The organism is Cohnella sp. WQ 127256 (assembly GCF_024519285.1).
Classification (GTDB): domain Bacteria; phylum Bacillota; class Bacilli; order Paenibacillales; family Paenibacillaceae; genus Cohnella.
Genome location: NZ_JAMZCY010000008.1, coordinates 57,672 through 115,342 on the forward strand (window position 1 = coordinate 57,672; position 57,671 = coordinate 115,342).

36 protein-coding genes and 1 pseudogene (2 of these 37 cut by a window edge) are annotated in these 57,671 nt (G+C 43.9%); 26 read left to right on the forward strand and 11 right to left on the reverse strand.

Annotated features, from left to right (window positions below):
• From M1K58_RS21950 to M1K58_RS21970, 5 genes and pseudogenes are all read left to right on the forward strand, one after another.
• A protein-coding gene (locus M1K58_RS21950) for a carbon-nitrogen hydrolase family protein (RefSeq protein ID WP_256761031.1) crosses the window boundary here: on the forward strand, window positions 1-80 show its final stretch. It extends 1,183 nt beyond the left edge of the window; the window shows 80 of its 1,263 coding nt (coding positions 1,184-1,263); the start codon falls outside the window, past its left edge; it ends in the stop codon at window positions 78-80.
• Window positions 81-257: 177 nt separating this feature from the next.
• A complete protein-coding gene (locus M1K58_RS21955) occupies window positions 258-875 on the forward strand; it encodes a hypothetical protein (RefSeq protein ID WP_256761032.1) in 618 nt (205 codons plus the stop codon).
• Window positions 876-973: 98 nt separating this feature from the next.
• Complete coding sequence (locus M1K58_RS21960; protein ID WP_256761033.1) at window positions 974-2,881, forward strand: cyclic nucleotide-binding domain-containing protein; 1,908 nt, start codon at window positions 974-976, stop codon at window positions 2,879-2,881.
• A 42-nt stretch (window positions 2,882-2,923) separates the two neighbouring features.
• Window positions 2,924-3,445 (forward strand): annotated as a pseudogene (locus tag M1K58_RS21965) (TerD family protein); the annotation flags it as partial.
• 48 nt (window positions 3,446-3,493) lie between these two features.
• Complete coding sequence (locus M1K58_RS21970) at window positions 3,494-4,192, forward strand: vWA domain-containing protein (protein WP_256761261.1); 699 nt, start codon at window positions 3,494-3,496, stop codon at window positions 4,190-4,192.
• Window positions 4,193-4,362: 170 nt separating this feature from the next.
• Here M1K58_RS21970 and M1K58_RS21975 read toward each other — a convergent pair whose 3' ends face one another.
• The 3 genes from M1K58_RS21975 to M1K58_RS21985 form a co-directional block, all read right to left on the reverse strand.
• The gene (locus M1K58_RS21975; protein ID WP_256761034.1) at window positions 4,363-5,238 is read right to left on the reverse strand and encodes a carbohydrate ABC transporter permease; all 876 of its coding nucleotides are present in this window, start codon (window positions 5,236-5,238) and stop codon (window positions 4,363-4,365) included.
• 54 nt (window positions 5,239-5,292) lie between these two features.
• Window positions 5,293-6,168, reverse strand: coding sequence for a carbohydrate ABC transporter permease (locus M1K58_RS21980; protein WP_256761035.1), 876 nt, complete (start codon window positions 6,166-6,168; stop codon window positions 5,293-5,295).
• Window positions 6,169-6,247: 79 nt separating this feature from the next.
• Window positions 6,248-7,516 (reverse strand): ABC transporter substrate-binding protein, encoded by a 1,269-nt coding sequence (locus M1K58_RS21985; RefSeq protein WP_256761036.1) that lies wholly within the window; start codon window positions 7,514-7,516, stop codon window positions 6,248-6,250.
• 518 nt (window positions 7,517-8,034) lie between these two features.
• Between M1K58_RS21985 and M1K58_RS21990 the strand changes: the two genes are divergently transcribed.
• Window positions 8,035-9,888 carry an S-layer homology domain-containing protein gene (locus M1K58_RS21990; protein WP_256761037.1) on the forward strand — a complete coding sequence of 618 codons (1,854 nt, stop codon included), beginning with the start codon at window positions 8,035-8,037 and terminating at the stop codon, window positions 9,886-9,888.
• Window positions 9,889-9,905: 17 nt separating this feature from the next.
• Entirely contained in the window at window positions 9,906-12,479 is a 2,574-nt protein-coding gene (locus M1K58_RS21995; protein ID WP_256761038.1) for a hypothetical protein, read from the forward strand.
• A gap of 133 nt (window positions 12,480-12,612) precedes the next feature.
• Here M1K58_RS21995 and M1K58_RS22000 read toward each other — a convergent pair whose 3' ends face one another.
• Complete coding sequence (locus tag M1K58_RS22000) at window positions 12,613-13,326, reverse strand: GntR family transcriptional regulator (RefSeq protein WP_256761039.1); 714 nt, start codon at window positions 13,324-13,326, stop codon at window positions 12,613-12,615.
• 385 nt (window positions 13,327-13,711) lie between these two features.
• Here M1K58_RS22000 and M1K58_RS22005 point away from each other — a divergent pair, with 385 nt between their 5' ends.
• From M1K58_RS22005 to M1K58_RS22040, 8 genes are all read left to right on the forward strand, one after another.
• Window positions 13,712-14,686, forward strand: coding sequence for an N-acetylglucosamine kinase (locus M1K58_RS22005; RefSeq protein ID WP_256761040.1), 975 nt, complete (start codon window positions 13,712-13,714; stop codon window positions 14,684-14,686).
• Between the two features lie 4 nt (window positions 14,687-14,690).
• Entirely contained in the window at window positions 14,691-16,013 is a 1,323-nt protein-coding gene (locus M1K58_RS22010) for a 6-phospho-beta-glucosidase (RefSeq protein ID WP_256761041.1), read from the forward strand.
• A 195-nt stretch (window positions 16,014-16,208) separates the two neighbouring features.
• Complete coding sequence (locus M1K58_RS22015; protein ID WP_256761042.1) at window positions 16,209-16,886, forward strand: ABC transporter ATP-binding protein; 678 nt, start codon at window positions 16,209-16,211, stop codon at window positions 16,884-16,886.
• On the forward strand, window positions 16,883-19,363 hold the full coding sequence (locus M1K58_RS22020; protein ID WP_256761043.1) for an ABC transporter permease: 2,481 nt from the start codon (window positions 16,883-16,885) through the stop codon (window positions 19,361-19,363). The genes M1K58_RS22015 and M1K58_RS22020 overlap by 4 nt, the downstream gene beginning before the upstream one ends.
• A gap of 51 nt (window positions 19,364-19,414) precedes the next feature.
• Window positions 19,415-20,098, forward strand: a complete 684-nt coding sequence (locus M1K58_RS22025; RefSeq protein WP_256761044.1) for a response regulator transcription factor — start codon at window positions 19,415-19,417, stop codon at window positions 20,096-20,098.
• Window positions 20,095-21,114, forward strand: coding sequence for a sensor histidine kinase (locus M1K58_RS22030; RefSeq protein ID WP_256761045.1), 1,020 nt, complete (start codon window positions 20,095-20,097; stop codon window positions 21,112-21,114). Before M1K58_RS22025 ends, M1K58_RS22030 begins: the two co-directional genes overlap by 4 nt.
• 421 nt (window positions 21,115-21,535) lie before the next feature.
• On the forward strand, window positions 21,536-25,084 hold the full coding sequence (locus tag M1K58_RS22035; RefSeq protein WP_256761046.1) for an S-layer homology domain-containing protein: 3,549 nt from the start codon (window positions 21,536-21,538) through the stop codon (window positions 25,082-25,084).
• 585 nt (window positions 25,085-25,669) lie between these two features.
• On the forward strand, window positions 25,670-27,508 hold the full coding sequence (locus M1K58_RS22040; RefSeq protein WP_256761047.1) for a UbiD family decarboxylase: 1,839 nt from the start codon (window positions 25,670-25,672) through the stop codon (window positions 27,506-27,508).
• A gap of 76 nt (window positions 27,509-27,584) precedes the next feature.
• Here the strand turns inward: M1K58_RS22040 and M1K58_RS22045 are convergent, their stop codons facing one another.
• The 4 genes from M1K58_RS22045 to M1K58_RS22060 form a co-directional block, all read right to left on the reverse strand.
• Window positions 27,585-29,087: an S-layer homology domain-containing protein gene (locus M1K58_RS22045; protein ID WP_256761048.1), complete on the reverse strand. Its 1,503-nt coding sequence runs from the start codon at window positions 29,085-29,087 to the stop codon at window positions 27,585-27,587.
• Window positions 29,088-29,214: 127 nt separating this feature from the next.
• A complete protein-coding gene (locus tag M1K58_RS22050) occupies window positions 29,215-29,904 on the reverse strand; it encodes a response regulator transcription factor (protein WP_256761049.1) in 690 nt (229 codons plus the stop codon).
• Window positions 29,905-29,911: 7 nt separating this feature from the next.
• On the reverse strand, window positions 29,912-31,384 hold the full coding sequence (locus M1K58_RS22055) for a sensor histidine kinase (protein ID WP_256761262.1): 1,473 nt from the start codon (window positions 31,382-31,384) through the stop codon (window positions 29,912-29,914).
• A 199-nt stretch (window positions 31,385-31,583) separates the two neighbouring features.
• Entirely contained in the window at window positions 31,584-32,222 is a 639-nt protein-coding gene (locus M1K58_RS22060) for a cupin domain-containing protein (RefSeq protein WP_256761050.1), read from the reverse strand.
• A 195-nt stretch (window positions 32,223-32,417) separates the two neighbouring features.
• On the opposite strand from M1K58_RS22060, the gene M1K58_RS22065 reads away from it, so the two are divergent.
• The gene (locus M1K58_RS22065; protein ID WP_256761051.1) at window positions 32,418-36,323 is read left to right on the forward strand and encodes an S-layer homology domain-containing protein; all 3,906 of its coding nucleotides are present in this window, start codon (window positions 32,418-32,420) and stop codon (window positions 36,321-36,323) included.
• A 205-nt stretch (window positions 36,324-36,528) separates the two neighbouring features.
• Here M1K58_RS22065 and M1K58_RS22070 read toward each other — a convergent pair whose 3' ends face one another.
• Window positions 36,529-38,019, reverse strand: coding sequence for a diguanylate cyclase domain-containing protein (locus M1K58_RS22070; protein WP_256761052.1), 1,491 nt, complete (start codon window positions 38,017-38,019; stop codon window positions 36,529-36,531).
• Between the two features lie 249 nt (window positions 38,020-38,268).
• Between M1K58_RS22070 and M1K58_RS22075 the strand changes: the two genes are divergently transcribed.
• The 7 genes from M1K58_RS22075 (at window position 38,269) to M1K58_RS22105 (ending at window position 48,785) form a co-directional block, all read left to right on the forward strand.
• A complete protein-coding gene (locus M1K58_RS22075) occupies window positions 38,269-40,620 on the forward strand; it encodes an alpha-L-rhamnosidase-related protein (protein WP_256761053.1) in 2,352 nt (783 codons plus the stop codon).
• Between the two features lie 172 nt (window positions 40,621-40,792).
• Window positions 40,793-42,469 (forward strand): ABC transporter substrate-binding protein, encoded by a 1,677-nt coding sequence (locus tag M1K58_RS22080; RefSeq protein WP_256761054.1) that lies wholly within the window; start codon window positions 40,793-40,795, stop codon window positions 42,467-42,469.
• Between the two features lie 104 nt (window positions 42,470-42,573).
• Window positions 42,574-44,490 (forward strand): ABC transporter permease subunit, encoded by a 1,917-nt coding sequence (locus M1K58_RS22085; RefSeq protein WP_256761055.1) that lies wholly within the window; start codon window positions 42,574-42,576, stop codon window positions 44,488-44,490.
• 15 nt (window positions 44,491-44,505) lie between these two features.
• A complete protein-coding gene (locus M1K58_RS22090; protein ID WP_256761056.1) occupies window positions 44,506-45,396 on the forward strand; it encodes a carbohydrate ABC transporter permease in 891 nt (296 codons plus the stop codon).
• 133 nt (window positions 45,397-45,529) lie between these two features.
• The gene (locus M1K58_RS22095; RefSeq protein WP_256761057.1) at window positions 45,530-46,627 is read left to right on the forward strand and encodes a GntR family transcriptional regulator; all 1,098 of its coding nucleotides are present in this window, start codon (window positions 45,530-45,532) and stop codon (window positions 46,625-46,627) included.
• A 148-nt stretch (window positions 46,628-46,775) separates the two neighbouring features.
• Window positions 46,776-48,287: a sensor domain-containing diguanylate cyclase gene (locus M1K58_RS22100; RefSeq protein ID WP_256761058.1), complete on the forward strand. Its 1,512-nt coding sequence runs from the start codon at window positions 46,776-46,778 to the stop codon at window positions 48,285-48,287.
• A 3-nt stretch (window positions 48,288-48,290) separates the two neighbouring features.
• On the forward strand, window positions 48,291-48,785 hold the full coding sequence (locus tag M1K58_RS22105) for a hypothetical protein (RefSeq protein WP_256761059.1): 495 nt from the start codon (window positions 48,291-48,293) through the stop codon (window positions 48,783-48,785).
• Between the two features lie 47 nt (window positions 48,786-48,832).
• On the opposite strand, the gene M1K58_RS22110 is transcribed toward M1K58_RS22105, so the two are convergent.
• Complete coding sequence (locus M1K58_RS22110; protein WP_256761060.1) at window positions 48,833-52,468, reverse strand: glycosyl hydrolase family 18 protein; 3,636 nt, start codon at window positions 52,466-52,468, stop codon at window positions 48,833-48,835.
• 331 nt (window positions 52,469-52,799) lie between these two features.
• A complete protein-coding gene (locus tag M1K58_RS22115; protein ID WP_256761061.1) occupies window positions 52,800-53,189 on the reverse strand; it encodes a hypothetical protein in 390 nt (129 codons plus the stop codon).
• Between the two features lie 233 nt (window positions 53,190-53,422).
• On the opposite strand from M1K58_RS22115, the gene M1K58_RS22120 reads away from it, so the two are divergent.
• The 3 genes from M1K58_RS22120 to M1K58_RS22130 form a co-directional block, all read left to right on the forward strand.
• A complete protein-coding gene (locus M1K58_RS22120; protein WP_256761062.1) occupies window positions 53,423-55,204 on the forward strand; it encodes a sensor histidine kinase in 1,782 nt (593 codons plus the stop codon).
• Window positions 55,201-56,772 carry a response regulator gene (locus tag M1K58_RS22125; protein WP_256761063.1) on the forward strand — a complete coding sequence of 524 codons (1,572 nt, stop codon included), beginning with the start codon at window positions 55,201-55,203 and terminating at the stop codon, window positions 56,770-56,772. Before M1K58_RS22120 ends, M1K58_RS22125 begins: the two co-directional genes overlap by 4 nt.
• Before the next feature lie 93 nt (window positions 56,773-56,865).
• Window positions 56,866-57,671, forward strand: the 5' portion of a protein-coding gene (locus tag M1K58_RS22130; RefSeq protein ID WP_372339195.1) for an extracellular solute-binding protein. The gene runs 541 nt beyond the window's last position; 806 of the gene's 1,347 nt are visible here — the first part of the coding sequence; it begins with the start codon at window positions 56,866-56,868; its stop codon lies off the right edge, out of view.

Consider the following 57,671-nt stretch of genomic DNA (forward strand, 5'->3'; position numbering starts at 1 on the left):
GCAAAGGAGAATCGAGAAGCCTATTCAAGAAGGAACGCAGAACGGATGAGTATAGTGCATTATTATTAACGAATTTATAAACTCTAGGCAAGCTTCGATTCTGACTTTATCTGAGAAGAACCAACAATCTGTGCCATAAAATGCACGATTGTTGGATTTTTTTAGCTTTTTTGCGAAATACCAACTTTAGTTGGGTACTATTTTCATAGGAAGGTGTTATATTAGTTAAATAATTAACATTATCTGGGGGAATTTACGTGAAACGAAAGACGATTATTATACAAACAGGAACTCTACTCCTAGGAATCATAGGGGGAGTGGCTATTATGCAGAATGATGATGCCTACTCCTCCGTTCAGTCCGCTCTGGGGCAAGGGACCCGTAACACAGTTGGAGTTAATGGACAAAATCTTCAATCAATGGATATAGAAACCGCACTAATGATGGTCCAGAGCGAAAGAACAAAGTTGCTCGACGCCCAGTTGAAAAGTCAAATAGAGTCCGTTCAGAACCGTAATACCGTCATAATGGACTTAAATGCTACGTTAAGTAAGATGCAACAATTACTGGCCATGTTCCCAAGTCAAGCTGCCTCAAGTACCAAGCTTCCAGGTTCGGCAAATGGAGTAGCTAATGAAATAAAACTATTATTGGAAAAGTCGAAAGTAACCTTAGTATATAGCACGAAAGGCGAAGTAGAGGATGCGATGCAGAAACTGAAGTCGATGATAGACGCCCAATCCAATTCACAACAGATGGACATGCTACGCCTTCAATCGATGAGTAACAAACGTAATGAAGCCTTTGACGTTATGACTAACTTTATTAAAAAAATGCAAGAATCTCGAAGCAGTATTATAGGTAATATGCGATAATAGTTTCAGTAACTATAACCCATCCTCAAGATGGGTTATTTTTAATAGGTGAATAATATCAGACTTAAAAATATTAAGATTAATGGAGACGAAATAGAGTGACGAGGACAATAGTAGAATACCTTCACTCACAGCCACTATTACATGGAGTGCCAACGGGTGAACTCGAAGCTGTAGCTCATTTAATGGAATCTGTTAGATTCCAACCGGGTGAGATTATTATGAAGGAAGGTTCTGTCGGACAGGACTGTTTCTTCATCGTGGAAGGGACAGTCCAAGTCTATACGCGTAACCTGATTGGTAGAACCGTTCTGCTCGCAGAGCTTGGGCCTGGCAGCATCATTGGCGAAATTGCTTTGCTCATGAATGAGCGGAGAAACGCAAACATACGCGTATCCACTGAAGTTGCAGCTATTCGTCTGACGCGTGATGTGTACGAGGTGTTAGCTAAGGCTAGCCCGTTGTTTCATGAGAGCCTGAAGGTATCTGCCGAAATTCGCTATGTCCATGCTTTATTGCGTAAAGCTTCTATTTGGTCATCAATTCCGGATTCCGAGCTACGCGGATTGGCCGAAATTACAATTCGCAGACAGGTCAAATGTGGGGATGTCGTTATTCGCGAGGGAGAGAATGCGGAACAATTATATATGATCACCTCTGGACGTTTCGAGATCCGTTCAAAGGGGAAGCGCAAAGCATGGCTTGGACCGGGGGATTGTATCGGCGAGATCTCCTTGCTAGGGAATATCAAACCGACGAATAGCGTAATCGCGTTGGAAGATAGTGAGGTTCTACTTATTCAGAAGGCGGAGTTTACATACGTCTTGCTGCAATATCCCCCTGTATTGAAGCAATTTAATGAGCTATTTCGGATTCGCAGACCGGACCTTTCACTAAGTGAACCCTTCGCATCCGCGATCGCTAGTGCAGATAGCCCAGCACAAACATCACAAACATCACAAACATCACAAACATCACAAACATCACAAGCAGATCAAGCAACACAAGCAGTTCAAGGTACTTCGAAGGGTTCTTCTCAAGACGACCTGTTCCAAGGACGCTGGGTAGAAGTCTTGCTGGGGCTCGGTTGCTTGTTCGTTGTGTGTTCTTTGCTAGCCATTTTTCTTAAACAACCCGTCTGGAACTATGCAGCTTTGCTAACAGGAGCTTTTGTAGGACCAGTTTCCTTCGTTGCATTTCTGCGGAATTCACAGCAGCTCGGCTTCCGTCCTTCCAGGCTGCTGCTCGTATTTGTTACTACAGCCATGGTTGCGATACCCGTAGCCTGGATTCTTGAAAGAACATGGCTCTTTCAGTCCGGTGGAGATGCTTCTTCGTTTGCTAGTATTCGAATTCCTTTGGCTGTTGCGGTCATTGAAGAGTTAGCGAAGCTCCTGATCTGTGCCTGGATACTATGGGCTAAGCGGTTGCGTTTTCTGATGGATGCTGTTGTCTTCGGAGCAGCGGCTGGAATGGGCTTCGCCGCAGTGGAAACTGTCATCTACGGTTGGGCGCAATTAACTGATCATTCGACAGGTAGTATGCTGGCTGTATTATGGGTTCGAGCGCTCTTATCCCCATTTGGTCATGGCACTTGGACTGCAATTGCTGCATCTGGGCTTTGGTTTGCTTGGCGAAGCTCTGGGAAGTTTAAGCCGCTGGCGCTCAGTCTACTGGTACTAGCCATCACGCTTCACACCATTTGGAACTTTCAAGTGACGGACGGGCTGTCGCATATGCTAATCATGCTTTCCGTTGGGGCGCTTGGCTTGTTACTGCTTTATTTGCTGATCCGTCGAGGTAGACGTGAGGAGCAACAGGCTCTAAGTCGCATCAATCCTGCTTTGGACGATCTATCCATAGCGATTCCATTGGAGGACTTCGATAAGAGTGAAGAGAAATCTACTCAAGCGATGCTCCTATGTGAAGCATGCGGAACTCAGTCGCCTCAGTATGCTCGTTATTGCGCACGTTGCGGTCAATCGCTTAGATTGAAGACGAAATGAGATCGTTAGAGATTTAAGCTGGGAGAATAGGAGATGAGCAGCATGCAGCTATTAAAAGGTCAGAAGGTTGATGTTACTAAGGGGAGAAGCTTAACCCACCTTAGCCTACAATTCGGATGGTCAACGGCTAAGAAAGATATGAGCATTGATGCTGCTGCTTTTCTATTATCGGATCAGAATTGCTGTGTGAGAGATGAGGATTTTGTGTTCTATGGTAATCCTCTTGGGAGTCAAGGAGCTGTTGCGCACTCGGTAGTCCATTCGGTAGAGGGTGACAGGGAAGCTATTCATATTTCCTTTTCCAAGCTTCCAGAGAGTGTTTATAAAATCGCATTTACTGTAACCATTCATGAAGGTGAGATACGTGGCCAATATATGGAGGATGTGTCTCACTTATATTTGCGACTTGTGAATGCCGACAGTGGCGAAGAGCTATTTCGATATGAATATGGAGCAGATTTGTCGAAGGAAACAGCAATTGTAGTCGGTGAACTATACAGGCACAACGGGGAGTGGAAGTTCAATGCCATTGGTAGTGGCTTTTATGGTGGACTCGCGGCACTGTGTGCCAATTATGGACTACAGGTCGATGAAGAAGAGGCGAATACGGAAATAGCTGTAACAGCGGAGAAGACGACTTTACCAACCATCGAATTACGTAAGAAGCTTGTACAGTTCACTTTGGAAAAGAAAAAAATATCCAAAATAGTCGCAAGAGTGGGTATTGTGCTAGACATCTCCGGATCCATGCAAGCCTTGTATAAGAACGGAACTGTTCAAGAGGTTGTAGAGCGAATTCTTGCTGTTGCTTGTCAATTCGATGATAATGCTGCCCTGGATGTATGGGTTTACGATAACGAGTTTAGTAGATTGCCTATCGTTACGGAGAAGGATTTCGGTAATTATGTGGTAGATCAAATCATGAACAATCATGCAATACATAAGTTCGGGCGCAATAACGAACCACAGGTCATGGAGGATGTTATTCGCAAGTATACAGGTGAAGAGGATGACCCAACTCCTGTCTTTATTATTTTTATTAATGATGGTGGTGTGTTGAAGTCAACTAAGAAAATCATCACGGAAGCTGCAATTCTGCCGATCTTCTGGCAATTCGTAGGCATTGGACAGTCAGATTTCGAGGTGCTGAAGCGGTTGGACGAGATGGAAGGCCGAATCGTAGATAATGCCAATTTTATTCATATCGACGATATTAGTAAGGTTTCTGATGAATGGCTGTATGATCAGCTGTTGAATGAGTTTCCGCTATGGATTAAAGAAGCCACGGTTAAGCGCATTATTCGGAAGTAAAATGAGCGTGAGAAATGAGGGGGCTGTCCCATAAGGGATATTCCAAATCTGCCTCCAAAACGTGAATCCGAAATCAAAGGCGATCCACTCATGTTGACTACTGACATGAATGGATCGCCTTTTTATTATCTGACAAACAATACTATGGTCAGGCGAGTCATCAATAAAGTTTATTTCAATGCGCCTTCCGTTAAACCGGCAACGATGTATCGATGAAAGAAAATGTACAACACGATTATCGGGATCGTAATGATAGCAAGAGCTGAGAATAGTAGCTTGTAGTCGGTCATATATCGGCTAGAGAACGCTAGCAGTCCGACGGGAATCGTCTTCAAATCATCATTCTGGATATAGAGCATAGCGAGCAGCAATTCATTCCAGGTATTGAGGGAAGAGAAAATTCCAACGGTTGCCATACTTGGGATGAGCAATGGAAGGATGATTTTCGAGAATAATACAGGATCACTGCAGCCGTCTATCTTAGCCGCCTCCATGAGCTCTTTAGGTACTGAATCGAGATACGCTTTCAGCAAAAAGATTGCAAGAGGTAGACCGATTCCGATATAAGGAAGGATTAACCCCATATAGCTGTCTTTGAGGTTAAGCTTTTCGAAAATATAGCTTTGTGCAATAAAAAAAGATTGCAACGGCATAAACAAACCGAACACGAACATGAGCATGAGTGCATTGCTGCCTCTGAATTTCAGTTTACTGAAAGCGAAGGCTGCCAGACTAGCGAAGAGTAATATGCCTACAATAGTAACAGATGTGACGATGACGCTATTTTTAGCATAGGTGCTCATGTTGCCTACATTCCACGCATCTACCCAGTTTTGCAAATCGATTGTTTTTGGTAAGGCGAACGGTGTTGTAAAGATCTCCCGATTCGTTCGGAAGGAGGATAGGATCAACCAGATCATAGGGTAGAAAAATATGCAGGACAGGAAAACCATAATGACATAATACAGGATTTTTGAAGGCAATTGCTTCCCTGTTTGTACACGATCGTTGTTGCTATCCTTTATGGTCCAAGCTGCAGTCGCCATAGACAGCACCTCTTTCTTTCGAATGCGATAATGACTTGCCTCAAGCGTTAATAATTAGTATTCCAACGTGTTGTCTTTACGCTGAAGCTTTCCTGCCAACAAGCCGATAATGGCAATGACTAACGTCATAATGACAGCTAATGCAGAACCGTAGCCGATGCTCATATTATTGAAAACGACTTTAACAAGATAAGTGGTTACGATTTCTGTGGAGTTATACGGCCCCCCATTCGTCATGACATAGAACAGATCGAACGCTTGAAACCCAGTCAAGACACATAACATAATCCCGGTATCGACTAAGCTTCGGATCATTGGAAATTTAATTTTGGTGAAGATGGTCCATTCACTAGCTCCATCCAAATAAGCGGATTCGTATACATCCTTCGGAATACGTTGAATACCGGAATAGAATATTGTCATGTAGAAGCCAGCGTAAACCCAGCCTGATACTAGACAAATGGCTATTAGTGCAGTGTCCGGGTTTCCTAGCCAAACGCGTGTCCAGCTTTCCAGACCAATGCCTGTCAGAACTGAATTGAGCATACCGAAGTCGGAGTTATATACAAATTTCCATAAGTAGGAAACGACAATCATCGGGAGCATGACTGGAGTGAAGAAAGCAATACGGAACAAGCTGCTTCCCTTGCGCCCCATTGTAATTAATCCGGCAAGACAAAGTCCGACGAGCACCTCTAGAAAGACGGTTGCAATAATGTAAATGAGAATGTGCCAATAAGAATTCCAATAGACGTGATCGTGAAAAGCTCTTGCATAGTTATCAAACCCAATGAAGGTCATTGCGCCGAAACCATTCCAGTCATAGAAGCTAAATGCAAAGGTCATGACAATGGGAATGAGAATCGTAAAGGCGAACAAGAGGACGGCGGGAGCAACGAATAGATAGGCTGATTTTGATTTATGGGACATCTTCCCACCTCCATCGTACATGTCATAATGAAGACCGGCGATAACCGATTCATGCGCCGGTCTTTAGTATGGAAAACTGCTATTTTTTAAGTGGTGCAATTGAATTATCTAGCTCTGCTAATGCTGCTCCCGGTGTTCTCGCTCCACTCAACACTTGAGAGGTAGCTAGGTATAACGCATTTGCAATTTCGATGTTATAGCCCATATCTGGAGGAGAAACAACACCTGATGCCCCTTGTAACAAGTCGTTCATGCTGGATGAGAGAGGGTTCATGGCTGCTTTGTCAATACCATCCTTGGTGATGGGAACTGCGCCTGCCTCAGAAAGCTTCTTGGACGATTCAGCAGAACTGTAGAGCTTCATGAAATCAATGGCTTCATCGATCAACTTGGAGTTTTTGTTGACGACCATTCCTGTAAGAACGCCAATTACACTGTCTTGATTACCCTTACCATCAGGCATGGCCGGAGTGTTAAAGTAGCCCATTTCAAATTCAGGCGCTTCTTCTTCTGCAGTTGGAACGAGCCAGCTACCAATCGGATGCATAGCTGCTTTGCCATTGAAGAACAACATATCCGCTTCATTATCAGCAATTGCGTTGATGCTATCATTGATATAACCGCTGTCCCATAATGTCTTCACATAGTTGTATGCGTTAACAAAATCCGGAGAATTGAATGGCTGTTTCATTTGCATAGCGTCATCGAATGCTTGTTCGCCGACAACGCGTGTAATCAGATGACCAATCCAGTTCCCGGCAGGCCACATTTCTTTATTACCAACGACAATCGGGGTAATATTAGCAGCTTTAACTTTCTCACTAACATCAAGGAACTGTTCCCATGTTGTTGGGGGCTCTAGACCGAGAGTATTGAAAATTTGTTTATTATAGTAGATAACGTTCGTGACATCACCCGCAGTGGGGATCATATAAGTCTTGCCATCGAATTTCATACCGTTAAAACTGCCCTCTTCGAATTGGTCACCTAGACCGGAGGTTTTCAATTTCTCAGAAATGTCAGCAGCATAGCCGTCCTGAATTCGGTTGTTTAAGCGAACTCCAGCCCATTCAAAATAGAGATCGGGTGCATTTTTACCGCTGAGAAGATTAGGGAGTCCTATGTATTTATAAGTGTCATCTTTTTGATAGGTGAATTCGACTTTGATGTCTTTATGCTGACTTTCAAATTGTTTAGCAATATCCTCCCATACCTTGATTAAACCCTCACCTGGAGAACCCATGGCAATACGTAATGTCGTTTGCTCGCTCTTGCTGGAACCTGAACACCCGGCAAGCCCTGTAGCCAATACAACAGCCATACTTCCCATAATCCACTTTGTTTTCAACTTAATCGCTCCTTTATCTTTGATGCTTTTTATTTGTTGAAGCTGTATTCCTCGGTAGTTGCGCAATTGTCACCTATTTGGATGACAATTGTTTATTTGTAGTAACAATATAGCTTGATTGTATTAATGATACCTACCTGTTGTCAATGAATTTATTAAAAAAGAAATAATTATTTAACGGATATTGTAAAGTTTCTGTGCAAATATATATACGAAAACCCATATTCTCCTAATAAAAGCGGGATAATAGGTATTGCTATTTTCGTTGTATACAATGAATGAATTTGCAGATTTCGAAGATCAAAGGGTCATATTTTTCTGGAATTGTTACTATCAAATATAGTTATTGACAATTTGTCATTATTAAAAATACAATGATATTGAAATGTTACTACAACTTTGCGTAATATGCAGAGGGTGAAGGATGAGTGGGGTATTACATTTTTGCACTGCAATCGCTTACACTCGCACCTCTCATTTATGCGGAAAGTGGCATGATCAACAAAGGAGGATGACACATGAATTTCAAGTGGAAGCAGGGATTAGCAGCTATTGCCATAACGTCTGCATTGTCATTTGCGTTTGCATCTGTATCCGGCGCTGCGGAAATTAAGGAAAAGATTCCTAGCTGGGCTTCATCGGAAATTGCGGAATGGAAAGACTTGGGGTTATTGAAAGGGGATCAGCAAGGAAATATCTTGCCTGATAACAGTGTCAAAAAGGCCGAATTCCTCGCGTTTGTCAATCGGGTGTTTAACTATTCAGAGCAAAGCGGTACTAGCTTCAAGGATGTCCCTCAGACCGCATGGTATGCGACTGAAATCAGTAAAGCCTTTGCTGCGGGTGCTATTATCGGAGGTAGCGACGGAGAGATGAGTCCGTTGAAGATTGTAACGAGAGAAGAGGCCGCTGTCATTTTGAGTAGGGTGTTCCAAGTTCCGACTGCGAGCAGCAATACTTCCCTCTTTAAAGATGATTCAGAAATTGCAAGCTGGTCGAAAGATGCTGTCTACGCATTAAAAGCTAGCGGATATATTGCGGGCACACCTGATGGTTCCTTCCAGCCGAAAAAAGCGCTAACGCGTGCTGAAGCGGTAAAGATGATTAATAATGCAATGGGTATTCTTCTTGCCGATGGAAAAGATCATGCTAATCTGTCTGGTCAAAACCTAGTTGTAAATGCAGCCGGCGGTAAACTATCGAACATTAACTTGACTGGGAATTTATATATTACGCCGGGAGTCGGCGAAGGTGATCTGACGATTGAGGACTCAAAAGTTGGTGGAGCCATCTACGTCAATGGCGGTGGAGTGAACAGTATTACGTTAATTAACACACAGGCAGCGGGAGTTGTGGTCAATAAGAAATCATCGCCCGTTCGAATCGTATTTATTGGAACGAATCAAGTGCCTGAGGTAATTTTGGAATCAAGCGCGATATTGGTTAATCAAATGCCGACTGAAATCAATAACGTTATCATTGATTCTGAACTTATCGGAGAATTCGTGTTTAACGGGAAGTACGGAACAATTACCGTTTCTAAAACGGCAAGTGGCAGTACGATTACAATCGCGCCACAAGCATCCGTCATGACTTTAATAGCGAATAGCGGCGTTAATGTGCATGGGGCAGAAGCTATTCTAAGAGCGATTATTAATGCGATGGGCGTTGATCTGGATAAAGCGCCAAAGGCAGTAGATCAGAAAGCTGATGAAGTCATTATCAACGGTAAAGCGGTTAAAAAAGGTAAAGAAGATGGAGCCGCAGGGAATTCAGGTGGTGGAACGACCACGACGCCTCCGACGAAGCCAGTTGATCCAACGAAGCCGGTTGATCCAGTTGATCCAACGAAGCCGGTTGATCCAGTTGATCCAACGAAGCCGGTTGATCCAGTTGATCCAACGAAGCCAGTTGATCCAGTTGATCCAACGAAGCCAGTTGATCCGAAAAAGCTGTACACGTATGAGGAAGCTTCGTCATTATTGTCATCGAGCGGAGCAGAAGGGTTAGTTAAGCAATACATTGCTTTCCTTTTGGATTCGACTTATAAACCGTCAATTGCTAATCCAGCCATTACGATGCCGAATTTAACGAATGCGATCACTTTCGTTAATGCGGAGTATGCGGTGAAGCCTTCAATCTTTGCTTCATTAAGAGGTATAAATACGTCTGTATTGAATGAGGCTCGTACGCAATTGTGGATCGGTACCGATAACGGTGTGACGAAGATCAATCTGATTGACAATACGATGACAGCCTACACATTGGAAAGCAAGGATTTGCTAGATAATCGTGTGCTGCTATTGATTGCTGATGGAAGCAAAGGTGTATTTGCAATAACCGAAACAGGCGTAGCGCATATTTACGAATAAGGAAAGGGGATCTATCAATGTCCATCATGATAAAAAACAAGAAGTTCATTACTTGTGCACTCGCTTCAACAGTATTGTTCGCATCGCCCGCTCTTCCGACCTATGCGGCGAAGTCGCCCTCCGCGAGCTACTCTTCTGTTCAACTTGAAGCTGTTCAGATGAAGGAAGTCACCTATTATAAAGCGGGTTCAGTCTCCATTCCAAATACAATTGTATGGGTAACGGACAAGGATGCGTTAACGTTCCTTCCAATGAATACAATTGGTGACGTCACAAGTGTTGTGAAAGACGCAGAAGGGGTTTATTGGATTGGTACGTTGAATGGTCTTCAACGTATTAATTTCAGTGAGAAGGATCCGAAGGATATTGTGCAATATATGGCAGGACCGCGTTATCTGTATGGGGGTGACGATGCAGTTACCGGACTTGCAAGCGATGGAGCAGGTGGTATTTGGGTAAAAACAAACAGTGGAGTGACGCATATTGCGATGCCAAATCGGACGCTGTATGAGAAGTCCTTTACGTATGAAAAGCTAATTAGTCCTGTTCATGATCGTCGGGGAATGGTGACGGGAACTGATTTTACCTTCACGGAGTTGAATGGTGCTAGTGGAGCTATTGATTACAACTCGCCAACAGGAATCTTTTCCGCAACACCAAAGACGGATGACAACGACGGTTTATGGACATCTATGTATGCATTAGGTGAAATCTTTAGATATAAAACGTTACAGGAACAATATGGTCCTACTCCCTCGGCACCGCAGCAGAATGAAATTGCAAGTGCTAAGGCAGCGGCATTGAGAGCTTCGAAGGCAGTACTGTTTCTGGAATATGTGTCTGGACGAGGCAATGGATTTCCGGCGCGTTCCTACATGCTGACTAGTGAAGCGCATGCAGCTACGATTAGCAATACCGTGTATGGTTATCAGAGCCAAAACGGGTTCTGGTTCCAGCATTTCGTAAGCGACGATGCAGTAAATCCTAATGGTATTATCCCAAGCATGAAACGTACAGACGGTGTACAGCCGATCGGTTATGCGATGGTAAGAGTTACGAAGGATGCGGCCTCTAAGAAGGGGGATATGCTCTTTCCGAACGGTGGCACGGACGTAATGAATTACAATGGTTTTGGCCTTAGTCAGGATGCGATTGATGAACTCAACTTGACCAGACCTAATGGACAGAAGCTCGGTACAGATATTAAGACAAAGATCGGAACGGTGAACGGTTCTCCGGTGTACCAGGTGCTTCCGGTTATAACGGCGGCGACTAATAACGCTGATGCCAAGGAAGATAAGACGACTAATGCAACTAACAAGCCACTGTTCCAATTGACAGTGCCCGTTTATGAGCAAATTCCAAGCTTCTTCAATGATTTGTTCCCTTCTTCAGTCATTGTGAACGGAAAGATTGATATGAATCAGATTGTTTATAAAGCAGACACGTCTTCAGATGAAGTTATTGGACATTATGCACTCTTATATGCGGCATACCAATACTTGATTGGTGACACAACAGATCCTGAGCTTCTTCAGCTTAAAGGTTATGTTGAAGAATCCACACAACGGATGACGGAATTGATATTGAAAGACGATCACTACTACATTGAAGATGCAACAGGTAAGTCGACACAATGGTCTAGATGGTTCTCGAAATATTTCAACGACAGCTTATCGGTTATGGAACAACAAGTGCAATGGCAATCCAAAGTCGGTGTGAATGAAGACGGAGACGATGCTTTGTCTTATGGCTATGAGGACGCATCGCTTAATGCACTGGAAGTTATGGCTGTTCTGAAAACAGCTAATCTCGTTACGGCATCTCGTTTCCCTGCAGATGCTGCCAAATATCAAATGGCATATGAAATGGCGTTTGATAGCGATTACAGCAAGGCGGATACGTATGTGAACGGTAAGGGCTATATCAATATGGCTAAGGAATATATTGAACGCAGATTGATTCGTCAAGCGACGAATGCGTATAACAACAATGACAATGAAGTTGTGACAAGAGACAATGTTTCTTATGGCAACTCTTCACCGGAAAACTCGAATGCCAATGCGACGATTCACAAAGACTGGACGCAGTACATCAACTATTCAGACGAAAGTCTGGGATGGTTCGCATCGTTTGTTCTGATCACGTCGGAGAACGATCCGATTAGACACGATCAAATTGTTGAAGCGTACGATCAATTTTACGAGAACGAAGCGCGTGAAGAAAATCCTTTCTACACGTTCTTATATCAATTAGCTCATCCGAATAAGACAGATGTCGATTTACAGGCGGCAGTTCGTTATTTGTACCGTTTGCCGGAATATCAAATCTATTTTCCGATTCAGCACTATCGTCAAGATGTTTTGTATATCGAGCCTGGCGATCGAGATAAGCTAAGAATACAGACCAACTATGTTCTTGCAACCGATGAACGTCGTTCGATGAAGAACAACGGAAACCCGTTCTCTATCGATAATCAAGTAACAGGTGTAGATCCGAATTACAATTATAACAGAGGTACGATGGAAGTCGGATCGGTATTCACGTTACCGTATTGGATGGGGCGTTATTTCGAAATTATTAAGGAATAATAATGGCAGAGGGGCTTGATCTTCTCCTCCTGTCCGAATGAATGACAAAAAAGAAGATCGCCTGTTATGGCGATCTTCTTTTTTGATCTCTCTTTTGAATCGGAAAAGGCGTAGTTGATACTCTCGCGATGCTCTAGAAAAATCTCTCTATCGTGTAATTGGAAAAATCGCCGCGAAATACACCGAAGCTGTATTCCAAAGGTAGATTGTCAGAAAGATAAGTAAAGGTCTTGACCTGTAAGCAAGGTGAGCCTTCCTTAATCCCAAGGAGCTTTTTTGCGACTTTGTCCGCAAGAATGGGTTTAAGTTGTTCAACGGAACGATGAGCTTTAAGCTGATATTTTGTTTCGAGAAATTCAAATAGTGAACCGTCGTTGTAATCATTCACTAGACCGGGTGCCAGATTCCATGAAATATAGGTTCTCTCGTATATTAGCGGTTCTCCATCCGCATATCGAACTCGTAACAATTGATTAATTGGAGAGTTAAGAGGGACTTGTAAAAACTCGTTCAAGGGTGCCTCGGCAGGAATAACCTTCGCCTCGATAATTTTACTCGTCGGTTCTTTGCCTTGCATCATGATATCTTCGGAAAAGCTTCTTGTCTGGATAAGGTGAAGCTCTTTGCGCTTAACGAATGTGCCTTTACCTTGAATACGTTCGAGTATGCCTTGCATTTCAAGCTCGCTGAGTGCGAGTCGTATCGTTGTTCGGCTTGCGGAATATAAGTTGCACAGGTCGGCTTCTGTCGGCAATCTTTCACCAACGGTATACGTACCGGATTGAATTTGTTTAAGTAGCTGCTCTTTAATATTAAAGTATAAGGAGTTTCCTGTTCTCTTTGTCATTACAAATTTCCTCCGTTTTCAATGTGAATCTATTATATCACATATATTATTTGGCTTAAAACGATTAAAAGGTAGTGACAAATAAAAAAATTGAAATCTAAATTGTGGGATTAATCATTACCTTTAACAGTGGCCAAAAAGGAGATGAATTCGATCTCCGACCTGTAACTATGAAAGGAGTATCCTTAAATTATAAATTAAGTCCAGCTCATTGGGAATCCATTTCTAATTACTTGATAAAATAGTTAGAGTTTTACAATGGTACAATTTTTGTTTTACATTTGTAGTAATGAATATTATAATCAACGTATTGGTAATAACAAATATTGAGAATTGATATTGGAATACGACAACCTACTGTGATCGACTTGAAGGGAGTTAGCTCATGAGATATTTTGCGGGAGTGGATGGGGGAGGCAGTAAAACATTTTCACTTGTTGTTGACGAAGAGGGAAATGTGCTCGGATCCGGTTTGTCGCAATGCGGTAATCATCAGATTATCGGTGCGGAAGCAGCGGTAGCCAACATGCGTGACTCGTTGCATACAGCACTTCAGCAAGCAGGATTAAAGGAGGAGCAATTGAGTTTTGTTCAATTCGGTCTTGCTGGTGCAGACAGACCTTTCGATATGAAGAGGCTTTATCCGGAAGTTTCGCGACAGATGAACTTGCAGCAAGTGGATATCGTATGCGATACGATGGAGGGCTTGCGTGTAGGTAGTTCATCCAATACGGGAGTCGTACTTGTTTGCGGTAGCAATACGAATGCGGCTGGAAGAAACGAAGAGGGTCTAACCTTGCAGGTTGGTGGATTTAATGATTTGTTTGGCGATCGAGCAGGTGGCTATCATCTCGCTTTTCAAGCTTTCAGTAGATCAATCCGTTGTTGGGATGGCCGGGAGCCGAGTAGCTTACTCGTTGCGAGAATACCTTCAGCACTTGGCTTTGATAGCATGGAAGCGATGATTGAACGCTGTCTAGATGACGAAATTACCGAAGCTCCGCTGCAGCTGTCTTACGTTGTGCATGAGGCGGCTCAAGAAGGCGATTGGTTATCAATAGAGCTACTTACCAACATGGGCCGAGAGCTTGGACTGGCCGCGGCAGCAGTTATTCGAAATCTGGGTGGCTTTAGCTGTCAGTCTGTTCCGGTTGTATTGACAGGAAGTATTCTGCAATCCGGAAGGAGCACAGCTCTGCTTGAAGCATTGAAGAAGGAAGTTGCGGCGGTCCATGCTTCATGTACATTTGTGATTCCAAGTCTTGTTCCCGTATTCGGGTCCGTTATGCTCGCTATGGATCATCTGGGAATTACCGTTACAGAAGAAATTAGAGAAAAATTTACGAACTTTGGAGGATAAAGAAATGCAAAAAGATAGATTGAAAATTGCGGTCATCGGTGGAGGTTCTTCCTATACGCCAGAGTTAATCGATGGATTGATTCGTTATTATGATCAATTTCCTGTGACAGAGCTGATCTTAGTCGATATTGAGCAAGGTGCGGATAAGTTAAGAATTATCGGAGATTTGGCGCAACGAATGATTACTGCCAGTGGCAAGCCGATCAAGCTTCATACGACTATGGATCGTCGTGAAGCGATTAGAGGGGCAGATTTTGTTACCACTCAAATTCGTGTAGGCATGCTGGATGCGCGTTCGCGTGATGAAAAGATACCTTTATCATATGGTTTGATTGGACAAGAAACGACTGGCGCAGGTGGATTTGCCAAAGCGCTTCGGACGATTCCGGTCATTCTAGACATTTGCCGTGAAATCGAGGAGCTGGCGCCAGATGCATTCTTAATTAACTTTACAAATCCGGCAGGCTTGGTGACGGAGGCAGTCAACAAGCACACCAAGGTGAAATCCGTTGGCTTGTGCAATTTACCAATCGATACCAAAATGCAAATCGCGGAGCTCTATGACGTTAATCAAGAGGATCTGTTCATCGAAATGGTCGGGATTAACCATCTTAACTGGACAACGAAGGTTGTCATTGATGGGAAAGATCAAACAGAGGACTTTCTTAAAAAAATCGCAGGAGCAAGTGGGTTTTCGATGAAAAACATCCCTGACTTGGAATGGGATTCGCAATTTATATCATCCGTCGGAGCATTGCCGTGTGCTTATCATCGCTACTACTACATGAAGGATGAAATGTTCCGCGAGATGAACTCTAAATTCCAGGAAACAGGAAAAACGAGAGCGGATGATGTAAAGGAAGTAGAGGCGGAGCTGTTCGAGCTTTACAAAAAGCCTGAGCTCGTGTCTAAGCCTCCCCAACTTGAAAAGCGTGGAGGCGCCTATTACTCTGAAGCTGCTGTACAATTGATGAAATCGATCTACAACGATAGCGGAGATATTCAAGTTGTGAACGTTCGCAATGGAGGGATTATCTCATGCCTGCCAGATGAGGTATCTATTGAAGTTAACTGTGTCATTAAATCGGATGGACCACATCCGATCTCGCTAAGTAAAGCTCTGCCGCCTCAAATTAGAGGACTGCTGCAAATTGTAAAAGCTTATGAAGAATTAACCGTACAAGCTGCTGTATTCGGTGATTACAATGCAGCTCTGCAGGCGCTCACAATCCATCCACTCATTGGAGATGAGCAGCTCGCCAAATCGTTACTAAGTGAAATTCTTGTGCAGAACGAAGCTTATCTACCTCAATTCAAAAATGCTTAAACAGCCGGGACTCTATACAAAGGAAGGACCACAACCACGTCAATTGAGACGTGGTTGTTTGCTGAGCAAACGTTCCAACCATGTGGAGTGAGAATAGAATTCAGCCACTCGCAATCCATCCCTGTCACGAGAATGTAAGAAGTGGGGAGTATAATTCAGACTGTAGTTACAATTTGCAGGATGGAGTGGATCACGATGAGTATATTGCGAACAGTTGATCTTAGAAAGCTATACGGCAAGGAGCCCAATCAGGTTAAGGCGCTGGATGGCGTTAATATAGAGATTAATGAGGGTGAGTTTGCAGCTATCGTAGGTACTTCGGGGAGTGGGAAATCCACGTTGTTGCACATGCTAGGCGGTCTAGATCGCGCGACTAGTGGACAGGTTGTCGTAGATGGGAAGTCTATATTCGATATGAATGACGATGAGTTAACGGTATTCAGACGGAGGAAAATCGGGTTTGTTTTTCAACATTACAACCTCGTTCCCATTCTGAATGTATATGAGAATATTGTGCTACCGATTGAGCTGGACGGAAATACAGTCGATAAAACGTATGTGGAGCATATTGTGAAAACGTTAGGTTTGACAGAGAAGCTGGATAGCTTGCCAAGTCACTTGTCCGGTGGGCAGCAACAAAGGGTGGCTATTGCTAGGGCGCTTGCCACGAAACCCTCCATTATTCTCGCGGACGAGCCTACGGGTAACTTGGATAGTCGGACAAGTCAGGAAGTCATTGGGCTACTCAAAGTAACGAGCAAGCAATTCAATCAGACGATGGTGATTATTACACATAGCGAAGAAATTGCTCAACTTGCCGATACGATCATCCGCATTGGTGATGGTAAGGTTGTTGGGGGGAAACAGCCATGATGTTTCCTAATTCGAATAAAGGCATCATTAAGAAAATGATTCGAAGTAGCTTGAAGGCAAACCGAACAAGGAACCGTTATGTTATTTTGGCTGTCATTTTAACGACTTGGCTGCTAACGTCGGTTTTCACTCTTGGGATGAGCTTTATGAAAACCTACGAGATGCAACAGGTAAGAATGATCGGTACGACAGCGGATGCAGCACTATTCAATCCATCACAGGAACAGATTACACGGTTGAAACAGCTACCGTATGTGAGCGATGTAGGACTCGATACACAAGTCGCGCAGGTAATCCCAACGCAAGAGATGGGTGATCTAGAAGTTACTATGCACTCATACGATGAGTCTGAATGGGACAATATGAGGGCGCCTCTCTTAGGCAACAAGATCAATGCTTACCCTGAGAAGCGCAATGAAGTGATCGTCCCAACCTGGATATTGGACAAGCTTGAGATCACAGAGCCGACAGTCGGGATGACTTTGCCTCTAACGTATCGAAGTGAAGCGGGGGAGAACAAGGAAACCTTCACTCTAAGCGGGTGGTATACCGATTATTCTCAGCTTCGTTCTGGTAACTCTGGTGTTATTATTGTATCTCGTGAATTTGCGGAGTCTGTGGGCGCAGCCTCTAGCGACAAGGGTCCAGTAGCAGTGGCATCCATTGCATTCAAGGGTGGAAGCAGCATAGATCAAAGGATGAACCAGCTGGAACAGGAATTAAAGCCGAATGAGGATCAGAATCTGGTTAGCTATTCAACGATAGAAGATCAAAACAGCTCTAAAATGACAACTATGATGGGGATCGCCGGCATTATCGTATTTGTCATGTTTAGTGGATATTTGCTCATCTACAATGTGCTCTATATATCCGTAGCTACGGATACTAAATTTTACGGGCTGTTAAAGACGATTGGGATGACGAGAAAACAAGTGATAAGAATGGTGAATGGCCAAGCTGTGCGGTTGGCGTGGATTGGAATACCCCTAGGACTTGCAGCAGGTGTGATCACATCATTAGTTGCGGTACCGATGGCGATTGAAGCCTTCACTCTGGATACGGAAGTTGAAATTTCTTTTCATCCCATCATTTATGTGGGAGCGGCGTTGTTCGCCTGGCTGACGACAATGGCTGGATGCAGGAAGCCAGCCCGAATTGCAGCGAAGATTTCCCCCGTAGAAGCTGCGAAGTATGTGAGAACGACAACGAAAAAGAGTAGACATGGCTCGAAGCTATATCGCATGGCATTACGTAACATGTTTCGAGATAAGAAGCGGGCTTTAACCGTATTCCTGTCGCTGTTCATAGGCCTCACTACTTTTCTGACGATCAATACACTTGTTCTAAGCATGAATACGGACAATTTTATATCTAGCTATGTGGATAATGATTTTGAATTGATTAATAAGACGGTCGATTTTGGCTATCAAGGGGAGCAAAAACAGAAAATAACGGAGGAGATGGCCGAGGCTGTTCAGCAACTGAGCGGGGTTTCGGACGTCAGAAATACCTATATCGATAGGGGAGGAAGTCTCAATTATACACCTGAAGTATTTGGAAAATTCGTCGATGATATCGTTATGAGATACAGTATGGAACGCCCCACTGACGAGCAATTGAAGGATTCGGGTATGTTTTGGTCAGTGCTAATTGGGATCGATACCAAATATGTAACTGAACTAAATAAAAGTCTTAAAACACCCATAGATGTAGAAAGATTCGAGAAAGGTGAAATTGCCCTACTGAGCGCAAGCGAAGAGGTTTTTAACAGGGGGGATCGATTCCAGTTAAACTTTAAGGAGGGTGGCGTTGACCGAGAGCTTGAGATAGGCGGCTTTGTAAGCCCACAATTCCAGGTTTCGTTCGGCGGGATGGCACCTAATGTATACGTCAGTCATAACGCTATGAAGCAAATCATTAAAGATCCGATTCTGTATAAAATGAACATTCAGGCTGATAAAAGTGAGCATGAGCGAATTCAGGAGCAATTGGAGGCCTTGATTGCAGGTGATCGTGAGATTGAGCTGACATCAAAGCTGCAATGGGCGGAGAAAATGGAGTCTACCAAAATCATCTTCTTCATTCTAGGTGGCGCCATTACGCTGATTCTTGCCGCCATCGGTATTCTCAACTTCATTAGTACGATGTTTACGAGTGTTGTGGTGCGTAAGCAGGAGTTTGCAGTGATGGAAAGCATCGGCATGACGAAGCGCCAATTGCGGAAAATGCTACTGCTCGAAGGAACAGGATATGCGGTCATATCCACTTTGCTGATTACTACGATTGGAACTCTGATTAGCTATGGCGCTTACTATGTGTTTAGCCAGGAGGCTGATTATGCGATCTATACTTTTCCGACTCTTCCTTTGCTGATCGCGCTTGTGTTAGTGTTCGCAGCTTGCCTAAGTGTGCCGATTATCGCTTATAATAGATCGAAGAAGATGAGTATCGTGGAACGGTTGAGAGAAGCGAGTTAAAGCGAACTATTGGGCTAGTAATAGGTTGAAGGATAAAGGGAGGTGGACATCATGGCTAGGATTCTCATTGTCGAAGATGATCGGTTATTGAACGAGGGGCTTTCTTATGCACTTGGGAATGAAAATTACGATATTGTATCTTCATTCTCGAGTGCAGAGGGTCTGATTGCATTTCGGAGCCATGACGTTCACCTCATTATCCTTGATATTAATCTACCCGACAGAAGCGGAATTGAGTTGTGTAAGGAAATTCGCCAAGTCTCGGATGTCCCCATTCTATTCCTGACGGCCAAAGATACGGAGCAGGACATGATAGAGGGCTTCGAATCAGGAGCGGATGATTATATGGCCAAGCCTTTCAGTATGGCGGTGTTAAGTCAGCGTCTGAAGGCGATTTTGCGCAGAGGGGGTGGAGAGGACAATCCCCAGCTATTTTCCGATAAGGATTTGACCGTCCACTATGATAAGATGAAGGTGTACAAGCATAACCAAGAGGTTAAGCTAACGACTACGGAATTCAAGCTTCTATCTATCCTTACCCGGAATAATAAAATGGTGATGACCAGACAGATGATACTTGAGAAGCTATGGGACTTGGATGGGATTTTCGTGGATGAGAATACATTAAGCGTCAATATCAAGAGATTACGTCATAAAATCGAAGACGATCCGAAACAAAACGTCTATATTAAGACCGTTTTTGGAATCGGCTACACCTGGGGGAGTGAAGGTTGAGAAGCTCCTTTACTCGGATTATCCTCATTAGCTCGACGCTGTATGCTATTGCATGCGGCTTATTTATTTTTTTCCTAATTCAATATGAGGCTAGTCGGACCGTAATCGTGACATCGGTTCTTTTTGCTGTGGCAGCAGCTGGGATTTTTACAGGTTTTATGTTGGCTATTCGGAACCAAATGTCCTCCATCCTATCTAAGCTCTCACTGACCATTCAATCCATTATTGATAGGCAAGACAGAGAAATGTTCTCCGTTGCAGAGGATAATATGCTGTCCAAGCTACAGGAGCAAGTGCTTAAGCTATCGGGTATTCTAAGGATGCAGAAGCAGCGGTATAAAGTGGAGAGCGAGGAAGTGAAATCACTCATTTCCGATATTGCCCACCAGTTGAAAACACCGCTAGCCAATCTGACCATCTATAATGGCTTGCTAATGGACAGTGGATTAACTGCGGACAAGCGTCAGGAGTTTACTCGGATTCTGCGTAGTCAGACGGAAAAGCTGACGTGGCTGATGGATAATTTGATCAAGATGTCTCGGCTAGAGAGTGGCATTATTAAGATCCAGACGGAGAAGCATGATATAGGCAACACGGTATTTGCCGCGATCAAGCAAGTGTATCCTCACGCTGAGATGAAGAACGTAGAAATACAGTTTAGCGGTGAGCAGAGCGTTGAGCTGCAGCATGATGTGAAATGGACCGGCGAAGCTATCGTGAATGTGCTGGACAATGCGGTGAAATATGCGGGGGAAGCGGGATTAGTCAAAGTCTCGATCCAGAAAAATGAGATGTTCGCGAGAATCGATATTGAAGATAACGGGAGGGGCATTCCTGAGCATGAATTGAGCCAGATTTTTAAGCGGTTCTATCGCGGAGCCGATGTAATTGATAATCAAGGAGTGGGAATTGGTCTATATTTGGCCAGAAAAATCATTACGGAGCAAGGTGGCTACATGAGGGTTAGCTCTGAATGGGGCAAAGGGAGTTTGTTTTCGATTTTTATTCCTGTGTGAACAGGATAGAAGGATCAGAAATTGATCCTACACTGCCGAAATCGTTACGGCAACGTGTGCGGAAGAGGCAGCGGACCATTTCACAATGGGTGCAGCCTTTAACAGCACTCGTTTTTTTTTTTTTTTTTGTTCATTTCCCAGCAAGCAATAACCTCTAATTATTTGATCTCATGTCCAAAAAATGTAATTTTGTCATATGACAAAGTGATGACAACGGTCACTACCGGGTTAGAACGGTATTTATTATACTATTGGGACAACTCATTAATTGTCGATTTATGGGTGATAAAATAAAGATAACCTAAGGAGAAATAACATGCGAATAACAAAGAGTTTGGGAACGAGATTATCAACACGCAATTTATTCATTTTTTCCGTATTAGCTTTAATAATTTTAAGTGGGTGTGTAGGTAATAAAAGCTTGGTAAGATTTAATTTTAATAGTGATATGTTAAGTGGTTCAGAGCATTTATATGTGAGATATTCTGATGGGACTGTGTACCAAGTTCCTGAAGCTTCTGGTGCGACTGTCGTACAGGCCCATACCGACATCACTAAAACAATAGTAGGCGGCTATGTGAGCGATGGCATTAGAAGCTGGGTTCCGAATTACACTTACGCTATGGGGGATAATGTGGATGTAAGTGGGATTACAGTACAAAAACCTGCGTTCGCTGCGGATCATGCTGAACAATGGGGTGAACCGACACCTGTTCCTGATCGTCCGGGTTTTGTGAAAGTAACTTATAAGGTTTATAGTGCAAATGATGAGCCGGTGAACGGGCGCGCAGAAATATTCGCTTATTCCACAGATCCAAACCTGACTTTTTACAACACAGACGCCTTAGATCAGCAGGGGGGGGGTCATACGCGTATTGATACTGTAAAAGGAGGCTTCTCGTCCTATACAGACAGCGGGTTAGTCACATTTGTTATCCAATCCAGTGTGAGTGAAATCTCGACACTTCCTATTTCTTTATATTCAGGTCCCAAATTAATTTGGACTAATCCAAATAATCCTCTAAACAGCATCGAAAAAGCAGCAGTAACAATCGCTTCGCCAGTATTAGGTGTTTCACCGCAGAATACAGCAACGGTCGAAACAGCAACGGCACATATTGGATACACCGTAACAAATGTAACTTGGAATGAAGCCTTAACCGCAAATGGCAAGTTTAAGGCGGGTCAAGCCTATTCAGCTACCGTTGTACTAACATCAAAGAATTCAAAACAATTTCAAGCAGGAGCATTCACTCCAACAGTAGTCAATTCAGCCACTGTAGGAACGACTACGACATCGGCACCGGGTGAAGGAAACTCCGTTACCTTTACGGTAACTTTCCCACCAACGGATGCGTTAAAACTAGTCAGCATCGCCGTAGGTGCCCAGCCAACGAAGATGTTCTATGCTGAAGCTGTTAATGATAGATTAGCGCTTGATGGCATGACAGTAATAGAAACGTATAATGACGGTTCAATAGGAACGGTAACGTTTGCATCTGGAACAGCCGCAGGTTATACAACAAGCCCTGCGAATGGGGAACAGTTGACAATCGAAGATCATGATGAAACTGCAGTGGAAATTACGCATACTGAATCAGGTTACACAGCAACAACGAGTGATTTATCAGTAACTACAGCATCAACGAATGCTACACTGACTTCCACAATAGGAACAGTCAGCACAGGTGGCACAGCAAATGAAACGATTACGAACATACCCTACGGAACAACGTTAGCAGCGTTGAAGACAGCAATAACGCCAGCACCAGATGCAACAGTAGAAGTGTACAAAGCAGATGGAACAACTGTAGCTACAGCATTAACAACAGGTAATAAGGTCATTGTTACTGCGCAAGATGGAGTAACGAAGGTGACTTATACCGTGACTGTGAACGCAGCATCAGCGAATGCTACGCTGACCTCCACAATAGGAACAGTCAGCACAGGCGGCACAGCGAATGAAACGATTACGAACATACCCTACGGAACAACGTTAGCAGCGTTGAAGACAGCAATAACGCCAGCACCAGATGCAACAGTAGAAGTGTACAAAGCAGATGGAACAACTGTAGCTACAGCATTAACAACAGGTAATAAGGTCATTGTTACTGCGCAGGATGGAGTAACGAAGGTGACTTATACCGTGGCTGTAGAATTAAGCTCTGTTGCAACAATGACTTCCACAATAGGAACAGTCAGCACAGGTGGCACAGCAAATGAAACGATTACGAACATACCCTACGGAACAACGTTAGCAGCGTTGAAGGCAGTAATAACGCCAGCACCAGATGCAACAGTAGAAGTGTACGAAGCAGATGGAACAACTGTAGCTACAGTATTAACAACAGGTAATAAGGTCATTGTTACTGCGCAGGATGGAGTAACGAAGGTGACTTATAGCGTGGCTGTAGAATTAAGCTCTGTTGCAACAATGACTTCCACAATAGGAACAGTCAGCACGGGTGGCACAGCGAATGAAACAATTACGAACATACCCTACGGAACAACGTTAGCAGCGTTGAAGGCAGCAATAACGCCAGCACCAGATGCAACAGTAGAAGTGTACGAAGCAGATGGAACAACTATAGCTACAGCATTAGCAACAGGTAATAAGGTCATTGTTACTGCGCAGGATGGAGTAACGACGGTGACTTATACCGTGGCTGTGAAGGTAGCATTAAGTACATCTGCTACGCTGACTTCCACAATAGGAACAGTCAGTATTGGTGGCACAGCGAATGAAACGATTACGAACATACCCTACGGAACAACGTTAGCAGTGTTGAAGGCAGCCATAACGCCAGCACCAGATGCAACAGTAGAAGTGTACGAAGCAGATGGAACAACTGTAGCTACAGCATTAGCAACAGGTAATAAGGTCATTGTTACTGCGCAGGATGGAGTAACGAAGGTGACTTATACCGTGACTGTGAAAGCGGCATCCTCTGGCGGCGGCGGCGGCGGCGGTGTTTCTTCAACTCCTACGGATGGCAAATTAACGCTTCCTACAGGTCAATCGGGCCAAGTTAGCTTAGGAGATGCAGTTACGGTCACTATTCCGACAGGTGCTTCAAGTAAAGAACTGAAATTAACGATAGCCAAATTACTAGATACGCAAAACCTGCTAAAGAATAATCAAGTTCTAGCAAGCTCAATCTACGAGATTCTGAAGAATTTCCCAGAAAACTTCAATAAGCCGGTTACACTGACCTTTGTTTTTGATCCAACAAGCGTCAAAAAAGATCAAAGACCAGCTATATTCTACTATGACGAAGTGAAGAAGGTATGGTTGGAAGTTACGAGCGGCAAGATCAACGGAAATCGGATTAGCGTAGAGGTTGATCACTTCACGAAGTTTGCGGTATTCGTAGTAGATCCAACGGTGGTCGTACCTGAACCAGAACAACCAAAAGACACCACTTCAGAGGTTAAGTTTAGTGATATCGCTAAACATTGGGCGGAAGCCAGTATTAAACAAGCGGTATACGGCGGCATCGTCAAAGGTTATACGGACGGAACATTCAAACCAAACGCTACAGTGACTCGCGCTGAATTCGCGGTAATGCTGATGAATGTGTTGAAGCTGCAAGGGAATGGAGCAAAGCTGACTTTCACAGATAACGCGAAGATCGGAGCATGGGCGCAGAATGCTGTTGCTCAAGCGGTACAAGCAGGCATTATTAAAGGCAATCAGGACGGAAGCTTCCGTCCGAATGCAGAGGTTACCCGTGCCGAGATGGCAGTGATGATTGCGAGTGCGTTGGGACAACCTATCGAAGCAAATACCGCAACGGGCTTCGCTGATGATAAGGATATTCCAGCTTGGGCGAAGGGTAGCGTTGCGATCGTGAAGCAAGCCAGCATTGTACAAGGGAAAAGCGGCAACAAATTCTCCCCTCAAGACAATGCGACAAGAGCAGAAGCTATAACTGTACTGTTGAAAATGCTGGAGCAAATGAACAAGTAATATAACGATAAACACACAAAGTTAGTATAGGAGCGAGACTCGAAGAACTTTCGATTTCGACTTTATTAGAACAGAAACCCAACAATCCGTGCCATAAAACGCACAATTGTTGGGTTTTTTATCTTTTGTTCGAAAACCAACCTTTGTTGGGTTCCATTTCATGTTTGGATTAGCACGACCCTCTCAATCGCGACAGCATCTTCGACAATTGCGGCATCGATTCGTCCAGAGTTTAATTCCTGAATCGATATTTGCATGTAACGATTCCACGTATTCTCGCTCAAATAATGACACTATGGCTCTACGTCCCTTTAGCAAAAAAAAGCTCCGCTTCGTTATCAGTAAAGCACATCTAAATGATTGTCTTCTGCTAAACAAGCCGACCGGGTGTTGCTCTTACGGACATCTGATCCGTTATTCAACCCGAAACACCCGAATCACGCGCATATTTCTTCATCTTCAGCGGTCACTATCCAACTATTTAATGTCACGTATTCGTAATGGACGTCACTTCCGTCTATGTGTCGCTTCAGATACAATAGGAAGTAGCCATCAAATATTGTAGCTGGGATTGGAGTCGTTCTAATGTATCGCAATTTAGAGGATTGTCTAGTTGACTTAGAGAAGAATGGACAGCTGGTTCGGATTAAGGAAGAAGTTGATCCCTATCTCGAGATGGCTGCGATTCATATGAAGGTTTATGAGGCAGGCGGCCCTGCATTATTATTTGAAAATGTAAAAGGCTCGAAATTTCGAGCGGTTTCTAATATTTTCGGCACGGTAGAACGGAGTAAGTTTATTTTTCGGAGTACATGGGAAGCCGTGCAGGGGGTAATGGCTGCGCGTAATGATCCAATGAAAGCCTTAAAGAGTCCGTTGAAAAATATAGGAACAGGATTGGCAGCTTGGAAAGCTCTGCCACACAAGCAACAAGGGAGCAGCTTAGCGGTTGCCGCACATGAAATCCAAATATCGGATCTTCCGCTTATTCAGAGCTGGCCGATGGATGGAGGAGCTTTTATCACCTTGCCACAAGTGTATACGGAAGATGCGGACAAGCCGGGAATTATGAACTCCAATCTGGGGATGTACCGTGTTCAACTAGATGGTAATGAATATGAAATGAATAAAGAAATCGGTGTGCATTATCAGATTCACAGAGGCATCGGCGTTCACCAGGACAAGACGAACAAGCTCGGAGTTCCTCTGAAGGTCAGCTGTTTTGTAGGTGGACCTCCAGCGCATACATTGGCGGCTGTCATGCCTTTACCAGAGGGTTTAAGTGAAATGACCGTTGCAGGTATGCTGTCCGGGCACCGTTTTAACTATAGTTATGTCGATGGATTCTGCATTAGCAACGATGCTGATTTTGTCATTACTGGAGAGATTCATCCGGGAGAGACTAAGCCGGAGGGACCATTCGGTGATCATCTGGGCTATTATAGCTTGACTCATCCTTTCCCAGTCATGAAAGTACATAAAGTGTACGCTAAGCCTAATGCGATATGGCCATTTACAGTTGTAGGTCGACCTCCACAAGAGGATACTGCATTCGGCGATCTTATTCATGAGTTAACAGGGGATGCCATCAGACAAGAAATCCCTGGCGTGAAAGAGGTCCATGCTGTCGATGCTGCTGGCGTGCATCCGTTGCTTTTTGCTATTGGGAGCGAACGTTACACCCCGTACCAACAAATCAAGCAACCGGCTGAGCTACTCACGATCGCCAATCGGATTCTAGGAACGGGACAGCTGAGCTTGGCCAAATATGTATTCATTACGGCAGAAGAGCAGCAACCCATTAGTACGCATCATGAGGTGGAGTTCCTAACTTACATTATGGAACGTATTGATCTTCGTCGAGATATTCATTTTTATACGAATACGACGATTGATACCCTTGATTATTCAGGTACGGGGCTAAATACAGGTAGCAAAGTTGTGTTCGCAGCCTGTGGGGAGAAGAAGAGGGAATTGTGCAAAGAGGTTCCTGAGGAGTTAAAGCAAATACGAGGCTTTGAAAATGCTCGTTTGGTGATGCCGGGTGTTGTCGCCATTCAGGGGCCTCAATTTGTAGACTACGCTGGAGCTGAGCAGGATTTGCAAGGCTTATGCAACGCGATCCAAGAGAAGGGACTGATCCCCTCATGCCCGATGATCATCTTGGCTGATGATAGTGATTTTATCAGTGCGACGATCAAAAATTTCCTATGGGCGACATTCACGCGAAGCAATCCGTCACATGATATCTATGGTGTGAACAGTCGTTTCGAGAATAAGCACTGGGGCTGTGATAACTTCATTATTGATGCCCGCATCAAGCCTCACCAAGCACCACCATTAATTGCAGATCCAACTGTGGAGAAAAATATCGAGAGATTATTTGTCCAAGGAGCTAGCTTGGGTGGTTTGAAGGGGCTGTAAGTGTAAATCGTGTGATTTTGTTCTACTTAAAAGAAGTTAGATCATCCTTTAACGGTTGACCTAACTTCTTTATTATTTATAGACTCGCGCTAAGCGTGATTGCGTTGGCAACAGCCCAGTTTCCTACCGGTGTCACTTCATAGTCAACACCAGCGGCGAGCTTCGCGTTATTCTGCAGTTCGAATACGCCAACCGCACCTTGGCGGGTTTGTACCTTATATTGCGCGGTCAACGTCGTACCGTCAGAGCCTTTCAGTTGAACGGAACGGTAAGCGAACAGCTCATCCCCAGGATCTGCGGATAGCGTAACGTTAACTGTTTCCGCATCCACTTTCGATACAGATGCAATTGTCAGTGGATTAATCGATTGAGCTACGAAAGTATTGTTCTCAAGCTCGAACCAATCTGCAGATACGGTATATTTTACGCCCGGCGTAAGTGTGGTTCCCGCAGGGAGACGGAATTTCGGCTCCTGCTTGCCATCCGTCGATTGGGTGTAGCCGACATAATTGACTGTGATCGGTGCTCCACCTTCAGGAGTTAGTGTAGCTTGTCTTGTTGCTAAGGATGAGATGACTTGCATCTTCTGCCCATTAAACATATTATTCTCATCGAGAATCATTGCATTAGCACCACGGCCTCCTGCATAAGCGGAGATCAGGTAACCATAATCCACAACGCCGTCTGTGCGGAACGAATCCACTTCGAAGGTATCAGAAGTAACTTGGCGAACGTCTTGGAGTTGGATTTTCTCAGTGCTTGCCGCTACGGAATGAGTCTTCAAGCCTTTATAGTTAGTTGTATAGGTGGTGCCCGCTGTCATCGTTTGAACAGGGACGATATAAGTCGCGATTGCTCCGGTCTTCAGACGCGGCTGATTGACGAGCTTCAGATCATGGTCGAATGCAAAGTTAGCATTTGCTACTACTGTTGTCTCATCATCTAGAGTAAGAGGCGCAGTGAACGCCACTTCGAAGGTAATTTGATTCAATGCTTTAATAGATAGGATCTCAGCGGATGCTGAACGAACAGCTTTCTGGGACAGCGTGATAAGTTGAGCTGTTTGTCCGCGAGTCATTTTACTATTCCCTAGCTTCAAGCCTTCCATCCAATATTGAACGGATTTAACATCACGTTGCAGGGCTTTTGCGATCATTGGCGCCACATCAACGCCTTCTGCGGGCTTGTTCGGTTGGAACTTATCCGCACTATCGATGACGCCGTTAGCAACTGCTGTGTCAATATAAGAGGAGTACCATTTGTCATTCTTGCTTTCATCATGTTGAGTTGAATCGCTTGGATCAAGCTTGAGCGCGATTACGATCATTTTGATGAGCTCCGCATTCGTTACATTTTTTTCTATCATCAGCTTGCCGTTGCCGTACCCTTGAATCACGCCTTGGTTCACTAGTTGTTGAACAGCTTGCTCAGCCTGTTGATTGAAATTCGCGACTGCCGCCTTTTGAACGTTGGCTACCGATGTTAACGATGAAGCCTGTGCTTGGAATGGAAGCAATGCGCCTCCGCTTATTAGTGCTGATAGAGCTACAATGGCTGCATTCCGATTTACCTTTTTCATTACTTATCTTCCTCTCACTTCAAAGTGGTGTTTCTATGATGAATTCATCATAAACGACCACTCTAAACAAGCTTCAAAGGAAGTATAAACTTTTTATAAACAGAGTGATAAATTTCTTCGAAGACGGTTAGACCGTGAATCGATACCCTGCACCCCATACGGTCTCAATGAACTGTGGATTCGAAGGATCAGCCTCAATCTTCTCGCGAATGCGGGAAATATGGACGGTCACCGTCGCAATCTCGCCGCTGGATTCAAGGCCCCATATTTTCTCGAAGAGCTCCTCCTTGCTGAACACCTGATTGGGATTCGTGGCCATGAATACGAGAACCTCGAATTCTTTGGCGGTAATCGCCACTTCTTTTCCATTCAGAAATACCCGATGGGATGACTTATTGATCGATAGCTCTCGAATTTCGATCGTATTCACGACCTTCGGTTTGTTGTCCGTAAACCGTTCATACCGTGCAAGATGTGCTTTGGCTCTGGCGACCAGCTCATTCGGACTGAATGGCTTCGTAATGAAATCGTCGGCACCGAGACCGAAGCCTCGAATTTTATCGATTTCCTCTTTTTTCGCTGAGACAATTAAGACAGGCACATCCAGTTGCTCACGAATTTGCCTGCAGATCTCGAACCCATCGACGCCCGGGAGCTGGAGATCGAGAATAATGAGATCATATTCGCCGCTTTGTGCTTTACGGAGTCCTTCTGATCCGTCGTGGCAGAGCTCCACCTTGTAGTTATGGAGCAGGAAGTAGTCTCGCTGCAGCTCTGCGATATAAGGGTCATCCTCAATAATTAAAATGGTCTTCATTCGTTTATCACCGACGATCTACAAATATTTTCAAAGTAAAACAGATGCTCGTGCCTTGTCCCAGTTCACTTGTGGCCCAGATCGTTCCACCCTGGCCTTCGATAATCTGCTGAGCTATGGCAAGTCCAAGCCCACTTCCGCCTGCGGCTCGACTTCGTGAAGGTTCCTCACGGTAGAAGCGTTCAAAGATATGAGGCAGAGATTCCTGTTGAATGCCAGGGCCATTATCTGCAATCTTGACGACCGCAAGCTCACCTTGCTTCTCGATTCCGATTGTTATTATTTTAGGATCTTGATTCATGTATTTCAGACAATTGTCGAATAAATTCATAATGACACGCTTCAGCTTCTCACGATCTGCAAGCACGAACCACTCCTCCAGAAAGGCTTGCTCCCAGCTTACTTCCACGGCATGATTATCGAATTCGATGGCCAACTCGTCAACTATCCGATGCAGAAACCCACTCAGTTCCACTTGCTCAAATGAGAATGGCTCTTTCTTCAAGTCGAGCTTCGAATAGAAGAGTAGTTCATCCACTAGCCGCTCCATATCCGAAGCTCGTGTATGAATAGCTCCGACATATTTATCAAGCTTTTCTTGCGTATTAGTTACCCCATCCATAATGCCTTCCGCATAGCCTTTGATCGTCGTGATCGGCGTCCTTAGATCATGCGAAATATTCGAGAGCAGTTGCTTCCGGTTCTCTTCATAATGGAGCTGGAGCTGAATCGAATCGTATAGTTGTTTCCGCATTTGCTCGAACGTCATGACAAGCTGACCTACTTCATCCTTAGAAGTAGAACGCAGCTCGAACGTTAAATCTCCATCCTTGATATGCTCTGCCGACTGCCGCAAACCATCCAGCGGTTGAACAATTTTGCGGGTCACATACCGGTAGAGCAAGAAACCGGTTAATAATAGAATGGCTACAAATACAATAATCAATATAGGCAGCAGTGTTCGGACAACCTCTGCAAACGGACTTCTCTCCCGAATGACGAATATACTTCCCTTGTCACCCGCATCCGGCGAGAAGTAGAAATCAAATTTGGCGTAAGAGAAAAAATGACTGCCGGCATTCATCGTATTGCGAATAGAGTTATTACTCAAATCGTACTGCGGTAATATATGTGCGATATTTACATTTTCAAATATGGGTGCTGTATAAATGAGCTTGTTATTTTCCCGAACCACCAGCCCAGCTTGTACCATTTTCAGCTGCATATCGAATTGCTCCAGCACGAGTTGATCCTTCAGCTTCTCCGGATCGTGTTTGGCTAAATATTTCATATCGATAAAGATCGTTTCCTCTTCTTCGGAGAGCGGATGAAGTGAATAATGAATATTGTAGAAGCTGTTAATACTTCGGAAATCGCCAGTTACTGCGACAGAGAGCAGATATGCTGTGGATATAAAAAGGATAACGGAGACAACTACGACCGATGTAAAGGATAGTAACAGCCTAAATCGTATAGAAATGTTTCTCTCACCTTCCCAATACTACTAGCTGATTTATTTATAGTGTGCTCATTAGTCTTGAATTGTAGTGTAGTTTGAGTGACATAGTCAATGACTTCTCACTTGCAGACTGTTAATCAAAGTGGAAAAAGGCTTCTACCTCTAGAGATTCCTAAAGGTAAAGCCTTAGATTATGGGGGAACCAGAGATAACCTAATGACTATCTATAACCCCAACCATTCCCGATAACGGGCTGTTGTTGCTGCTGTTGCGGGTATTCGGATTGATGTCGTTGTTGCTTATTTTGTAGATTTTGTGATGTTGGCTTGCAATTACTAGGGGGGCCGATTACGACTGTGTCTGTTATAGGAGCTAATGTACTCTTCACTTGAGCCTCATTGAGGCAATATGTGTGAGCGAGTATACTAGCTGGCGTTAACCGCAGCATGTCGGAAACGCCAATGAATTCTGGAACTGGAGCATCGAATATGGCGATTAGGTGGGTGTTGTCGACGGTAGCAACTTCATAATGCATCCATCCTTGAGGCACATTCGCCACTTGGCCTGGTTGGATGGGGAAGTTGAGCAGCTTTTTGGTAAAGGGGTTAATAATTGAAACAACAGCCGCGCCGGAAATGCAGATCACCAATTCTGTAGCGTTCTGATGAATATGGGGCTCAACTACGTTACCGGTGCTCAGATAGATGTCTAATATCGACGTGTTTCCTAAAGTATTGAGCTGATTAACGGAAAGAGCATTGATGTAGTTCCGATCGTCCTTTTTGAAAAAGGTGTTATTGCGCAAATCATAAGTAAACTGCACGGATGGTGAAGTGAAATCCATATAAGAAACCGCCATTGTATTCCCTACCTTCGATTCATATAGGCTTTTGACTCAGGGAATATCTTATGTTTCTTACCGTAAGGAAGTGAAGGTTTTATTTAAAAACCAACTTTAGTTGGTTGAGAGAAAAGTGGAAGCTAAGCTATATTTAACTAGTATCTGATAAAAGTGGATTAAGAGAACGTGAGGAAAACTGGAGGAAACTAATTTATGTATCCGTTCAAAAGAAAGATGATCAAAGGGGTTAGTAGCATACTCGCAATGGTATTGGTGTTCTCTATCGTTAATAGTGGATTTGCTTCTGCGAATGAGGCACCGATCAACGAGAGCTCAGAAACCGATGGACTTCCGCTGCAGAACCAGAAGGGGATTCTTTCCGCTCCCTTATCCTCAGATCAAGCTCTTATGAATTATATGACTACGAATAAGTCTGCGCTAGGGCTTAACGATCCGAAAGAGCAATTACAATTATCAAACAAAACAGTAGATTCCTATGGAGGTACACACTATCTCTATCAACTCCAACATGATGGTGTACCTGTCTATGGTAAATACATGAGAGTTCACTTGAATCCGAAGAAGCGGGTTTCAGAAATTCGCAATGAGATGACCTCCTCGGATCTTCCTCTAATGCCGACAACAACATCACCTAAGCTGTCCGGGAGAGATGCGATTAAGGTGCTTAAAGCTGAGCTAGAAACAAAGCTTGGACAAAGCATCCCAGAGGATCAAACGATCAATGGAGCATCCTTTGCTCCAGAGAATCAGGCTTCTTTGATCATTTATCCTTACCAAGGTAGAAGCTATTTGGCCTACGAGATAGTGTTCAATTATCTAGTGCCTGCTCCTGGCAGATGGGTGGCATATGTAGATGCGCTAAAGGGTACAGTCATCGACAAATACAATAGCATTGACTATGCTCAATCACCTGCAACCATAGTAGGGAAAGGGAAAGGCAGAGACAGTGGAAACGTAGAAATCGATGTGAATCGGATTTTGGAAGTCGTTCTTGACGACGACTTCGATGATGTGAGTGTCGCTAACAGCGTCTATTTCATGGAAGACCGAACGAGAGACATGTACAACAGTACAACGAATAAGGGGGTCATCCGAACGTATGATTATTTGGACCCTGTTATTAGACCTGTCACAGTTCCAACTTCATCTATTGATCAATTTGACTTCAATGCAGTTAATGTTCAATTTTACACAGGTTTCGTCTATGAATACTTCAAGAATAAGCATAACCGCAATAGTATTGATGATAATGGGATGAACCTAGTGTCTATAGTGAATTATGAGGAAATACAAGGAGAAAATTACGAGAATACTTTCTGGGATGGATCCTACATGTTTTATGGAAATGGATATTGTTACACCTGTGCTTTGGACCTGATTGGTCATGAGCTCACGCATGGAATAACGCAGTATACTTCTGGACTGGAGTACCGGCACCAATCTGGAGCTTTAAATGAGTCATTCTCTGATATATTTGGAAATTTGATAGAGATGGAATATAAAGGAACAGATAATTGGTTGATTAATGAAGATTCAGGGAATATATACCGTGACATGAGCAATCCCGGAGCATACGGTCATACTGATTTTCCTAAATATCCTCATCCTGCTGTGATGAACGATTATAGATATTTCCCTACGAATATTGATGTTGGAGGCGTTCATTGGAATAGCGGAATTCAGAATCATGCAGCCTATTTGATTGCAACAGAGCTTGATGAACTCGGCATGGACGGCAAGGATATTCTTGGAAAGCTTAGTTATGATGTTCTTGTGAATCGCTTGATGCCGACCTCTACATTGGAAGATTCAAGTGATGCTTTCGTATCTGCGGCTGAAGACTATGTGACGAATGAAAATGCAGATCCACTTATTATTGATGTCGTGCTGGAGGCATGGGAATCGGTCGGTTTACCTTATGGTGATAAGCGTGAAATCACTTCTGTTTCAGTTCAGGGTGCAAGCACAGTATGGATGGACAGAAATTCAATGAGTGCTTATGTGAGAGTCCCAGTTGGAACTAATTTAACCTCGATAGAGCCGGAGATTACTGTCTCCCCAGGTGCAACTTTCAATATTATAGATGGAAATTTTAGCGATGGAGTAGGCTCTTACGCTGTCGAGAGTGACGGTACACTTATTAAGTGGAAGGTATATATTGCGAGTGATCTTCCTCTAATGAGTTACACTTCCATCCCATTTGTTGAACGTGATACGGATGTGGGTGAAGTGGACGGGGAAATTACGATTCATTACAATGTTACAGGTGATCATTTTAACGGTGAACTGGGAGAAGACTTCGTCCAAACAGACAAGATCATAATCGCTCCAGTTCCAGAAGGCTTGGAAGCTCATGCGATACTGGTCGGAAGTAATGAGCTTAGAATTGGGTTCACAGGCCAAGCTGATCATCATACTAACCGAGATGATATTGATAACCTATCGATTGAGCTGATGGAATATGGCATCTATGAAAATTTCAAATATGAGATTGAAAATATGTATAAGACTGGCTTTTCGATTGACTTCAAACATACGTTAGAGCTTGTGTCGAATACAGACACGACGGTATCGCTGGAATGGCCGCAGGCAAGTAATGCCAATACTCTTGAACTTCATCAATCTGATGATCAAGGAGCAACATGGTCAATTGCGACAACTGCGTCGCCCATCCAACCGGGAAGTACGGATGCAACGATTACCGGCTTAACTGCTAACGGACAATATCAATTCAAGCTGGTCATCACCGGTGGAGAAGATGCGGGTGAGTCTGTGCAGGTTGGTGTCGTTACGGCTATAAACAATGCACCTCAAGTGGTGAATCAAATCACGGATAAATCGGCAACTGCAGGCGGAGCAGATGTAAGCGTGTCGCTGGCTAATGTGTTCGCGGACTCGGACGTAGGAGATATTCTAACTTATATAGCAAGCTCTAGTGCACCAAACGTAGCTACTGTAAGTGTAACCGGTGATATATTGACTATGCGTCCGCTAGTTGCTGGTTCATCTACCATTACCGTTACAGCGAATGATGGGCATGGTCATGCAGTGAGTACGTCGTTTACGCTTTCGGTCAAATCATCAGGTGGTAGTTATAGCGGTGGAGGTGGCGGATCGATTGGTCCTGTCACTTCCACGAATGGTAAAATCACTGTGCCAGTAGGACAGTCGGGCAAAGTAAGCTTGGGAACCGATATGACCATCACTATACCAGCCGGAGCTTCATCTAAGGAATTGAGCTTGACGATTGAACGGCTGCTGAATGAAGCTAATGTTCAAACTGGCAAAGAAAACTTAGCAAGTCCAATCTATGAAATCCTAAAGAACTTCTTGGAAAAATTCAGCAAGCCGGTTTCGATGACCTTTACCTTCGATCCGAAGAAGGTGAACAGCGACCAAAGGCCAGCAGTTTTCTATTTCGATGAAGGAAAGAAGATATGGGTAGAAATTACTGGCGGAATTGTGAATGGAAATCAAATTACAATTGAAGTCGATCATTTAACGAAGTTTGTGGTATTAGCGGTGGATATCAACGCAAAACCGGATACATCCACAGATACAAGCATTGTTTTCAGCGATATTGCTAGCCATTGGGCAGAAGCGAGTATTAAGCTAGCGGTTCAGAATGGCCTCGTTAAGGGATATTCGGATGGGACGTTCAAGCCGAACGGAGATGTTACCCGAGCAGAGTTCGTTGTGATGTTAATGAAGGCGCTGAAAGCGAAAGAAACTAGCGGGGATTTAAAATTCAACGATGCTGCTGAGATCGGAGAATGGGCTAAGGTCGCAATCACACAAGCAGTGGAACAAGGTATTATTAACGGTTATAAGGATGGAACCTTCCGGCCTACTGCATCCATCACACGAGCGGAAATCGCTGTAATGATTGCCAATATACTTAAACTGAAAGTGGATGCTAATGCCGTGGCAGGCTTTGCGGATGACAAGAGTATCCCAACATGGGCGAAGAGCGCCGTTGCAGCAGTGAAGCGATCGGGGATTATGCAAGGTCAGAGCGACAATCAATTTACGCCTAATACTGCGGCTACAAGGGCTGTGGCGGTAACAATTCTGAATAAGCTGCTAGAATTGAAGTAAGAGTTGCAATAGTACTTTAATAAATGCATTTCCCTTGGCTGTAGGATCAGAATGTGATCTTACACTGTCACTTAAAGCATCGAGGGCAGTTGTGTCAGAGAAACACCGGATAAAACAAATAGAGCTAATCTCACAGTTTCGTAAAACTGAGGGATAGCTCTATTTGTATTAAAAGATAATCACTGGGTTGCAGGTTGCAGGATTCCTAGAGTGATCTCCCTGCCACCTGGTCATAAAACTGATATTGATCCTTACCTTTTTCCTTAGAGGAGTACAAGGCTATGTCGGCACGCTTGCACAAAGTTTCTGGATCGATTCCGTCATCTGGAGCGAGGGCGATTCCGATACTCAAGGTAATCTTTTCTTCATATACCTTAAATTCTTGAGCGATAGATTGCTTAGCTGCTTCAATAATCCGATTTGCTGTTTGCTCGGCTTCTGTTTTGCTCGTGCTAGACATCATCATAACAAACTCATCCCCACCCAAACGAATCGGGACATCCCCCTTGACGGCAACCGAACGTATGCTGTGAGCCACACTTCTTAATAGAACATCCCCTTGGTCATGTCCGAGGTCGTCATTGACGGCTTTGAAATTATCCAGATCGATCATGAGCAATGCAATAGTTCCTTTGTTGTTCGCTAGAGCAGCTTCTAATAATTCGTCAAATGCGGCTCTGTTTTTTAACCCGGTAAGACTATCGTGAAAAGCAAGGTGCATCGGTCGGGCGACCCATCTTGAGATGATTAACGAGAGAATGATCGTAATGAGTAGGACAGCAATGAGCTGAGAAATAAAGGTTTGTTGGTTTCCCCTAAGAATGGCCTGTAAATTATTCTCGTTATAGATAATCTCTAGAACCTTGGTTTTGGTTGATCCAAGATCATACTTAGATTCGTAATGTACATATCGATAGATCGCAGGCTCAGTTCCCCAATGACTCCTAAACTCAGTCGTTTGTTTCGTGGCAAGTGTTTGTTCGAATGCCTTTCTTCTTTCGGTAGTTAGTGCCGGATTATTAATGGAGTCCCTTAGTGAAAGGCCGCCGATGTTGAGGATGTTGATCTCGTTAATAGAAGGGCTTTGTTGCTTAAGCTCGTCGATACTATCGAAAAAGTTAAACTGCTGAAAAATATCACCATCCTGTAGGGCGTAGCCTAACTGAATGACAAACTTCTTGTCTCGTGTCGCTATGTAGCTGTATTTCTTAAGGATTCCGGATTGCTGCTCGATGTCTAATCCGTCGTGAGCAAAATCGCCTGATGAGCGCCTTTCGTCCAGAACATCCGCTAATTTCTTGCAGCATATTTCAAAATCCAGGCCAACATCTTTGGCAAAGGTGCTATGAGTTATTCGATTACTACTATCGATAATGTAAATATCATACGAGAGTAACTTCTTCAAGGCATCAAAATCCCATTCGTCAAAGGAAGGATTCTCATCGTACTTATCGAGTAAGTAATCGGAGCTTTCCTTCATCTGTATTGCAATGTTATTACCGAATAAGGTGTAGGCCTTTTCCGTCGCTTCTAAGGCATACTTGACCATGATTTCATTGTGTTCAATTTTATCCTGTTGATTATGGATAGCTTGGTCTCTTAACCTCAAGTGATCAACCGTTGCAAGTGTAATCGAAATAGCCATAGCGAATAAGGTCATTGTTGCGATCAGCTTTAGTCGGAAATGAGATTTCACCGGTTTCACCTCACAGTACTCTGGATAGTCGATTATTTGAATGTTGTAAGAGCAGGTGGAAATTAGGTAAAAGGGATCCTATCGAAGTAGTTCAACAAGGAGACAAAAAAACCTTTTTTTCGACTTTAGGAGAAGGCACCTCATGATAACCTTCCGTATCTTATAGACAACAAAAGTATATTGAAGTAATATTAAGTATACTAAATACAAGATAATACTTATCTGAGAATACGCCGGAGGTACTAAGTGATGGATAAATGGACAGCGAAGTGGATATGGGCACAGGAGCGGGATCGGGGGAACAATCATTATGTTGAAGCCCGCAAGACGTTTATGCTCCAAGTGCTTCCGGAACAAACGCTTTTGCGAATAACCGCTAATCAGGAATACAAAGTTTATATTAACGGTGTTGAAGTCGGAAGGGGCCCCTCGCCTTGCGACAATAGATCGCAATATTTCGATAGCTATGATGTCATTTCACAATTACGTCTAGGCGTGAATGTGGTTACTGTTACGGCCTACAATTTCGGGACGGACTCTATTGTAACGGGGCAAAGACAGGGTCCTGGAGGTTTGTTGTGTCAGTTGGATGTCTACTCCTCTCCGGATCAGATAATTCCCGAAGTGATCTTGGCAACCGATGAGGATTGGAAGTGTAGAACTTCTCCGCGGTGGAGAAGAGATTCGATCCGAATGCACCAATGGGGAGGCTATCGTGAGATCTACTTAGCGGACCAGGAAGATAGCTGGGAGGATACGGATTACGATGATTCAAGCTGGGAATCGGCAGCAATCGTTGCACGAGTAGAGGATGTGAATTCCCCTTGGCCACAGTTGATAGCGAGGGAAATTCCGGTATTGAAGTCATCCATACTTCGTCCTGTTAGCTTATTGGGAGAACAAGCGTACCTTGGGTTGATTCACAACGGGCATTCCGTGTTGGAAGGTGTTACTCATTCCGGTGAAAGGTTAGTGATCGACGCATCCACTGCCGGCTCTTATCCGCAGCTTACTTATGATTTCACTAGGGAGGTTGTAGGTTATCCTGAGCTCATCATCGAAGCCCCAGAGGGCGGAATTGCTCACTTGTATTACGGCGAAGGGCTTGAAATGGAGCTCACGGATACGTTCGTGCTCAAGAAAGGTGTGAATCGTCTCTGTTCATTCGGCAGACGTGCATTTCGGTTCATGAAGCTTGCCGTTCAGGCAACGCCTGTGCCGTTAACCGTATCTAGCTTACAGCTGAAATTCGTTCAATACCCGTTTCAGTACAATGGGAGCTTCAGCTGCAGTGATGATAGGTTAAACCAGATCTGGGAGGTTGGTAAGTATACGACGGAAGTGAATAGCCAGGATCATTTCGAAGACTGTCCTCACCGCGAAGCTGCTCTATGGGTTGCGGATGCTGTGGTTATGGCGCGGGTTGTTTATCAGACGTTTGGAGATTTGGAGCTTGTACGGAAGTGTCTGCTTCAATCTGCCCGCATTCAGAACGAGGATGGTTCGATTCCGGGTACTGGGCCTGAAGGCAATCCTTTTACACTCCCGGACTTCTGTGCACATTGGTTGTTTGGAGTTAAAGAATATATAGACTACAGCGGAGACGAGAATTTCCTGATTGAATTATGGCCGACAATTCTCAGGTTGGTTGCCTGGTTCGAGAATCAAGAAGATGAAGAAGGCTTGTTTGCTAGGGCAGATCGAGACGGTTGGTGGTGTTTCATCGATTGGTCCGATGATATCGAACGTAAGGATAAGGTTACAGCGGTGTCTTGTTATTATTATAAATTCCTTAGATCTGTGTCTGATCTTGCAAGACGCATGAAGGAGCAGGAGCTGGTAACGGATCTGGAGACGAAAGCGGAGGCACTTCGTGTAACTATTCGCAGTCGGATGCGTGCTCCAGGCAGTTATTTGTTTGCTGATTGTTTGACTGAGGAGGGGTTATCTAAGAGCATTACCGCTCAAACGAACTTCGTAGCCATTTGGTCAGGAATTATGGAACGGGCTGAAGTTGATCAGTTCATACGAAATGATTTCTTAGCAGGTAAGCTACCACCAATCAAGGGTGCTTTCTTCTATCACATCGTTCTAGAGACGCTATTCTCCTATCCATTTAGGGAAGAAGCCATCGGTGAGATACGTCGTTTTTGGGGAGGTATGCTGGATCGTGGAGCTACAACGTGGTGGGAAACCTTCGATCCTACATTGCCGGCTTGTACCGTTCCAAGCCCTTACCTCGGTCATACACCAACCTACATGCAAGCAGCAATTCCAGTCAGTTTCTCTCACGGTTGGGGGGCATCGCCCACGTATTTACTGACGCGTGAGGTATTGGGGGTGGATGTTTCGAAGCTGGGAGAAGGCTTCGTTGATTTCCGTCCAGCAGCGGTTGGGGGATTGTCTTGGGCAAAAGGATCTGTTCCGAGCTCTTTGGGTGACATTGAAGCTGAGTGGTCTGTTAGAGCAGAAGGTGGTTTCAGCTTCGAGGCTAGTATTCCAAGTGCTTTGCAATGGACGGGAGCGAATCTGAAGGATTTACGAGTGGAGCAAGACGGAGAGTATATCAAGGTAATGGGATGCTTTGATATTTCTCATTAAATTATACTTGCTTTGAGTATATTCATAATGTATACTTTGATCTATAAAGTATACAAGTTGAATGGTGATAGTTTTGTTATCATTCTATACTTGGCTTAGTACACTTAGACATTGCTTTCTTATCTTGTTGAAAACGCTTAAGAAGGAAATCTACAACAAAGGGGAATGTTGAATGAAAAAGAGAACTTGGATGAAAACGTTTATATGTTCTGCACTTGTCATTTCATTATTATCCGCCTGTTCGAGTAACAACAACAATTCGGCTAGCAAGCCGGCGTCTGAGACGCCGACACCTTCAGCTTCTGCTTCTGCCTCAGAGTCGGCATCGGCTGAGCCGAGCGGAGCTCCACAGCTTACTGGGAAATTAAACATTTCACTTTCGAATCAATCACAGGACTTATGGAACGCAGTAGCCGAAGGTTATATGAAGAAACAGCCAGGTGTCAAAGTTACAGTAGAGAATAAACCTGCACAAGGCTACAAAGAGTGGCTTACGGCACAGTTCGCTGCTGGAACACCGGATGTGGATCTGGCTACAATTAACGAAGTAGAAGGTCTTCAGAAGGATAATAAATTCGTCGACATGTATCCATTGTTCGATAAGATGAATCCTTACACAGGCAAAGCTTGGAAAGAAAGCTTAGATCTTGAGGCCATGGGTGTCAATCTAGATGCCGTAGGGGCGAATGATCACTACTACACTTTGAATTTCGAGTCTGTTCAGATCGTCTGGGTGTATAATAAGGAAATTTTCGCGAAGGTTGGCGTAACGGAAGCTCCTAAAACCTTTAACGAGCTGACTGCTGCCTTCGATAAGGTCAAAGCTGCAGGCTTAACTCCGCTAGCAATTGCTGGAGATGCTACCTCCGTATGGAGCGGGCAAGCGGGATGGCTTGTCAGAATTTATGCCGATCAATATTTGCGCGATTATATTAATGTCTCTCGTTCCCAGGAACAAGATTATTCCTTCCTGCCAGGATTGGATGACAATTGGAAATATGATCTGACAAATCCTTATAACGATTCGAATAGCAATGTAACTAAGAACAAAGTACGTCAATGGAAAGCGATTAAAGATAAAGAAGGTCCTTATAAAATTGCTGGTAATCCGCAATGGAAAGCCTATGCAGAAAATTTGAAGAAATTGTTCAGCTATACTCCTGATGGATTCTTCGGTGTTAACGAGAAACAAGCATACAATTTATTTTTAAGCGGTAAAGCAGCTACGATGATGAGCAGTCCGGCATCGTACTGGCAGCTTCCTAAAGATTTCGCTGAAGCTGACAAGAGTGGTAACGGTGGTGCTGTGAAGCCATTCGAATACGGATTCTTCAATATGCCTTCGATGGAAGGTCCTGAAGTTATGGCACCTGCCCGTACGATTCAAATTCCAATAGGTTTCTATGGTCTAGTATCGAAGGATGCAGTTCAGAACGAGATCGGCGCTGACTTCTTAATGTATGTGACTAGCCCAGAAGGCTACGGCGTATATTTGGAAGCAATCCAGAATAGTAAGGATGCGGCTCTGTCAGGCTCCCCGGCTCTCAAAGATATTAAACTGCCAGAAGAGATGGCTAAAGCTTTCGCAAACTTTGAACCTATCGGTAACACAGAAGGATTCTATAGCGCTGCGAATAACCTTGCTCGTGGACTTTGGGATTATCAACCGTCCGTACAGGATTGGGTAGGCTCGATTCAAAAATACTTTGCTGGCAAAATCACGACAGACGAATACTTGAACGATCTACAAAAGAATGTGGATAAGAACTTCGAAGGTGCACTTAAGGAATTTAAGTATGAGATGAATGATCTAGTGACGCCAGAACGCGAGCCACCAGTTAGGAGTTAAGTGAATAGCTGATAAGTGTTCTGTAATCGGGTTTAACAGGTTTAGCAGAGCGGATCGCGGTTTCCGCGATCCGTTCTTTGTTAGACGAAAGGGTGGAATGGAACATGAGAAAACTGACTTATACCTTTGCTGTCATTCTAATATGGTTATCGATAATGCCGACACTTGTTCATGCCAAGGATAAATGGACTTTGGATGAGGCGGCGAGCATCAGTTCGATGTCCGTATCACAGGATGGAAGCCGTATTGCTGTCGGGAGTCTGGCGGCGAAGGTCCACCTATTCGATACCGAAGGTAACGAGCAATTTACTGTTGAGGCGAAGAACTCCGTTACGGGAGTCAAGCTACTTGATTCAGGCACGCTTCTTGTGTCTTCTGATGATCGTCATCTGTACGCCTATGATGGTGCAGGACAACGACTTTGGGACCGCGGAATGAAGAGGTCTGTTAAGGATGTCGCTGCCTCTGATGATGGAAAGATCATTGCAGTTATTGTGCAGAGAAGTATGGATGTCCTATTTGTGGATGCAGCTACTGGAGAAGATAGCCTAACTGTACCCATCGGCATGACGATGCAGGATATTGAGGTGTCGCCGAATGGGGCATGGACAGTGGCGGCTACAACTGATCAATATGCACATCTACTTAATGCAGAGGGAACTCTTGTCCATAAGGTAGGAGCAAGTGGGAAGATTTCCGCTGCAGCTGTATCTGATGAGGGAGATATTGCACTTGGTGTAAGTGGATCTAAGGTTGAGATATTCAACAAAGAAGGGAAATCTATTCAGAAGCTGTCTGTGAAGGACGATGTCATGGATGTGGCGATGTCTGTTAAGGGTGATTTGATCGCTGTTGCAGATTTCTCGGGTAACTTCTATGTATTCAATCAGGATGGCAAGAAGCTCTGGGAGACCAAGGGGAATGACGTAGGGCGTGTAGTTGAATTCAATAAGGATGCCGTAACTCTATTCGGAGGTACTGATCGAGGAGCTATTCATCAATTTGACGTCGAATCGGCGGTGAAGGGAGCAGAACAACAAGCTCTTAAAAACAAGATTATAATTATCGTCGTTAGCGTACTTATTGTGGCTGTTCTATTAGCTGCTTTGTATGGGATGAAGAAAAAGAATAGATTAGGCGTGTTCGTTAAAATATGGCGAGCTAAGTATATTTATTTGTGTTTATTACCTGGCTTTGGTCTTTTGATCTTATTTTTATATGTTCCTGCGGTGTCAGGATTGTACCATTCTTTATACGATTGGAATCCCGGTGGTAGATCCGTTTTTATCGGTCTAGATAATTTCAAACGAATTTTTAATGACTCTTATGTGACCAAAGGAATTGGCAATCTCGGTATTCTCATTATAACGGGACTGATCAAAGCCATAATCCCTCCATTGATTGTAGCGGAGTTAATCTACCATCTGCGAAGTAAGAAATTGCAATATGGTCTTAGGACGGCGTTCGTTGCGTCCATGGTTATACCCGTTGTCGCTATGCTACTAATCTGGCAGAACCTTTATGATCCTAATGTCGGTCTCTTTAACAATTTATTAGAGGTGCTAGGGCTTGGTTCCTTCACCCATAGTTGGTTGGGCGATCCGAAGACGGCATTGTGGGCCATTATTTTCATAGGATTTCCGTTTGTTGGTATTCTTCAGCTATTGGTTCTTTACTCGGGTTTACTGTCCATTTCGAATGAGTTGATTGAAGCGGCTAAGATAGACGGAGCGACTCTTCCACGAATTATTCGTTCCATACATTTGCCGTTATTATCGGGACAGTTTAAATTCTTGATCATCCTAAGCCTGATCGGCATTATTCAGGACTTTAACGCCATTCTCATTATTACGGGAGGCGGACCGATGGATTCGACCTATGTTCCTGCGCTCCAAATGTATTATGCAGCTACGAAATTCGACGATTTGGGATATGCATCAGCTCTAGGCGTAATGATGTTCCTAGTCATATTGGCTATTACTATCGTAAATATGAAATTATTGAAGACGAATGAGGACTAGAAGGAGGGCTGGCCGTTGAAAACTCAAGATATGAATGTTGCAAAGGTAGCCATACCTCCTGCTAGAGGCAGAGGATGGAGCATTCGTTGGCCGATGTTAAACCAAGTCATTATTGTTATCGTGCTAAGCATGCTGGTGCTCTTGACGTTAGTACCGATTATATTCATGGTCGTCAGCTCATTGAAGAACAACTCCCAGATTTTAAGTAGCTTCTGGGCATTGCCTTCACCTGCATTATGGGAAAATTATAGCAACGGGTTTGAGAAGATTTGGAGGTACATGTTTAACACCGTTCTGTACGCTGTGTCGGCGAGTGTATTCGTTATGGCGTTATCCGCAGTTGCTGGCTATATTTTCGCGAAGAAGTCTTTCCCCGGCAAGGAGATCTTGTTCCTGTTGATGCTGGCTATGATGATGATCCCCAGCGTTCTGACTCTCATTCCTGCCTATGTCTTGTATGAGAACTTAGGGCTAACGAATACGCCGTGGGCCATTCTAATTGCTAGTGCAGCAGGGGGGCAAGTGTTCGGAACGTTCCTTTGTCGAAGCTCTATGGCAGGTATTCCTGATGAGATGTTCGAGGCATCCAGAATGGATGGGGCTTCGGAGCTCACCGTTTTCTTGAGGATGGTTATCCCTCTTTCGCTACCGATCCTTGCAACCTTGTTCATCATGCACTCGGTTGGTGTTTATAATGATTATGTTTGGCCATTACTGACGATTCGAGATAACTCCATTCAGGTCATCTCTGTTGGATTAACAACAGTATTCAGTAAGTTCGGTATGGTAGAGATGGGTCCTCAATTTGCGGCTTATGCGATATCTTCAATACCACTTATCCTTACGTTCACATTCGGTATGAAGTATTACGTCCAAGGGATGACCCAAGGTGCTTTGAAAATGTAAGGTATATTAAAATCACATAATATTAGCCTGCAGATCCCAATTTAGGTGAATGCAGGCTATTTATGTAGGCATGCCTTGCTTATCCACACCCCTTAAAGTATACTTAAATACAGAATTCAGAGGTGAATAATACATGTCGGTCAAATCTATACCGATGTATCAGTTTATTATTGATGACATCAAGGCCAAAATCAAAAATGGTGAGCTAGAGCTGGACCAGCCATTGCCCAATCAGATTGAATTGGCCAAGATGTACAATACGAGCGAGATTACTTCGCGCAGAGCATTAACTGAATTAGTCAAGGAAGGCTACATTTACCGGATACGAGGTAAGGGAAGCTTTATTAAGGAAGAAGACTCCAACGAGAAGAATTCAACCATTCGTACGGTTTATTTTGTATATAATGATCTGTCCGTAGACGCCTTTAATCATCGTTATTGGAGTGACATGCTCGAGATGATGAAGGAAGTATGCGACGAGAACGGGGTTAACTTCTACCTGTGGGCGTCTGGGGAAGTGTATACTCTTCCGGATGATCCTCATGGGGCTTTTGTTCTTGTTATTCCACCGTTGCTCTTCGACCAACGGAAACTTGAGGTATGGAGAGACGAAGGGAAACGGATCGTTACCGTCCAGTTTTATTATCCGCATCTCTCGATTCCCTACGTTATTGCGGATAATCTAACTGGGGGTTATCTTGCCACCCAACATTTGCTGTCCTTGGGCCATAAGCGTACAGGAATCATTCTGACTGGGAAGTCACTTCTAGACTTGAATCAAGAATTTTCCCTTCGTTTACAGGGCTACCGACTTGCATTGCAGCAGCATCATATTCCATTTGATCCTGAACTGGTCTGTGTTATGGAAGGTTCGAAGGAAAATATGGATATGGGGTACGAAGGGTTCAAGCAGCTACACAATCATACGGATAATCCTCCGACAGCGATATTTGTAACGAGTGATCTGAAGGCAATGGGTGCGCTGAAGGCGGCTCAAGATATGGGGCTGAAGGTGCCAGAGGATATAAGTCTAGTCGGATACGATGACTTGAGGATTAGTTCCTTCACCTATCCTCATCTCACGACGATTAACCAGAATACGACGCAGATCGGTCGACGTGCAATCGAGATTTTGCTACATGAACTCCCTAAGAATAGGACTCATCTCGTTAAAGACGAAATTGTACCTAAGTTAATTATACGGGGAACGACAAGCGCGTTAGATAAATAGATTAATCATTTCGGATGAATGCCAAATGCCCTTAGGGATTTGGCGTTTTTTGAATTTTAGTAAGAACAAAATTTGCGAGTTAACAGGTAGGGGAATGTGCGGTTTATGTCGAATAAAAGTAGGAATAGTTTACGGAGGGAGTGTATCTATGGTCCCGCTTGAATTTGCCATTGCTGCTCTGATTATACTAGCAGGATCAATTTCCCGATTTTATTTGCCGTTGATCTGGAATAAGCTCCTGTTGTGCGTAGTTTTAATTGTAATTGTGATAGCGGTTTCACGACAGGACACGGGACAATATACACTAATATTAAACGTATTATGTGTGCTTCTAGCTTCCTATAGCTTTTCTTGGTACGGGGCGATTAGCTCGATCTGTCTCGTAACGGGGTTAATCTTCGTTAACGATGAGCTTCATTGGAACTTCATTCTTGGGCTCCTCCTTGCAGGGGGTGCCGGGACTTTCATCTATACGAAGAACAAGCAGAAGCATGCTGCTTCAACGGAATGGGTGTCTCAACTCTATAAGCAGTCGAGGCAATTGTCTATTCTGAAAGATATAGGATTTGCGATTCAGAGTACGATGGAAGTTGAAAAGCTGTTACATATTATTTTAACTGCGATTACCGCGGGCTATGGATTAGGATTTAATCGGGCGCTGCTCTTTCTAATGGACGAACAGGGCACACGATTGAAAGGTGAAGTTGGGATTGGCTCTATGAGCGTGAAGGAAGGGATTTCGACTTGGAATAGCGTAGTCCAAAGACGCATGAACTTAGGGGATTTCATCGCTGTGAAGAAGGAGGCGCAGTTCCGTGATGAGAGGCTAATTAATTTGCTACGCGGAATTGAAATTCCGATGGATTCCTCTGCCCATGTGTTTCGTCAAGTACAGACCAATAAAAGACCTTATATCGTTAATACGATCGACGATCAAGACCCTGTACAGATGCGATTAGCAGAGATGTTTGGAATGTCGTCCTTCGCAGTTGTTCCCATGCTTACGCAAGGAAAAATGCTAGGGGCAATCATCGTCGATAATAACGTTAATCATCATCCATTAGACATGGAGGAAATAGATAGTATTATCCCTCTTGCATCACAAGCTTCTGTAGCAATTGAAAATTCACGTTTGTATGAAAAAATGCAGCAGATGTCGATTACGGATGGATTGACTGGTTTATACAATCAACGTTACTATCAGGAAACGCTAAATAAGCTATTAGTTGAAGCCGACGCAGGTTGTGAGCTTTCATTGATCATCGCGGATATTGATTTTTTCAAGCATTATAACGATACGAATGGTCATCTTGAAGGAAATAATGCATTAATCGACTTAGCGAAAATAATGACGAAATCGGTTCAAGGTGCACAGGTCCCATGCCGGTTTGGTGGGGAGGAGTTTGTTGTACTCTTGCCTTATGTAACATCGGACGAAGCGCTAATCGTAGCCGAGAAAATTCGATCGGCCGTTGAAACGCATGCCTTCAACAACGGAAAAGCTCAGCCTATGGGGAAGCTGACGGTTAGCGTGGGTTTGGCCTCTTATGTACCGGGAATGAGCATGCAGCAGCTGCAGGATAATGCGGATACTGCTCTCTATGAAGCGAAGCGAACTGGTAAAAACCGCGTAGTCGTGCATAGAGGGGGAGGGTCCTAGCTTATGGATGCGACGGTGGAATCTGTTGTTTTGTTAGGTGTGTTTGTGATTGGATTATTATTCAGTAAAGCGATATATAGATGGAGTAATGGACTCGTAGTCAGAGTCAAATTGAAGAAGTTAGGCTATGAACAGAAGGACCTTAACTTTTCCTATGACAGAGTGGTTTACACGGTATCACTCCCTACAAATCGGCCTGATATTATGGGTGCGGATAAGGGTGATTTCAGATTCGTGGAGGAATATGACTCTTGGATTTATCCGCAATTGAGCGGAGTTCGTATTGAGTTGAATCAAGAGCAGGAAAATCCGAAGCTGATTGCTTACTTACCCATTGAACAATTTCGGCTTCCGTTATTAGATCAATTATTAGTGGATCGGGTCATTTCGGGGGAAACCTACAGACGGATTTGTATTTATAAGCTGATCTTACCTTCGACAAGGAATGAAATGATAGATGAGGTGTACAAACAAATCCATAACAAACGATTCTCGTGATCAATACAGTGGGGCAGGAATAAGATCCTGCCCCGCTGTTGCGTTAATTAATGGGATAAGCTCAAGATGCGTAGCATTCTCATAACGGTAACAATAGCTTGAGCTTTGGTGACATTGGACAGTGGGTCTAGCTGGGTCGGAGAAACTCCGATCATAATTTTTTGTTGTACCATGAGTGCCAAAGAAGCTTTAGCATAACTAGAAATTAAAGATTGATCGTTAAACGAATTCAAAGTACTTAGATCCGTCTGATGGATCAAACCACTATAGTTCATTGCGTTTTCTAGAATGGCTGCTAATTCTTGACGTGTAATCGCTCCAAGTGGATCAAATGAATCAGCAGATTTCCCTTTGATCAATCCAATCTGCACTGCGGTTGCAATTTCAGTCGCAAACTTGGTTTGATCGTCTACATCATTGAATGTTGACTTGCCTGTTACAGGAGCAACTCCTAAAGCCTTAACGATAATCGAAACAAATTCAGCACGAGTGATTTTATGATTTACACCAAATTCGCTCTGGCTAACCCCTGAGGCGATTAGCATATTGGTTGCCATTTCAATATCCCTCTTGTACCAGTCTGCAGTCAAATCTTGGAATGCAATATCAGATTCGATGATCGAAAAAATTCCATGCTCATTCGTCTTCAATTCTACGGATACCGTTCCATCGGCATTTGTTGTCATTATTGTGGGAACATGACGATATTCATTTGTTTCTGGATTATAGATCACACCTGTGGCTCGTTCAACATGGATATCTGCCTTCTTCAGGATAAATACTTTGCTTACATGACTGGCGCCTGAGCTTAGTAGCATGGCATTAATATGAACTTGGACAGGTTCTACGAGAACCTTAGCGTTACTGGATTTGGCTTTGGACTTAAACTTGCTCGTGACATCAGGCACAGGAGATTGAATCGTGATTTTGATATCTGTAATCTCAACACCAGACTTCAGAGCGGAGAGCGGTATAAGGGTCTCAACACCGTTAACAACGATTGAAAGTGTGGCATCTTTCCCCTTCTTAGCCATTGCTTGAATAACTTCTTTAGGAATTGTGGTCTCTACTTTCTTGAATTCAGTAACCATAGCGATTTGAACATTTGTAGAGGTTGAGCTTTCAATCGCTTGAATCGCGGCTGTTGGTTGTAAAGTAACGATTGCCGTATCTCCATCTCTCGTACTTGTCGGTTTCAGTTGGGTTGCTTTAGGGTTGCCGACTACAGATGTAACCGACGGAATGGGGCCACCGCCACCACCACCGCCGCCAATACTGACAGGAGATGAGGTGGTTACATTGATCACAGGAGTAGAGACAGAGACACCTGTAATTTTGGTGTTGGATTTGGTAATGGCGATGACATTAACCTTATAGCTTGTATTTGGACTAAGAGAGGAGATGAGATAACTAGTGTCAGTTGTATACGCAACGAATGCTTGATCTACAAAAACCTCATAACCTGTTGCGTTAGGTGCTGCATCCCATTTGATATTAACAGCATTAGGGCCTGCGCCTTTCAAAGTAAGGTTAGCTGGAGCTGCTAGAGCTGCTGGGTTCGCAATACCACGTATTGGCAAATCATTAACCAATTGCGTTGACAACGTTCTGTTACGATCGCCGCTGATTTCCCAGCTCATGACACCGGCTAGATTCAAAGATTTGATCAGGGAAGCTTTGTACATCATCGTTTGCTCGTCATCGTAAGAAATAAAGTCTTTGTTCACGCTGTTGTATAAGTAGGGGACCTTGGAGGCTTCATTCCAATAACGGACGTAGCCTTCCCGTTTCATGTAATCATCCTCGATAGCTGAGAAGTCGAATTTCTGACTTTCCCATGTTCCGAATTGTCCAGCTATCGCTACGCCACCTTCACAGATTTGATATTCTCCGCCTGGAGGACAGCCCAACCAGCCATTACCGTAGAATGGAACACCCATGACTAATTTATAACTTGGGACTCCACCGTTCAAAAAGCTGTTAATCGCTCCGTTAACATTGTTTCTAAGAGCATAGGCTTTAGGATGATTCTTGTCATAATACAGAGGTGCATTATGATGGGTGAAGTTTTCCCAGCTGCCACTGTAGTCATAGTCCATCATGTTAATAAAATCAAGATATTGAGAGGAATTGGCTAGATCCGCATTGTTAAGGAAGGCATCGGATTGCGCCGCTGCGATCGTTATGAGATAATAGCGACCGTCCTCAGAGCTTGCGGCATCTAGTGTTTCACGAAGGGTTTTAGATAAGAGTAAGAAGTTTTCTCGGTCTTCTGGTCCTCTAGAATTCGATTCTTCACCGCCCTCAACAGGATATTCCCAGTCGATATCTATGCCGTCTAAGCTATACGCACGGAGGAATTTGACTACAGAGTTCGCGAATGCGCGTCTGGTTTGCTCTGTTGCAGCCATTTTCGAGAAGTTTTTGGACCATGACCAACCCCCTACAGACACCATCATATTCAAGTGAGGATTTTGTTGGCGGATGAGCTTAAAGCTTTCAAAGTTTTGCATATCATATCCAGGATCACCTACGACCATCTCTCCATCGTAAACATATCTATTTTGTAAAGGGATATCTGCATTCTGACATGGGGTACCACCAGTTCCAGCTCCTTTCCAGCACAAATCGGAAAAGGCATAATTAATATGAGTGACTTGGGATACATCCATATCCGTTGGCTTGAAATTACGACCGGTTTCACTTAACGACCACGATGTATAGTAAGTAATAATATTGTAATTGCTTCCTGGGACAACAGGAATTTCACTGCTTGCTGGGGAGGTCCAAAGCTTATTCTTCGCGACAACCTTAAATTGATAGGGTGTATTCTCAACTAAGTTAGTCGCAACGTAATGATTAGAAGCGCTTGAACCCATCCATATCCCATTCGAGAAGATGTCATAGCTAGTTGCGCCAGACGTTGGAGCCCAGCCGAGAGATGCGGAAGTTCTTGTGGCTGTGACCACTTTTAACCCCTGTGGTGCTGCTAATTGTCCCCAAGTCATAGTGAGCTGATTGCTATTAGCGGATACTTCGGTGAGCCCATTAACTGATTTCTGAGCACCCACACTAAAGGTGTATACTCCCCCGATTACAGAAGCTTCCCCAAGAGAGACGACATAGGATGTAGAATCGTTTGACCATGTGCCGCCTTTCCATCCACCATTTACATAAATGTCATAACCGGTTGCGTCTGGACTCGAGCCCCAGCTTAAAGTCACGGTTGTGTCCGTAATATCAGTAAGCTGTAGATTGTGCGGAGGTGTTAACGGAGGCACTGGATAAGCATTGGGGTCTTCGGGAAGAGTGGTAAACGTGACTAAGTTACTTTTTTGTTCTGGGGTAATGACAGCTGCTTGGACCCCATCTTGACCTAGAAAAAAGGAATAGGTGGTTTCTGGGGTTAGACTGCCAATAACTTTAGATGATCCGTTTGCCCAGTCTACGTAACCGTTTTTGTCATTCCAAACCCAATAATCTGCTATATCAGGGATGGGATCCCACTCTAAGGTTACCGTGTGATCTGTGACTTGCGTAACTCTCAAATTCGTAGGACCTACTGGACTTATAGCAGCAGTAGCTTTGGAAGCCGTAGTGACTGTCAGAATAGAAGAGAACACTAAAATAAAGCTAACAATAAGTGCAACCATTTTCGAGTAATTCGTGTGCGAAGTATACAACAAGATCACTCCTTTTCAATTTTAGAAAAAAGAACATTGTAAGCGTTTGCATCAATTGCGAATACTTGTTGCCCCCCTCCATGTCATATTGAACTCGTTCTGGAGCGGAAGCTTAGAAGTAACTTTCTACTTATGTAATTGGGAATTTCATTCTGTAGATGTCCATTTTAGTGTAAAAGAAGCTCGTCTCACTATGTGAATGATCAATGATTATTTATAGTTAGCAACTGACTTTTCGAGGTCATTCCAAAATACGATAAGATAAAGCAAAATACGCTAGAGAGAGAAGATTAAAAAATCTCTACCCAGCGTATTGAGGGATGCTGCTTGATTAATCGCGGGAAAATAGCTTTTTATCAAAAAACACAATGACGAGAAACAATGCCATCGCAAGAAGGAGTATAGCCGCTGGGATAATAAACGCCAACAAGGTTGCCGTATTTTCCGATTTATAGTACAGCAGCATCCCGAGAGGCATAAGTCCACCCCCGATGAGACTGGTCAAGGCTTGTAGTTTAGCGGTTCTCTTCATGCTGATTTCCTTAAATACATAATAAAAGATACCATAGACAAAGAGGGTCAGCCATCCGACAACAAGAATATGAGCATGGACAGGAATGATGGAATAATCTTCTCTTCCCGCCATATCAGAACCGATCAACGCCCCGATTAGCGCATAGATTGCGGCAATGCGAATTAACCATTTACTGTGATTTATCATTTCTACTCTCCTCACAACCTTAGTTTATTCTTTCTAAATTTACGTTAGTAAAATGAACCGCGTATGAACAGCAGGTGAACAAATTGTGAACACGAAACGGGAAGAGATTATATATCCGTGGAGAAGGAGAGGATAAGTGTTTGTAAATAACTACCATAAATTGATCCGAGGAAAGCCGATGTTCATGTCGAATAGTATAGTGCCTCGAAATAATGGCGCGAAGGAGAAGTACGATGAGACGTTGGTTGGCTAATTCGCTTAAGCGCAAGTTATCCTTATTGCTGTTGTGTGCGATTCTATTACCGTTGTTGTCTACGGGAGTCGTTTCGTATCAAATGGCTACCTCTGTCACTGAGGATAAGGCGAAGGAATCAGGGATGAACACTCTGAAGCAAATTAAGGAAAAGCTGGAGTTTGTCATTCAGGACGTGGAGAACATGTCCATCTTCCTCATAGGTGAAAAGGATATTCAGCTGTATCTGGACAATGATGAAGAGGATGTGACTCGCTATTCGTTGATCATAGGTACTTTAACGAATTTAGCCTTTTCAAAGAAATATATATCGAACATTACAATCATTCCGAAGAATGGAAATCCTGAATTATCGAACTCTACAATCCTGCAATCAGGTCTGAAGCCGCTACTGGAGCAGCATAAGGTGGATTATCGTAACGCTAAGAAGTGGTGGACTTCACTTTATGAGAATAAAACAACAGAGGGAATTAAGCGGGTGGTTTCGGTTGTAAGACCGATCCGTAATTTTTATAATTTCAAGGAAATGGGTTCTCTATCTATTAGTGTGGATCAGAAGGAAATTGCACGTTTCATCAATGAAGCCGGCTGGGAGAGCAGCGGATATGTCCTTCTGCTTGATAAGGATAACAAGATCATTTCCGGTGGTGATCCGAAATGGTTAACGCAAGCGTTTTCAGATGTTTTCCCGCAAATGGATACGTTTACGAGTGAGAGTGGTGTCCTCAATTATAGTGGGGGTAAGGATCAGAGAACAATTCTGTATCAATCGATCCCAAGTCTGGGTTGGAAGCTGGTTGGATTTATTCCTACTCAGGTGTATAAGGCGCAGAATAAATATGTTCTTACAGTAACAGCGGTTGCAATCGGAGTTGCAGTATTACTTGCGATTGGACTCATGTTTTATTTCTTGCAATGGGTAACCAAGCCGCTCACGAAGCTGACCCATTACCTGCGGGATTTGAATCCGGATGACACGATTCCGATGTACAAGATTAAGAGTACAGATGAAATCGGATTACTTGTTCGAAGCTATAATAAGCTCAGCGAGCGGATCGGAAGGCTTAAGGATCAGGTGCAGCAGAATGAAGCGATGAAGAAGGAAGCGGACATTCAAGCGCTGCAATCCCAGATTAATCCGCACTTTCTCTATAATACGCTATCGTCGATTCACTGGATCGCTCTAATGAACAAGGATCGGCAAATCGCTGAAATGGTTGGTGCACTGAGTGATTTCTTACGCTTTAGCTTAAATAAAGGGGAGGAGTATTGTCCCGTTAAACAAGAGATTTCCCATGTACAGAATTATGCCTATATTCAGTCCATTCGATTCCCCGATCAGTTCGAGATTGAGTTTTTTGTTGATCCAGAGATGAAGGAAATCATGATGCTGAAGCTACTGCTCCAGCCCTTGATTGAGAATAGTCTCATACATGGGATTCAGAAAAGGAAAGAAAAAGGACAAGTATTCGTTCATGGTGAGCTGCAAGGAAGCCAGATGAGGTTTGTCGTGGAGGATACTGGAGTTGGTATCCAGGAAGGCAAACTTCGTGAAATCCGCAGTTTATTGATGACATCGATTGATACGGGGCGGCATCTGAAGGGACAAGTTAGGCCTGTAACAAGTAACTATGGCTTGCTTAATGTGCATCAACGGCTTCAGCTACATTACGGCAGTGATTCTGGATTAACGATAGAAAGCGAGTGGGGGAAGGGCACGCGAATTTCCTTTACCATTCCGCTTGGGGAGGTACAAGCATGAAGATTATGATCGTGGATGATGAGGTTATTATTCGTACAGGGTTATGTACGGTTATCGATTGGAAGGAGCTAGGTTTGGAGCTCCTTCCCCCCGCATCCTCAGCAGAGGAAGCACTTGAAAGGATACCTTTAGAGAAGCCCCATATTTTGTTGACGGATATTCGTATGTCAGGCATGGATGGAATCCAATTGGCCAAAGAGGTCAAGGAGATGCTGCCGGACACAGAGATATTGATTCTGACGGGGTATGATGACTTTTCCTATGCTCAACAAGCCATACGTGGAGGAGTCATGGATTATTTACTTAAGACGAGCCGGCCTGAGGAAATTATTAAAGCAGCAATGAAGGCGAAGCAGAACATTACTAAGAAGCAGGAGCTGTTGAAGCAGGAAAATCTTCAGACGTCTACTTACAGCAAGCAATTGTTAATTGAGCTGTTGAACAAAGGCTTGGATAAGGAAGATGTCAGCTCATTAGATAAAATTCGTGATTGGTTTCGAAAGTACGATGTAGAACAAAATAAGGGAGAGCTTATCCCTATGCAAGTGATACTGATTTCAGCTTCGGGATGGGGAGAGAAGCCCTTTGACGTATTGCTGCAGGGGGCGGTTGATAATATATTCAGCGAGCTACTTCCCTGTATAACGCTACTCAGCAAGGATCAATTGCTCCTCGTCGTACGTTACGAAGAGGGTCTCACAGATCGTATGAGCTTACTCCAGGTACTGCAACGTGTGGAAAAAACACTAAAGTGTACTGTGTTTTGTACACTCGGCTGTACGGTTACAAATTATGAAAGCTTAAAGGCTTCTTATCAAGAAGCCCAAGAAATATACGCCTTTAAGGGATTAATAGGCGCTAGAGGATTGTTCACTATTGGTGATATCGAGGATCGCACGGGTAGTCGTACAGTATGCTCTGAGAAGGAAGAGGCGGAGCTTGCGGCTATTCTTATGAGCAATGATGCAACTGAGCTTAGGCATTGGGTTAATCAGACGGTTAGGGCACAGCTTGAAGATCCAGCAGCGCTGCCTACTACGCTTCGAGGATTTCTCCAATCTATGGTCATATCGGGTCACCGCTGGTCAGAACGAACCTATTCTAGTCAAGATGGTGGAATGCAAGGTGTACCTATGCCCGCCACACTAAGCTTTGAGCTTGAAGGGCGTCCTGAGGATGAAGTGTTCAAGCAGCTTTCTTATGTGATGTCCGCCTTTCATCAAGCTATGGATCAAAGCCGATTTTCCTATATTCCTAAATCCATCGCTTATATTAAAGAAAATCTAGATCAGAGCTTATCCTTGCACCAAGTAGCTAGCTTTGTGCATCTGAACCAGAATCATTTTTGTGAGGTGTTTAAGCGGGAGACGGGGTTAACCTATCTAGAATTCGTAACTCAAGAGAGAATGCGTAAAGCCACAGAAATGTTAAGGAGTACGCCTAATAAAGTCAGTGAAGTGGCGAAGCGTGTTGGTTATTTAGACATTAAATACTTCACGCAGCAGTTCAAAAAGCATACAGGGAAAACGCCATCTGAATATCGTCAAGTGATGAAAGATACTGAATAATGACCCCCTTCACTCCGAAGTCTCTCCCGTTATGCAGGATGGAGTTGCCCCTTATACTGAAGTTGTAACTAGAGATTAGGAGGGCATAAGGACATGAAGAAAACATTAACATTTGCAATAATGACAGCATTCATAGTATCCATAATTGGATGCTCCAGTGGAAACAAGGAAGAAGCAAGCGGCAAACCTGCAGCAAGTGGAGCAACAGAAACCAAGGCACCTGAGAAAGTAAAACTATCTCTATGGCATAACTACACGGGTGATGATCTGCGGGCACAAACGATGAGAGCAACGTTGGAGCAATTTCAGAAGGATAATCCGAATATAGAGCTTGATGTCCAAGGGATTCCACCTGATGGATATAGAGCACGTTTGAAAACCGTAGCGGCAGCTAACGAAATGCCTGATTTGTTCGTGATGTGGCCTGGGGTTATGACAAGAGAATTCGTTGGTGGCGAGCTGTTGCAGCCAATAAACGAATTGCTAGATAGCAAGCCGGAGTGGAAAGAAGGCTTCTTGCCGAACTCCTTCACGGAATTCACTGTGGATGAAAAAACATATGGGGCTCCTATGGCGCTATCCCCAACTTCGATTTTGTACTACAACAAAACGATTTTTGATGAGCATAACGTTCAACCGCCAAAAACTTGGGATGACTTAATGAATCTTGTAGATACATTCAAAAAAGCAAAAATCACTCCGATCGCATTGGGTAACAAAGCGGCTTGGGTAGCACAATCCAGTATTCTCAGCTCCTTGGCTGACCGGGTGACAGGAACAGAATGGTTCCTTAAGGCTGCTGCTGGAGACGGCGCGAAATTCACGGATCCTGAATTCGTAGAAGCACTTAAACACCTGCAACAGCTTTCAGATGCAAAGGCGTTCCAAGATGGCTTCAA

Coding starts and splice junctions, on each gene's coding strand:
- M1K58_RS21975 (WP_256761034.1), bottom strand. CDS start 5,238: ATGGCGACTGCAGCTTGGACCATAAAGGATAGCAACAACGATCGTGTA.
- M1K58_RS21980 (WP_256761035.1), bottom strand. CDS start 6,168: ATGTCCCATAAATCAAAATCAGCCTATCTATTCGTTGCTCCCGCCGTC.
- M1K58_RS21990 (WP_256761037.1), top strand. CDS start 8,035: ATGAATTTCAAGTGGAAGCAGGGATTAGCAGCTATTGCCATAACGTCT.
- M1K58_RS21995 (WP_256761038.1), top strand. CDS start 9,906: ATGTCCATCATGATAAAAAACAAGAAGTTCATTACTTGTGCACTCGCT.
- M1K58_RS22000 (WP_256761039.1), bottom strand. CDS start 13,326: ATGACAAAGAGAACAGGAAACTCCTTATACTTTAATATTAAAGAGCAG.
- M1K58_RS22005 (WP_256761040.1), top strand. CDS start 13,712: ATGAGATATTTTGCGGGAGTGGATGGGGGAGGCAGTAAAACATTTTCA.
- M1K58_RS22010 (WP_256761041.1), top strand. CDS start 14,691: ATGCAAAAAGATAGATTGAAAATTGCGGTCATCGGTGGAGGTTCTTCC.
- M1K58_RS22015 (WP_256761042.1), top strand. CDS start 16,209: ATGAGTATATTGCGAACAGTTGATCTTAGAAAGCTATACGGCAAGGAG.
- M1K58_RS22020 (WP_256761043.1), top strand. CDS start 16,883: ATGATGTTTCCTAATTCGAATAAAGGCATCATTAAGAAAATGATTCGA.
- M1K58_RS22025 (WP_256761044.1), top strand. CDS start 19,415: ATGGCTAGGATTCTCATTGTCGAAGATGATCGGTTATTGAACGAGGGG.
- M1K58_RS22040 (WP_256761047.1), top strand. CDS start 25,670: ATGTATCGCAATTTAGAGGATTGTCTAGTTGACTTAGAGAAGAATGGA.
- M1K58_RS22045 (WP_256761048.1), bottom strand. CDS start 29,087: ATGAAAAAGGTAAATCGGAATGCAGCCATTGTAGCTCTATCAGCACTA.
- M1K58_RS22050 (WP_256761049.1), bottom strand. CDS start 29,904: ATGAAGACCATTTTAATTATTGAGGATGACCCTTATATCGCAGAGCTG.
- M1K58_RS22060 (WP_256761050.1), bottom strand. CDS start 32,222: ATGGCGGTTTCTTATATGGATTTCACTTCACCATCCGTGCAGTTTACT.
- M1K58_RS22065 (WP_256761051.1), top strand. CDS start 32,418: ATGTATCCGTTCAAAAGAAAGATGATCAAAGGGGTTAGTAGCATACTC.
- M1K58_RS22075 (WP_256761053.1), top strand. CDS start 38,269: ATGGATAAATGGACAGCGAAGTGGATATGGGCACAGGAGCGGGATCGG.
- M1K58_RS22080 (WP_256761054.1), top strand. CDS start 40,793: ATGAAAAAGAGAACTTGGATGAAAACGTTTATATGTTCTGCACTTGTC.
- M1K58_RS22085 (WP_256761055.1), top strand. CDS start 42,574: ATGAGAAAACTGACTTATACCTTTGCTGTCATTCTAATATGGTTATCG.
- M1K58_RS22095 (WP_256761057.1), top strand. CDS start 45,530: ATGTCGGTCAAATCTATACCGATGTATCAGTTTATTATTGATGACATC.
- M1K58_RS22100 (WP_256761058.1), top strand. CDS start 46,776: ATGGTCCCGCTTGAATTTGCCATTGCTGCTCTGATTATACTAGCAGGA.
- M1K58_RS22105 (WP_256761059.1), top strand. CDS start 48,291: ATGGATGCGACGGTGGAATCTGTTGTTTTGTTAGGTGTGTTTGTGATT.
- M1K58_RS22115 (WP_256761061.1), bottom strand. CDS start 53,189: ATGATAAATCACAGTAAATGGTTAATTCGCATTGCCGCAATCTATGCG.
- M1K58_RS22120 (WP_256761062.1), top strand. CDS start 53,423: ATGAGACGTTGGTTGGCTAATTCGCTTAAGCGCAAGTTATCCTTATTG.
- M1K58_RS22125 (WP_256761063.1), top strand. CDS start 55,201: ATGAAGATTATGATCGTGGATGATGAGGTTATTATTCGTACAGGGTTA.